This is a genomic window from Thermomicrobiales bacterium, assembly GCA_041390825.1.
Taxonomy (GTDB): Bacteria; Chloroflexota; Chloroflexia; order Thermomicrobiales; family UBA6265; genus JAMLHN01.
Window position 1 is genome coordinate 1 of sequence record JAWKPF010000023.1, and the last position, 57,494, is coordinate 57,494.

Sequence of the window (57,494 nt, forward strand, 5' to 3'; positions counted from 1 at the left end):
CGCTCGATTCCTCCCGTACGCTGCCGGCCACCGCGATGCCTTCGGGAGAAAAGGAAAGCCGGCTTTGGTGCAGCTCGATGGGAAGCTCGAACCGTTCGAGCGCAGCACCGTCCACTTGCATCACCCACACGGAACTCGGCTTTCGCGAGCCAGGGTTCGTCGGGTTGGTCAGGAACGTGACAACCTTCCCATCGGGTGAAACCGCAAATGCCACGACGCTCCACGTTTCGCTGCCTGCGGGTGACGTCCAGGCCAACGTTGGGCGTCCGGTAGCCGTGTCGACATAGAACAGATCTCCCTGCGGCATTCCCAATTCTTCACGTTCGATCACAGTGGCTACGCGGCGGCCAGCGGGGATCCACGCCAGATCGTGCGCAGAACGATTGCCGGAGCGGTCCGGCTGCAGGACCACCACCGGATCGATCGGCTTGGCCTTCATCGAACCGGCATAGATGCCGCTCCCTTCGGACCCCGAAGGCTGATTGACAAACGCGATTGTGCCTGCGTCCGGCGTGACTGCGACTGCGGCGGGGCGCTTCGCGCTGGCAGCCGAGAGCAGCCGCACATGCGATCCGTCGGCATACACCTGCTGGAGGCCGCCCGTTGGGAGCGATACCGCCGCGCTCGCGGTATCGGCAATCCAGGCGATACCGCCGAGTCCTGCCGCCACCGCGTCCGGTTTCGGCTCAGGGGTGCCCTTCCGGTTCCCCAGTTCGACATGGCCGAGCGCGGTACCGTCCGACGCCACAAAGTCCACCACCCATCTGGCCACCTCGCCATTGGGGGACGAAAGCACCGCAATCCGCTCACCGGTCGGATCGGCCGCAGCGGCCCAGATCGTGCGGTCTCGATCTGCCCAAATTTCGATCAGAACGCCGGACGAGATGTTCACCAGCGAAATGCGATGTTGCTGGACGACGGGAATGTTCAGCGCAATTCCACGCGGCGCCAACAGCTCAGAAACCGGCATCTGCGTTGGCAGCGCGGTAGGAGACCCAGGCGATCCAACCACCCCGGTCGCGCCGGGTGAACCTTCATTGCCTGGCGTTTGCGGACCACCGGCAAACTGCCGAGTGCTCGACTCGTCGCCGCAACCGGCCAGCGCGACCACCGCCAGCGTCGACGATGCGAGAAAAGCCCTGCGAGTCCAGCGAGAGGAGCCGTGACCGGTTACGAGACTTTTGTTTGCCATACCATGTTCGAACGAGTTCCCCGGGGAGCACGTCTCGTAATCAGCGTTGCGCTCAGTCTATCGTACGATCGGCCGTTCCGATACCGTCGCGGTGCAATCCAGCGGTCGTGCGGTGTGCTGCTCTGCACATCGGGCCCGTGCTAGACTCAGTCGGCGGCGCCAACTCGGCGCCGTTCTGTCGTTCGAAGAGGACTGCCATATGGCCCTGACGCTTGCCGACGTCGATCACGTCGCCACACTCGCGCGCCTTGGGTTGACCGACGCAGAGCGGGAACGGATGCGCGACCAGCTTTCGGTCATCCTGGAGCACATCGGTGTACTCGCCGAGCTCGACACCGACGCCATTCCACCAACCGCCTCGGTCACACAGATGACGAATGTCTGGCGAGACGACGAGGTGCGACCGTCGTTCGACGAGGAAGCTGTCTTCCAGAATGCGCCTCGGGCCGCGGACAACTGCTTCGTCGTGCGCACACCGCTGGGCGGAGAAAGCGAGTCGTCGTGAGCGAGCTGACAAACCTCTCGATCTCCGAAGCGCGGTTGCTGCTCGATTCCCACAAAGTTTCTGCGGCAGAACTCACCGAAGCGCACCTCGCACGCGCGGACGCCCTCGAACCGACCCTGCGGTGCCATATCGAGCTCACTCCAGAAGTCGCGCGTGCCCAGGCGAAAGCAGCGGACGTCGCAATCGCCGCCGGCGCCGCTGGTCCCTTGACCGGCATTCCCGCCTCGATCAAGGACGTGCTGGTCACGGTCGATTCCCACACAACTGCCGGATCGCAGATTCTCAAGGGGTATCGATCCGCGTATGACGCCACTGTCGTCAGCAAGCTTCGCGCCGCGGGCGCCACATTCATTGGGAAGGGCAACACTGACGAATTTGCCATGGGCTCATCGACGGAAAACTCCTCGTTCTTTCCGACGCGGAATCCCTGGGATATCGAGCGCGTGCCGGGCGGTTCATCGGGCGGTCCGGCCGCCGCAGTGGCATCGGGAGAAACCATGTTCGGCCTCGGGTCGGACACCGGTGGCTCCATCCGCCAACCAGCCGGCTTCTGTGGCATCGTCGGACTCAAACCAACCTATGGCCGCGTATCGCGCCTCGGACTGATCGCATTTGCGAGCAGTCTCGATCAGATCGGACCCTTCACACGCTGTGTCGAAGACGCCGCGCTTGTCCTCGAGGCCATTGCCGGCCACGATCCCGGGGATTCGACCAGCTCACGCAATTCTGTTCCTGCGTTTCACGCGACTCTCCGATCCGACCTGAACGGAGTGAAGATCGGGGTTGCGGAGGAATACACCGTCGCGGGTATGGAGCCCGGTGTCGAATCGGCAGTGTCGACTGCACTCGGCGAACTCGAGGCGTTGGGCGCCGAACTTGTGCCGATCTCGCTTCCACATACAAAGTACGCGCTTCCCACCTATTACATCACCGCGCCAGCCGAAGCCAGCGCGAATCTTGCGCGCTTCGATGGCGTCCGCTTTGGTCTTCGTATCGATTCCCCGACGATCAAGGAAATGTATGAGCGCACGCGGGGAGAAGGGTTTGGCAGCGAAGTCAAGCGCCGCATCATGCTCGGGACGTATGCGCTTAGTTCCGGTTACTACGATGCTTACTACGTCAAAGCCCAAAAGGTGCGAACGCTGATCAAGCAAGACTTCGACCGCGCGTTCGAAAAGGTCGATGTCATCGTTGCGCCGACATCTCCAACAACTGCGTTCCGCATCGGAGATCGAATGGACGATCCATACCAGATGTATCTCGCTGATGTGTTCACCATTCCGGCGAACATGGCGGGAATACCTGGCATCTCGTTGCCATGCGGTTTCTCGAACGATCTGCCAGTTGGTTTGCAGTTCCTCGGACGAGCGTTCGATGAAGCGACACTGCTCGGTGTTGCGCATGCATACGAGCAGTCTCAACCCTGGCATGCAAAGCGTCCAAAGATCGCTGACTAGACGCCTGAGCGAAGCACAAACGTGCGAATCGATAAATATTGCATTCGCGCACAAGACGTTGTCTTTCGCAAATTGTCGCAGCGTGTGTCATTATTACGCCGGTTTTCCAAGGTTATGAGCACGCTGTAACCAACTAACAGGAGCACGTCAATGGCTAAAGTCCAAATCATCAGCGAGAACGACGCCCCGCCAGCCCCCAAGGCGATGACCCGCGCAGCCCAGGAATCGCTCGCGATCCTCAATCAGCTGTCGAAGGGAAAGGTTGCTCGTATCGAGCCGAGCGAAGGCCAAAGCATTCGCGGACTCAAGTCGTCGATCTCTCGAGTTGCATCCAACAACAAGATGAAAGTCTCGCAGTGGGATGTCGACGGCGTGCTCTACGTCAAACTGGCATAGCGACCGCAAGAAATTCGATAGGCTCGTCGAGCAGACGTCTCGACCGATGAGGTGGGAGAAAACGCCCACCTCATTTCGTTCTCATCGAACCCTCAATGTGCTCGCCGGAACGGAGGTCTCGATCTCACTCGAGAACGCGTGAAGATAGTGACGATTCCGACGCGCTGCTCCACCTAATTCTTGGGTCGACAAGCAATCCACATACTCCTGTCGCAACCAGATAGTCCCGAAGTCTCGGTCAAACTACGCGGCCCTTGAGTTACATCGAGCATGGTCAAAGGGCTCCGTTTGATGCGACCAGTGAGCGTCGGGGCATGTCACAGTCTCGCCGGGCATTGGCGGAAGAATGGAACTCACTTCCCGCTAGCCGTGTATTCCTTCCCGTAGCCGAATGCCCGATCTCCCCTCGTTTCTCGTCTTCCTGACTCCTGCGTCCCTCGGCCCGGTTCGCCTTCCCGCAGGCGATTGGGTATACTCTTCCGGTCGCGATTTCGCCTGTGCGGTGAGCATTCGCGCGGCCCGCTAGCTCAATGGCAGAGCATCTGACTCTTAATCAGCTGGTTCGGGGTTCGAGTCCCTGGCGGGTCACCAGCCATTCAAGATTGAGCGCGTGATCGCTCGTTCGGATAGGTCCGAACGGGCGTTTTCGTGTCACTTCGATCCTGCGCTGCCACGACGTCATCCACTCCGCGCAACTTCCGCAATCCTCTCCCGGCGAACGACGTACCATCCGCGCCGAGCGTGCCCAAAGCCTCCGCTCCGCGACGTCGCACCGCGAATCTCCAATCGAGGCGTCCTATGCCAACCGGAACCACCTTCGACACCGATGAGCTCGTGGCGCAGCTCAAGAGCGCCATCGATGCCAATCAGCCCGATCGCATCACCACGCTTGCGCGCGAAGCGGCGCCGAATCAATGGGCCGCCATCGTCCCGCAGCTCGAATCGTCCGAACTGCACGCGTTGGTCGCGGTCTTGCCGGAAGATCTTCTGATCGACCTGCTGAGCGAAATCGAACCGATCGAAGCGGCCCGAATTCTGCAGACGTTCTCCCATCCAGCCGCAGCCGATCTGCTCGAAGCAATGGCGCCGGACTCAGTCAGGCAACGCTCTTCACAGGAGCCTCCGCCAATCTTGGATTCTTTGCGTTCTGCCCATCCGTTCGAGGTACTCGATGTAGAGCTGCATGCTTTGGCACACGCCTTCAGTCGAGCAACCCGGAACTGCAGCCCATGAAACCGAGCAGGGAAGTCAAAAGACTGGGAGAGGACGTGTCGAACTCCGAGTTCCTAATCTCATGTTCTGCGTCAGGCAGAGCCCACCAAACTGTCGCGATGACTTTCCCCTGGTTGCGATCAAGATTCTCTTCATTGCATCTGATGGCGCCTGGCAGGACCCTAGATCGTGGTGCGACTTGGCTCAAGATTTGTCTAGGTCTTGCCCTCATCGTGATCAAGTTCTATTGCAGCAGGCTATATCACCATAATTGAAAGTGTGCGTTCGACCGCTGCGGATTGAGTTGAGACACCATCTGTTTGCCATGGCAGCGACCACGAACAGGGTCCTCGACAAGTTTCTGCCATGTCGTCGATAGCCGGGACTACCCCGAATCGTACTCGGCCGACCACTACGCCTTCCTGCAATTGACGATCCTTCATAAGTGATGATTGGGACTCACTTGATGGAATTCATCACGGCTTGGTTGATATGTCCGGTTTCAGAGCATTCGGAGTTTTCAAAGATTCGCTTGCAGATTTTCACAAGCGACGTTGCGCAAGTTGTTTGGAAACCCGTTGGCTTGCACGCCGACATGGTCCGCTCTTGGTCCCAACAACTCTTCCGAGTGTCTCCTTCGTAAGAGCATAAGCGGCAAGATCGAGGATGGGTTTTCCAGTCTGCGGGATCAATCGCTGCTCTCACTCACTTTCGTGGAACAAATCTGCGCGCTGGGAATGCCGTCAAGACTTACTGGAATTCTCAACGTTGCTATAATGGACCCACAAGACAGTTGGTTGAGAGAAAATGGGTCAGATGGTCGAACTGCGGAAAACGCGTACGTACGCGGGCTCCGCGTATAACCGGCTCTTAATCAGCTGGTTCGGGGTTCGAGTCCCTGGCGGGTCACCACCCACTCAGATCTGAGCACGTGATCGCTCGTTCGGATAGGTCCGAACGGGCGTTTTCGTGTCACTTCCGGACGGCGCTGCCGCCGCGTCATCCACTCCGCGCAACTTCCGCAATCCTCTCCTGGCGAACGGCGTACCATCCGCGCCGAGCGTGCCCAAAGCCTCCCGCTCCGCGACGTCGCACCGCGCATCTTCAATCGAGGCGTCCTATGCCAACCGGAACCACCTTCGACACTGACGAGCTCGTGGCGCAGCTCAAGAGCGCCATCGATGCCAACCAGCCCGATCGTGTCACCACGCTTGCGCGCGAAGCGGCCCCGAATCAATGGGCCGCCATCGTCCCGCAGCTCGAATCGTCTGAACTGCACGCAATGGTCGCGATCCTGCCGGAAGATCTCCTGATCGACCTGCTGAGCGAGATCGAACCGATCGAAGCAGCCCGAATTCTGCAAACGTTCTCGCATCCTGCCGCAGCCGATCTGCTCGAAGCAATGGCGCCGGACGACGCCACCGATGTCATCGACGAGCTTCCTGCCGATCACGCCGAGCAAATCCTGATTCAGATGGAACCAGCCGATGCCGAGGAGATCCGCGAGCTGCTGGCCTATCCCTCGGATTCCGCTGGCGGAATCATGACCCCCGGCTTCGTTTCGATCTCGCCCGACCTCCAGGCATCCCAGGCCATTGCCGCGCTGCAGCGTGTCTCCGAAGAAGCCGAGACGATGTATTACGTCTATGTGGTCGATGAACTCGAGCACCTTCTGGGCGTTCTCTCGCTCCATCGGCTCGTCCTGACCCGAAAAGACACTCCCATGCGCGAGCTGATGGTCGTCGATCCGGTGCGTGTTCAGGCCACGGCCGATCGCGAAACAGCCGCCCGCCTGTTGGTCGACAACAACTTGTTGGCGTTGCCGGTAGTCGACGCGGACAATCGTCTGCTCGGCATCATCACGCAAGACGATGTTGCAGAGGTGCTGGAAGACGAGGCCACCGAAGACATTGAGCGGTTGGGCGGTTCGCAGCCGTTGGAAACCCCCTATCGCTTCGCCTCGATTCCGCTGCTTTTTCGACGCCGCATCCTCTGGCTTCTGCTCCTTTTCGCGGCGGAGGCATACACCGGCACTGTCATGCGCCATTTCGAGGACGAGATCGCGCAAGTGGTCGCGCTCGCCTTTTTCGTCCCGCTTCTGATCGGCACCGGCGGAAACATCGGAAGCCAGGTCACGACCACGCTGGTGCGCGCGATTGCGGTTGGCGAAGTTCAACTACGCGATGTGCGTTGGGTGCTCGCCAAAGAGGCCGCGGTGGGAGTCATCCTGGGATTGGTCATGGCCGTTGTCGCCTTCGGGCGGGCGCAGCTTCTGCATGTTGGAAGCGATGTCGGATTTGTAATCGCCTTGACCATTATGTGCATCTGCATCTGGTCGGCGGCCGTCGCGGCGATCCTTCCGCTCATCATCGACCGATTGAAGATCGATCCCGCGGTCGTCTCGGCGCCGTTGATTACCACCCTCGTCGACGGAACCGGCCTGGTGATCTACTTCACCATTGCCAAACGACTGCTGCACCTCTGAGTTCCCATGCAGGCGAAGCATCGTGTCCCGGTTTCTCGGCCGATCCAGTGCTGGCTGTGGGCTGTGACGCTCGCGGTTTCGCTCACCACTGGTTCGTGGTCGACGCTTGCCCAGACCCCGGTCTCATGCATCACGCCGACATTCGCCACTCCGCGAGCCACTGAGTTGGTGTTCGAAAGTGATCTGGAACGCCTCGATTCGCTCATCGCCCGCGATGCCGTGGCGATGGGGATGGCAAATCAGGCAATGACGCTGGTGAGCGACAGTCGTGTCCGCCGCATGGCGCTTCGCATCATCGAGAGTCGCGCGGGGGAGATCCAGCTCATGCGGCACGTTCGCTCGCTCTGGTACCCGGATGCGCAAGCTCCGACCGTCACAGCGTCCCTTCCGTATTGCGAGACTTCCGAGAACCCCGATCTCTCCTTTTTGAGCGCCATGATCGACCACCAACGCGTGAGCGTGGCCGTGCTGGCCGAGTCTCGCGCCTCGGCCGATCATTCCGAGCTTTCCGATCTCGCCCGAGTGTTGCTCGAGGTCCGCCAGCAGGAGATCGAGACGATGACCGCGCTGCTGGATGAAATCAGCGGTTCAGCAACATGATCGCCCTGGCCTCGAAGCGTCCATCGAACGGTGCGGCGATACCGCTATCCTTCTGCAAACATCAGGCACTCATGCAGCAAAGGAACCGCCCATGCCCGAACCTATCCAGATCGACGGACTCCAGCGCTGGCGCTCGATCGGACCATTCCGAGGTGGACGCGTCGTTGCCGTAGCTGGCAGCTATCACGATGACAGCACCTTCTACTTTGGAGCGTGCGCGGGCGGCGTCTGGAAGTCGACCGATGGCGGCACGTACTGGCGGAATGTCACAGATGGCTACCTGACCACCAGCGCGGTCGGCGCCCTGGCTGTGGCGCCCTCAGATTCGAACGTTATCTACGCGGGCACGGGTGAAACCACGATTCGCATCGACGTCACACATGGTGACGGTGTCTATCGCAGCACCGATGCGGGGCATAGCTGGACCCATCTCGGACTTTCCGACACACGCTTCATCGGGAAGATTCGTGTTCACCCAAACGATCCGGATACAGTGTGGGTCGCGGCCCTTGGTCATGCCTTTGGCCCAAACACTGAGCGAGGCGTTTTCAAGTCGACCGATGGCGGCGCCACCTGGAGTCATCCGCTCTTCGTCAGCGAGCGCGCCGGCGCGGTCGATCTCACACTCGACGCCAACCCGCGCATCCTCTACGCCGGCGTGTGGGAAGCATTTCGATCGTTCTGGATGATCAGCTCCGGAGGACCGGATTCCGGGCTCTGGCAAAGCAAGGACGGGGGCGACACCTGGACGAACATTTCCAGCCGCCGAGGACTCCCGGCTGGCACCTGGGGAAAGGTCGGCGTTTCGGCCTCGCCTGCCCAGTCAGGACGAGTCTGGGCGTTGATCGAGCACCGCACAGAAGGTGGTCTCTACCGCTCAGATGACTTCGGCGCCACCTGGGAAAAAGTCTCGGACGACCAGAACCTGCTCTCGCGTGCCTGGTACTACACCCATGTCACGGCCGATCCAGTCGATCCCGACACCGTTTACGTCAACAACCTCTCGTTCTGGAAGAGCACAGATGGCGGCCGCACCTTCACCGAAATCCCGACGCCACACGGTGACAACCACGATGTCTGGATCGATCCCAAAGACAACCGTCGGATGATCCAGGCGAACGACGGCGGCGCGAACGTCTCCTACAATGGCGGCCGCTCGTTCTCGTCGATTCTCAACCAACCAACGGCGCAGTTCTATCATCTCTGCACCGACAACCGCGACCCCTACACGATCTACGGCACCCAGCAGGACAACACCAGCATCGCGATTCCCAGCCGCGTCGCTGCTCCGAACATCACCTGGTCGGATTGCTACGTGGCCGGCTCGGGCGAGAGCGGCTACCTCGCGATCGATCCGGACGATGACGACATCCTCTATGTCGGCGCCATCGGCTCTTCACCGGGCGGTGGCAATTCACTCCAGCGCTACGATCGCCGCCGAGATCAGATCCGGCTCATCACGACCTGGCCAGAACTGGGGCGGGGACTCGGAGCCGAGTCTCACAGATACCGTTTCGCGTGGACCTATCCGATCGTCTTTTCGCCGCATGACCCGGATACCCTGTATATCGGCGGCAACCTGGTCTTCAAGACGACCGACGAAGGGCAGACGTGGGAAGCCATCAGTCCCGATCTCACCCGGGCGGACCCAGAAACGCTGAAAGTCAGTGGTGGCCCGGTCAATTCCGATGCCGTCGGCGCTGAAACCTACGCCACTGTCTATTCGCTGGTCGAGTCCCCTCGGGAAAAGGGCACGATCTGGGCGGGTTCGGACGATGGTCTGGTTCATATCACTCGCGACGCCGGCACGACCTGGGCCAACATCACCCCACCGGACATGCTCGAGTGGACGATGGTCACCGGCATAGAGCTCTCTCCGTTCGAGAACGGCAAAGCGTATCTGTGCGGCACGCGCTACAAGACCGACGACTATCGACCGTACGTGTGGGTGACGAACGACTATGGGGCGACCTGGTCGCGCATCGACCACGGGTTGCCGGACAACGAGTTCACGCGAGTCATCCGCGCCGATCCGGAAATCCCCGGTTTGCTCTACCTCGGCACAGAACTCGGTGTGCATGTCTCCTTCGACGATGGAGCGTCCTGGCAATCACTGCAGCTGAATCTTCCCGTCGCCCCGGTCTTCGAGCTCATCATCAAAGAAGGTGACCTCATTGCCGGCACGCATGGCCGCTCGATCTGGATCATGGATGACCTGACTCCGCTGCGCAGCATTGCCCAAACGGGAGCACCAGTTGGGACGCAGCTCATCGCTCCGCGGAACGCGCTGCGCGTCCTTCCGGGAGTCGATTGGAGCAGCGCGGCCCCCAGCAATGTCAACTACTTCGGCGGCATGGGTGGCGGCTACGATGTCGAGCGCACTCCCGAGGGCGACACCCGCAAGATCCTCCTCGATAGCGGCGAGAATCCGCCGTTTGGCGCGGTGATCACGTACTACCTGGATGACGAACCGGACCAGCCGATTTCGCTCTCCTTTACGGCTCAGGGGGCAAAGACGCCGCTTCGCACGTTCACCAGCCGCCAACCCGACGACGACCCAATCGCCGAAGAGTTGCGAGTTCCCGCGGCCAAAGGCTGGAACCGCTTCGTCTGGAATCTCACGCACCCCGACCCGACCAGAATCGATGGCGACGACGCGGCCGCGAAAGAGAGCCTGAGTGGTCCATACGTGGCTCCCGGTCGCTATACAGCAACCCTCACCGTGGGAAAGACCAGCCGCTCGGCTGCATTCGATGTCATCAATCCGCCTGAGGCGCCGGTCGATCCTGCCGACCTCGTCGCCCAGGAAGCACTGAGCCTGCGCATCTGCAACAAGGTCGACGAAGCCAACAAGGCGGTGAATCGCATGCGCGATCTGCGTGGGCAGCTGTCCCGCTGGGAAACCCGCACCAAGGACGGAAAAACCACCGCATCGCTTGCCAAAGAGGCGTCGGCGCTATCGGCCAAGGTCCGCGCGATCGAGGAAACCCTGGCGGTTCCGGACCTCCGCATGGGCTGGGGGGACTCGATCAACGCCGGCCCGCGGCTGATTGCCCGCATCGCGAACATCATGGGTGTCGTGCAAATGGGCGACTACCGGCCAACGGACGCAGCAGAAGCGGCAACGGCCGAGCTCGAAGCGTTGATCGACAAGCAAATCAGGAAGTTCGACAAGCTTGCCGAAAAGGATGTCGCCGCGTTTGCGAAAAAGATCGAGAAGGCTGGAATCGCCGCCATCGTCGTTCTCTAGCTACCCCAACTTCTCAGCGGGTCCCTGGGCCCGGATCGAAAGACCGGGCTCACGGACCGTCTTCTCCCCGCGTGCGGTATAGTTACGCGGTTGCGCAGGCGGAGAATCGACCCGCCTGTTTCGTGTTGTCGTCAACCTACGTCCAACTGTTTGGAAGGCATTACAGATCATGAAAGTCGTGCTTCGGCAAGATGTCGAAAACCTGGGTGAGAAGGGCTCGGTCAAGAACGTTGCCGATGGCTACGCCCGTAACTATCTGATCCCCAAAGGAATGGCCGTCGTTGCCACGCCAGGCGAACTGAAGGTGGTGGCGACCAACGAAGCGGTCAAGCAGCGCAAGATTCAGCGCCAGGAGCAGGAGCTTCAAGGCCTGGCCGATCGCATCAGCGGTCAGAAGCTCGTCTTCGAGGCCCGCGCCGGCAGCAATGGCCGCCTCTTCGGTTCGATCACCAACGGTGACATTGCCGAGAAGCTTTCGGCAGCCGTCGGCGCCGAGATCGACCGCCGCAAGATCGTGATCGACGAGCCGATCCGCACCACTGGCGAGCATCCGGTGACCGTCAACCTCGTTGGCAAGCTGCGCCCGCAAGTCACGGTCGTCGTCAACGGCATCGTTGATGAGGAAGAGGCGGACGCCGCCACGCTCGAGCTCGTCGCCGACGAAAACGCCGAGCTCTCCGCCGAGGCCTAGACGTTTTCCGCAGGTTCCCGGCTCCCCTGCGCACCAGGCCGGGAACCTGCTACCATCCGCTCATCTCGCCGTACCAGATCACTCCCGTTTGATCTGACCAGGGGGTTCGTCCAACCCCAGGCAGCGCCGTCGCATGGTCGCAGCAATCGATCGCCTACCACCTCACAATCTGGAAGCGGAGCAATCCGCTCTCGGAAGCATCCTCCTCGACCGTGACGCCATCATCAGGGTCGAAACGATTCTGCGCCCGGAAGACTTCTATCAGCCCGCCCACGGCATGATCTACGCGGCGATGCGCGATCTCTACAATCGCCGCGAACCGACCGACATCCTGACCCTGTCCGATGAGTTGGGCCGACGCAATCAACTCGACGCGGTCGGTGGCCTTGCGTACCTGAGCTCGCTCGTCGAGAGCGTGCCCACTGCGGTTCACGTCGAGTATTACAGCCGGATCGTCGAGCGGACCTCGACCCAGCGACGGCTCATCCAGGCCGGGGCCGAGATCGTCAGTGTCGGCTATCGCGAAGACCTGGAGGTCGAGGACGCGCTCGACCAGGCCGAGCGGAGCGTGTTTGGGGTAGCTCAGCGCCGGCTCACCAAAGAGTTCACCAAGATTGACGAGGTGCTCGAGGGCTTTTTCGAACGGCTCGGTGAAAGTCGCGAATCCCGCGATGCGCTCGTCGGTGTCCCAACCGGATTCGCCGATCTCGACAAGCTGCTCGGCGGCATGCAGCGTTCCGACCTCATCATCCTTGCCGCGCGCCCAGGGTTCGGCAAGTCCGCGCTGGCGCTCGGGTTCGCCTATGCCGCTGCTGTGCAGCACGACCGCACGGTCGGCATCTTCTCATTGGAAATGCCCGCCGATCAGCTCGTGCAACGGTTGGTAGCCGCGGAGACCGGCGTCGACTCGCACCGGCTCCGCATGGGGCACATCGAAGACAACGAATGGGAGCGCGTCGTTCGCGCATTCGGCCGACTCTCGAACTCCCCGATCTATGTCGACGACTCGGGGCTTCTCTCGATTTCCGACGTACGCACGAAGGCCAGACGGCTGCAAGCCGAACACGGACTCGACCTCCTGATCGTCGACTATCTGCAGCTCATGCAAGGCAGGCGCAGCGAGAATCGCGTGCAGGAGATCGCCGACATTTCGCGCGGGCTCAAGTCGCTTGCGCGCGAGCTGGACATTCCGGTCGTGGCGCTCTCGCAACTGTCCCGCGCGATCGAGAGCCGCTCCGGGCACCGTCCCCAGCTGTCCGACCTCAGAGAGTCGGGTTCGATCGAGCAGGACGCAGACATCGTCATGTTCATCCATCGCGAGGACAAGTTCGATCACGAGTCCGAGCGGAAGAACCTCGCCGAAGTGATCGTCGCGAAACATCGCAACGGTCCGATTGGATCCATCAACCTCCGCTTCTTCGAGAACAATGCTCGCTTTGCCGACCTCCAAACATTCCACGACAATCAGTTCTAGACCGGCAGCAGCGATGACATCCGACAGCCGTTCTCCAGGCGCCGCTGCCCCGCATGAGACGATTCCGGTCCCACGTGTGTTCTTGACCGACACGATTGCGCAGATCGACGACCCAACCGAACTTCACGTCACGCTTGCGGTCTTCCGTTTGGCAGGAGAATCTGGTTCGACCCCCCCAGCGGTCAGCGAGGATGCGATCGTGCGGGACTCGGTGCTCAGTCGAACCTTTCACGAAGACCGGCGCTCGAGCAGACTCGGTCAACGCATTCGCCGTGGGTTGCAGTACGCCACCGCGCGCGACTCGATCATCCAGGTCGTCCTGACCGTAGATGGGCACGACGAGCGTTGGTACGTGCCCGCGTCCAGCGCAAACCGCGAAGCGTTGGCTCAGGTGATGGTCGAGCGGGGAGCGTGGCCTGTGGCGGGTATCGACGCAGTCGTGGCTGCGACCGCGCCGTCGATCTTCTCGCTGTACGAGAAGAACATCGGCATGCTGACACCGCTGCTCACCGATCAGATCGAAACTGCAATGGAGCTCTATCCACTCGACTGGATCGAAGACGCCATTCGCGAGGCGGTCACGTACAACAAACGAAACTGGAGATACGTCCAGCGCGTCCTCGAGAATTGGTCCGTCAATGGACGCGGGGAAGGAAATCGAGATGCGGCGAATCGGGGATCTGCTCCCGAACCTTTCGATCCCGGTCGATATAGGCAACGACGGCGTGCTTCGTCCTGAGCAACCAACCTACGACTGCCCGATTTGCCAGGATGCGGGTTGGGTGCGATTCGACGTCGATCCCGGGCATCCCAATTTTGGCAAGCTGATGCCCTGCATCTGCACGGCTGAACGGCAGCAGGCGAAGTTGTCGCGCGAACTGAGCAACCTTTCGAATCTCGAGTCGCTGCGGCACTTGACCTTTGAAAGCTTCGACGCCTCGATGCGCGGTACGGAACAAGCCTTTCGCATCGCACGGGAGTACGCACGCGCCACCGATGGCTGGCTGGTCCTGCACGGCGCGGTTGGGGTGGGGAAAACGCACCTGGCGGCAGCCGTAGCGAACGCCTACTCCAGCCGGCATGTCCAGGCCGCGGTCTACTTTCGCGTCGTGCCCGATCTGCTGGATCAACTTCGCGCCACCTTCGATCCTGAGACCGGGGTTGCCTACGACGAGCGATTCCAGCAGATCAGAAATGCGAACCTCCTGGTGCTCGACGACCTCGGCACCGAGAACACCACCGCGTGGGCGAGCGAAAAGCTCTTCCAGCTGCTCAATCACCGCTATAACGAGCAACTGCCGACGGTGATCACCTCGAACGCCAAGCTCGATCGTATCGAAGATCGCATCGTTTCACGCATGCTCGATTCGCGGCTCTCACGCTACGTTTTTCTGGACGCCGAGGATTATCGTTTGCGTGATTTCTCGCGATCGAGCGGGATGCGGTAAACCCGGTTTGAAGTTGGCGTTCTGTCAACCCGCTTTGAGTCGTCAGAAGCCCATACGATGCTAAGATACCGATGGAATCTCGATACATCGGGTATGAGGCGTTTTCTACATGCCAGAGATCAGGTGGCTCCTCTCCGAACTCTGGAGCCTCCGCTCACTATTTGACGTTTTTGTCGTTTCGCTGCTCATTTTCTGGTTGCTCGGTGTTGCTCAGGGAACACGCGCAACGTCTCTGATCCGCGGTGCGATCATCTTCCTGGCGTTGGTGTACATCCTCGCCACTGTTTTCGACCTCGAAACCCTCAATTGGATCCTCGCTCGCACCTGGCCGGCACTCCTGATCGCCATTCCCGTCATCTTCCAACCGGAACTTCGGCGGGCGCTGGAACAGTTGGGTCATACCGGATCCCGTCTGCGAGAGAGCTTCCCCGCCAATGTCGATATCGGCACTGAGCAAGCCATCGATGAGATCGTGCGCGCAGCTGGTCAACTGGCTCGACAGCGGTATGGGGCGTTGATCATCATCGAACGCGAAACGGGCCTGCAGGACTACGCGGAATCCGGTGTCCCCATCGACGCCAAGCTCACCCGCCAACTCCTGATCAACATCTTCTATCCCAACTCCCCGCTGCACGATGGATCGGTGCTGACCCGCGGTGATCGCATTGTTGCCGCAAGCGTGGTCCTTCCGCTGACGGACAATATCTCCGCATCGAGCCAATTGGGCACACGGCATCGCGCGGCAATCGGCGTCACCGAGGACTCCGATGCGCTCGCGGTTGTGGTCTCGGAAGAGACTGGCCAGATTGCCGTTGCGCACAGTGGACGGCTGATCAGAGGACTCGATCAGGACCGTCTCAGGCGCGTTCTGCGCACCCTCATGCGCCTGGATCGCGAAGAACCAACCAGCGGGACAACCACGAGCCGCTTCCATCTTCCCAGCGCTGACCGCATGCGCGCGCGCCGATCCAGCTCCGCCAGTGGCCGCTCGAACGAACCTGCCACCAAGACGATCCAGAGCGGCGACTGATGTACATCGAGCGCATCCGTGCATATCTCACCCGAGAAGTGGCGCTTCGCTTCCTTGCGTCGCTGGCATTGGCATTGATCCTGTGGGCGCTCGTGACGCTCCGTGAGGATCCGGAAACGAGCCGGGCCTTTGCCGACGTGCCTGTCGAATCGGTAGCGCTCGATGACTCACTGGTGTTGCTCGACGAGATCGATCCGGTGCGCGTCGAACTCTCCGGACCAGAGTCGGATATCAACCCCATCGACGCGAACGCCGTCGTTGCCACGATCGATTTTTCCGGAGTGAATGAACCGGGAACGTATCAGCTTCCGATCGAACTCGATCCGCCGGACGGCGTTTGGCGGTCTTCGGTCTCTCCAGCCACGGCAACCGTGCAGGTAGAGCGATCCGCGACCGAAGAGCTCGCGCTCGTTCCAACGGTGCTCGATCTGGATGCGAACAGTCTTCGCTCCGTGACCGTCGTGCCCGATCAGGAGACCGTGCTCGTCACCGGCCCGAGCTCATTGGTCGAATCGGTTGCCGAGGTCGTGCTCCCGGTCGAAGTATCCGGTGGGACCCAGACGTTCCAGGATATCTATATCCCGGAAGCACGCGATGCCGAAGGCAATCTCGTAGAGGGCGTGACGATCGCGCCGACCGCAGTCGAAGCAACCGTACGGGTTTCGGCGCGCGGCAAGAGCGTGGCGGTGCTGGCGTCGATCACAGGAACGCCAGCGACCGGGTATGAGGTTGGAGATCGTACGATCAATCCACAGTTTGTCATCGTCGATGGCAACGAAGCAATCCTCGATTCGCTGGTTGCGTTGACGACCGACCCCATCGATGTCACCGGCGCCGACGCAAGCTTCAATCAGACGGTCGGCATTGCCGATCTGCCGGAGGGCTTGCAAATACTCCAGCCGTCGAGCGGCCAGGTGGAGGTGCTGGTGCAGATCACGCAACGAGGCGTACGCCAGTCGCTTCCGTCCCAGCAGGTCACCATCGTTGGCGTCGAGCCCGGACTCGTCGCATCGGTCAATCCGGACGAAGTGACGATCGAAGTGGTTGCCCCGCAGGCGACGCTGGCTGAGCTCGATTCGTCCACGCTGCAGGTGGTGGTCGATGCGACCAGTCTCGCCGCCGGTACATACACTGTCCAGCCACTGGCAATTCTCCCGGCTGGCGTCCAGTGGGTGACCACCTTCCCGTCAGAAGTCACGCTCACGATCACGGAACTGCCCACGACTTCAGCGTCCGGCTCTCCTCCCGTGGGAACAATAGAAAGCGCCCCCTGATCTGGGAGCGCTTCTCGAACCAGCTCATTTGTCGTGCGACGTATCGAGGCACAGTTCGCTCGGCCCGGCACAGAAACCGTGTCCGGCCGCGGGAATCAGCATCGATCGGAGCTACAGACCGTCGGTCGTGTCTCCAACCGGCGCGGCCGAAATATCCATCTCGTAAGTCAACAGGATCGCTTCGGCCACTTCCTTCATCGACTTTCGCGAGTCCATGCTGGTCTTGCGGATGCGGCGAAATGCGTCAGCCTCGGGGAGACCGTGGACTTCCATGAGCACGCCCTTCGCCCGCTCGACAACCTTGCGGGTTTCCAGCGCGTCCCGCAGATCGCCCACTTCCTTGCGAAGCGCGGTGAACTCGGCGAAGCGCGTGAGAGACAGCTCGATGACTGGCAGGAGCTCAGCCTCCCGGAACGGTTTCACCACATATCCAACCACTCCCGCGTCGCGCGCGCGTTCCACGAGCGCCTGGTCGGAATAAGCTGTCAGCAGCACCACCGGCGCAATCTGCTCGCGCGTCAGAATCTCCGCTGCGGAGATTCCGTCGACCTCGGGCATCTTGATGTCCATGATGACCAGATCGGGCTTGAGTTTGCGGCTCAGCTCGATTGCGGCGCCACCATCGCCGACTTCCGCCAGCACGTCGTACCCGAGGTGGGTGAGCATTTCTTTCAGATCGAGCCGAATGAGCGACTCATCGTCGGCAATCAGAATTCGGCATGTCGAACGTTGTGCATTGGTCGGTCGCATCGATCCACCGATGTACGCGAGCTCTCCGGCAGCGTGGTGCTTCCCACGGGAAGACAGAGAGGATCAAGAAAAACGGGTTCGCCGCAACAGCGAGACGGTCGGGGTGAGAGGATTCGAACCTCCGACCACTGGTACCCCATACCAGTGCGCTACCGGACTGCGCCACACCCCGTGACACATAAGTATACCGCCCTTGGCCCGATTCACCTACCGGACCTGGACAGTTCGCGGGCCATCCTGTATTGAGTCAGGTTGCCCGTAATCGAGCGCGCGTGCAGACCAACTCGAAAACCCACCGGGGCGTTCGCAGTTCGCGCTTCGCCCCGAACGTGCAAGCAACGGTCCGCGGACTACCAACGAAACGAGGGTGGCCGGTCATGACCACCCTCGCTCTCACAGGTTCTGGCTGCGTTACTTGACGTCGGCCTTGGCGCCGGCTTCTTCCAGCTTCGCCTTGGCAGCGGTCGCCTCGTCCTTGGAGACGCCTTCCTTGACGGCCTTCGGAGCGGCCTCGACCAGGTCCTTGGCTTCCTTCAGGCCCAGGCTGGTGAGCTCGCGCACGACCTTGATCACCTGGATCTTGTTCGCGCCGACATCGGTCAGAACGACATCGAACTCGGTCTGCTCTTCGGCCGGACCAGCCTCGGCCGCGCCACCACCAGCGGCGACTGCGCCGCCGACTGCGACCGGCGCCGCGGCAGAAACGCCCCAGCGCTCTTCGAGCTCCTTGACAAGCTCATTGATCTCGAGGACGGTCATCTTCTCGAGCTGCTCGATCAGGGCAGCGTTGCTCATTGTTGTTTCCTTTCATGGGCCGACTCACGCGACCCCGGCAAAAACGTTCCTACGGACGAATGGTCGAGTTAGTCGGCCGCCATGGCCGTGCCGCCGAGCTGATCGGCGCGCGCCTGAAGCAGATATGCGATGGAGCGGCTCGGGCCACTGAGGACACCGACCGTGCGCGCCATTGGCGACTGCAGGAGCCCCAGGAGCTTGCCCTGGAGAACTTCCTTCGAGGGCAGCGTCGAGATTGCTTCGACTTGCTCCGCGGTGATGAAGTTCTTGTCGAGCACACCACCACGAATGGTGAGAATGCGCGACGTTCGCGCGAAGTCCGAGAGCGACTTGGTAAAGCCGACGATATCGTCGTTGGCAAGACCCAGCGCCAGCGGTCCTTCCAGGTACGAATCGAGTCCCGAAATCCCCGCGTTCTCGGCTGCGATGCGAGTCAGGGTGTTCTTCGCGACCCGAAACTCGCCGCCACTCTTGCGCAGGCTGGTTCGCAGATCCTGCAGATCAGCGACGCGCAAACCGCGATAGTCGGTGAGCACGATCAGCTTCGCATTGGAGAGCTGCTCGGAGAGCTCATCGATCGTTTGTGCTTTGGCTGAAGTTGGCATTGCGTTAACCTCCTTTCTGTTCCCAACTCAGAATCAATTCGTCAAAGAAAAACGCCCTGGAACCCGAAGTCCCAGGGCGCGTCGCATCGAAAAATGCGGTCGAAGCCGTCGATTGGGACCTCGGCCGGAAATTGAGCCCGAAGGCGCCGGCTGTCTCAGGTCTCTTGAATTGTTCGTTCTACGCTCGCGTTCTCAGCTGACGCTGACTAGCGAGCAGAGCCTTCGGCTTCGGCAAGCGTCTTGCCGATGTCCAGTCGAATGCCGGGGCCCATCGTACTCGCAAGGGCCAGCGACTTCAAGTACACGCCCTTGACTCCCGATGGCTTGGCCCGGTTGAGCGCGTCAACGAACGCCAGCAGGTTTTCCTTGAGTTCGTCGTCCGTGAACCGCTTCTTGCCGATGACGGTATGCACGATACCCAGCCGGTCATTGCGGAACTCGACACGCCCCCCCTTCAGGTCCTTGATCACATCCGGGAGGTCTTCCGGCGCGCGCACGACCGTGCCAGAGCGCGGGTTCGGCATGAGGCCGCGGCGTCCGAGCACGCGACCGAGCGTGCCGACCTTGCCCATCATGTCAGCCGTTGCGATGGCGGCGTCGAAATCGACCCAGCCATCGTTGATCCTGGCGACCAACTCATCGCCACCAACGAAGTCGGCGCCCGCTTCCTCGGCAATGCGCGCGGCTTCACCTTGAGCGAAGACGAGCACGCGCACCGTGCTTCCCGTGCCGTGCGGCAAGGTTACCGTGGTGCGCACGGCCTGGTCGGCCTGACGCGGATCGATACCCAGTCGGGCATGCATCTCGACGGTTTCGTCGAACTTCGCGAATGAGGCTTCGCGCATCAGCGCGATTGCTTCTTCGGGGGAATAGAGCGTCTCGCGGTTGATTTTCGCGCGGGCCGCAACCGCGTTCTTGCCGCTCTTCGGCATAGGTACTACCTCCGTGGTCCGAACGATCCCCGTCCGCGGGAATCTCCCACTGGTGAAAAACGAAAAACCTGGTTAGGCGACGACCTCGATACCCATCGAGTGCGCGGTGCCCTCGATCTGCCGCATGGCGCCTTCGATATCGATGGCGTTGAGATCCTTCATCTTCGTCTCGGCGATCTCACGGACCTGATCCTGCGTGACCTTGCCGACCTTGCGTCCCGGTGCGTTCGCGGAACCCTTTTCGATGCCGGCAGCACGGCGCAGCAGGTCGGATGCCGGCGGCGTCTTGGTAACGAACGTGAAGGAACGGTCCTCATAAACGGTGATCAGCACCGGAACGGTCTGACCAGCCATGTTGGCGGTGCGCTCGTTGTACTCCTTGACGAAGTTCATGATCGCGACACCGTGCTGGCCCAAGGCAGGACCAACCGGCGGGGCCGGCGTCGCCTTGCCCGCTGGAATCTGAAGTTTCACATATGCACGAATACGCTTTGCCAAAAATGCACCCTCCCGGCGGGTCGAACGCCGGCGCTAGGACTCTCGCTCCGCCTGCAAAAAGTCGAGTTCGACCGGTGTTTCACGGCCGAAGAACGATACAAGGACTCGAATCTTGCCTTTTTCCTGATTGATCTCGTCGATCTCGCCACGGAAATCGGCGAACGGACCATCGACGATGCGCACGGTGTCACCAAGCTGGAACGCGATCTTGACCTTCGGCGCCTCCGCCGTCATGCCGGTCATGATCGCCTGCACCTCCCGCTCTCCAAGTGGCACCGGCTTGTTGTTGATGCTCACGAAACCGGTCACGCCCGGCGTGTTCCGCAGCGCGTACCAGGTCTCGTCATCCAGCTCCATGCGAACCAGCACGTAGCCAGGAAAGACCTTGCGCTGCACGGTGTGACGTTGACCGCTGCGGATCTCGATCTCTTCCTGAGTCGGAACCACGATCTCATAGACGCGCTCGCCGAGATCGAGCGATTCGACCCGGCTCTCGATCGACTTCTTGACCTTGTTCTCATATCCGGAATAGGTATGCAGAACGTACCAGGCGCCTTCCAGAGGCTCCTGCCCCTGGGCGCTCTCGGCGGCGCGCCGCTGGGCAAGCCGTTCCTTGATCGATTTTCGTCCAGACGTAGCTGTGTCAGTCATACGAATCCAATCGGCGCGGACCTACGTCAGCGCGTCGAAGACCCTGAGGAGCAGGTAGTCGATCCCGCCCAGCAGCAGTCCAAGCACGAAGGCCATCGCCAAGACGAGCGCGGTCAACCGGCGCACGGTATCGCCATCCGGCCAGGTGATCTTCTTGATCTCCGACCAGGTGTCGCGCATGAGTTGCCGAATGCGCTCCATGCGAAGTGAAAGACCGCTTCGCGGCTTCGCCGGATCGACTTCCTTCGGTGGGGCCGGTTTCGGCGGTCGAGAGAGACTCTCCCCCGGACGCTGCTCCTCAGCCGCAACGCCCTCGGGCGCCACCTCTTTGGTCTTTGTCGCTGTACGGCGCGGCTTCGTGGCAGACCGGCGCTGAGCTGTGCTCATCTCGACAATCCATTCAACTCTTCGACGAACGAGCAACGTCTTCGTGACATGAAAACGGGGCGGAACCCAACGGCGCCACCCCACCGATCGACGTTCTCGTGGCAGGGCCGGCAGGAATCGAACCCGCAACCTGCGGTTTTGGAGACCGCTGCTCTACCAATTGAGCTACGACCCTAAGCGCGCCCGATGGCGCTACGCGGCGGCGACTAACGGGTTTCCCGGTGCAACTGGTGCGATTTGCAGCGCACGCAGAACTTCTTCAGTTCCAGCCGACCCGGATCGTTTCGCCGGTTCTTCTCAGTCGTGTAGTTCCGTTCGCGGCACGTCGTGCACTCGAGCGTGATCGTATGCCGGTCGGCCTTCGACTTCTTTGCCATTGTACATCATCCTCTAGTTCGAACTTCGTCGATGGCGCAACCAAAGAGCCGCGCTCCAGCGCGGAAACCCGCAGCGGAACGCGACTCCTGAGTATAGCAGAGTCTGTTACTCGATGATCGAGGTGACGACACCAGCGCCGACGGTGCGCCCGCCTTCCCGGATCGCGAACCGCAACCCTTCCTCGCACGCCACCGGCGTGATCAGCTCCACCGTCATCTGGATGTTGTCGCCCGGCATCACCATCTCGACTCCGTCCGGCAACTGGATGCTCCCCGTCACGTCCGTGGTCCGAATGTAGAACTGCGGCCGGTATCCATTGAAGAACGGCGTGTGCCGTCCCCCTTCTTCCTTGCCCAGCACATACACCTCGGCGGCAAACTTCGTGTGCGGTTTGATGCTGCCCGGTTTGCACAGCACCTGCCCCCGCTCCACATCCGTCCGCTCCACTCCGCGCAACAGCACCCCAACGTTGTCTCCGGCCACCCCTTCGTCCAACGTCTTCTGGAACATCTCCACCCCGGTGGCCACAACCTTGCGCTGCTCGCCCAACCCGACGATTTCGATTTCATCTCCCACTTTGACCACGCCTCGGTCGACCCGCCCCGTCACCACGGTGCCACGTCCCTTGATCCCGAAGACGTCTTCGATCGGCATCAGGAACGGCTGGTCGATCGCCCGCTCCGGCGTCGGAATGTAGTCGTCGACCGCATTCATCAGCTCCCAGATCGGCGCGTACTCCGGCGAGGTCGGGTCCTTGCTCTCACTCGACAGCGCCGCCAACCCCGATCCCCGGATGATGGGAATCTCGTCCCCCGGGAACTGATACGTGCTCAACAACTCCCGCACTTCCAGCTCCACCAGCTCCAGCAGCTCCGGGTCGTCCATCATGTCGACTTTGTTCAGGAAGACGACGATCGCCGGCACTTCCACCTGCCGCGCCAGCAAGATGTGCTCCCGCGTCTGCGGCATCGGCCCGTCCGGCGCCGACACCACCAGGATCGCTCCGTCCATCTGCGCCGCCCCGGTGATCATGTTCTTGATGAAGTCGGCGTGCCCCGGGCAGTCCACATGCGCGTAGTGCCGCTTGTCGGTTTCGTACTCCACGTGCGCAATCGCGATCGTGATGCCCCGCTCCCGCTCTTCCGGCGCGTTGTCGATCGAATCGAAGCTGCGGAAGGCCGCTTCGCCCCGCAACGACAACGTCTTGGTGATCGCCGCCGTCAAGGTCGTCTTCCCATGGTCGACGTGCCCGATCGTCCCGACGTTGACATGCGGCTTCGTGCGCTCGAATTTCTGCTTACCCACTTTTGTTTTCGACCTCCCTGGATCGACGGAACTCGCGCCTCGATGTGCGCTGACATGGAAAAGGCTCCCTCGAACGGAGCCTTTCAGCGATTTGCACGACTCCACGTCTGGATCAGATCCGTGCCCGAAAATTCGGGAGTGGATCGCTCCTGAGTCGCTCGCTTTGCGGCGCGACGCCACAACTCGAAAGTATACTCAACTTTTCCCAGACGTTGCAGTATTGCTCCGTGCCCTGCGCATACCGGCGTACGCGGGAGACGCTCTCCTCCGTCGGCGACCAGGCAGCCTCAGACTTCGGCCCCCAAGGCCAATACTCGACCATCAGTCGACCCGACAAACACCATTCCACCCGAAACTGCGGGCGATGAGTAAACCCGGCCGTCTGTGTGAAAACTCCATCGTTCGATGCCCGTCGTCGCATCGAATGCGATCACACGTCCGTCCATGCACCCCACGGTCACGATACCTCCACAAACGGCAGGTGATGAGCGGACCTCGTCACCGATGGGGAAAGACCACAGTTCGGTTCCATCATGGAGCGTACGCGCCGCCAGAGTCCCATCGCGGCTGCCAAAGAACACAACACCGTCGGCAATTGCTGGTGAACTCTCCACGGGTCCGTTTGTCTCCGCTATCCAAAGAACCTCGCCGTTGAACGCGCTCAGCGCGAACACTCGACCATCGAGACTTCCGAACACGAGCGTATCGTCAGCAAGGGCGGCCGAGGATCGTACCGAGCCGTCGGTGGGAATCTTCGCGACGACCTCGCCGGTCTCTGCTGCGACGACATAGAGATGCCCGTCGTTGTTGCCAACGAATACCGCTCCTCCGGCAACCGTCGGTGAAGATCGAATGCGATCCTCGGTATCAGCCGTCCAAATCGGCTCTCCGGCGAGCAGGTCGAGCGCATACAGCTTGCTGTTCTCGCATCCGATGTAGGCAACTCCGGCATCGATCGCGGCAGATGACCAGACCCCAGCGCCGGCCTCGAATTGCCAGGCCAGGTTGCCGGACGCCCTCTCCACCGCATAAACCCTGCCGTCGTCACTGCCAACGACCACCAGGTCTCCCGATACTGCCGGTGTCGAGAAGATGCTTGCGCCAGTCTCGAAGTTCCATCGCACGGCCCCGTCAGCGGCGTCGATCGCATACAGCCGGTGATCGTCGCTGCCGATAAAGACAACACCTTCGGAAATCACCGGAGACGACCACACCTCATCTCCAGTCATGAACTCCCAGACAGGAGCCACACGCTCGGCGTCCAAGGCAGGGCCTGGCATTGCTCCAGTCCGATGAACGTCGCCCCGAAACAGAAGCACGTCGGCAATCTCTTGCTGGAACGACGAAACGAGTTTCGGTCTTGCTCTTGAGCGCGATACCTTGGAAAAGCGATGGCTTCCTCCAAGGGCACTCGATTTCGAACGATCGAGTGTCAATCCCAGCAGTACCGTGCTGGCTGCCAGCGCTCTGCGACGCGACAGTCTCTTCTTGTCAGTTCGTTTCACAGCTGAGCTCCGATCCGAAAGAAAATCGCTGCTGCCGTCATCCTCGAAACGTGTTCCACCTCGTGCGATAAGAATCGATCGCTTGCCAACTGTCGAACGATCCTCGAAAATGCATCGACATTCGATATGTCAATGTACATGGAGTTGCCCGACAACGCGACCAGGCACGTCCCGGTTCCCTCGCATTCGCCGTTGGCGGCTGCAGGACCGGGAAGCGAGCCGAGAGGCACGGAGGTTCCGGCGGATGTTCCAGCGAACTGCCCTCGCCGCTCTCGTACTCATCACCTGCATGACTCTTGGAGCGCCAGTAGCGAGTCATGGTGCCTTTTCCACCAGCGACTATCGCGTGTCCTGGACCGACAGATGGCATGCGGTCCAGGAGACTGAGACGAATCTCATCCTGTCGGACGGCATTACCTACATTCACGCCGTTGGGGTACTCGATCAGGCTTCGCCTGATCTGTCCGTCCGCGACCTGGCAGAGGATTGGTTCACCAGCGTCATCGTGGCGGAAGATGTCACCGAGATCTCACCCCCACAGCTCTATCTCCTGACCGTGCAAACGCCATATTCACGTATCGCTACCGAGTAAGCGATCAGCGGCTCGACCCATACGCGGTGTATTTCGAGGCGCGCGTCATTGCACCAGGGTTACTTCTTTGGCTCGTCGTCGACACTCACCTGGGTCTCTACCGCGCCGATCCCGGCGTGTTCGATGCTGCAGTGTCCAGTCTCGAGATCGAGGGACAGCCGCACACGAGTCCGCCGGCACAAACGTTCGTTTCAGGGCCGTGGCAGCTATCGATTCCAACGGTGGTGCGGCAGTCCTCGATTCCGTCGCTCGGTTTGACCGCTGAATCTGGCTATGAATGGATGGTGGTGATCGCCGATATTGCGAACGGCGGAAGTGCATTTCACTCATTCCATCTTGAGTCAACGGTGATCCAAAGAGGAGACGGCGCACGCGTCGCGCCATCTGCAATCGATTCACAGATCGTGAGCGCAACGCTCCGACTGAACGACCCTGCCTCGACCTCGTCGCCGATCCTTCCCAATGCCAGTATTCGCCTGGCGCTTGTCTATCGGCTCCCCGAAGACTCGACCGACGTTCGGTTCGTCTATGAGGATCGGTGGCTCTCGCTCGATAGCCTGGTGGATGCCGAGATCGGTATCGCAACTTTGCCGCCAGCGCCGGGAAGGCCACCGATTCAGTTTGGCGTCATCACGGCGTGGCTCCAGGATGGCAGGCCGCAGGTCAAAATGGACGACGGTTCGATTCGCGAGATCTCGCTCATCGGAACCAGTCTCCCAGCGCTGACCAACTGCTTCGGCAAGGAAACCGATCAGTTTCTGCAAACGCTCGTTGGGTCGCGTGTGGCAATCGAGTTCGATCCGGCGGTCCTCTCCACAAATCATGCATACCTCTGGTTGGATAGCGGACAGGGGAGCTCTCACTTCTCAATCACCGGCTCATCGATCTGGGTCTCGCCAAGATCGCGGCAATCCCGGAACAATCGCGTTTCGCACTTCGGCTAAAACAGTCGGAAATGGTTGCGCAGCAACAAGGGATCGGCAGGTGGTCCGTATGCCACTAGGTACGCCAGTGCTTCTTCGCCGAGCAGCGGCCTCTCTTCATGGGTCGCTTGCGCTGCTGCTTGCCCTTGCCATGCTGACAGCAAATCTGTCAGCAGCATTCGGGCAATCGACTTCACGCTCCACTGTGGTGGGCGATGGCGCGGATCCCGGAGACGTCGAGTTCGTGCGCGAGGCAATCGCCCTCGGAAAAGAAGCAGTCGAGACTCTTTCCGATGGACCGATCACAAGGCAGCTTTCGGTCGTCGTTCGGTCCGGCGTGAGCGACCGGTCCACGACCTTCGGTCTCTACGACGACGACATGATTCAGATCTTCACCGGCTCGACCGGATGGACGGCCCGTTCTGATCTCGAGCGAACGAAGGGCATACTCCATGAGTACGCCCATTTCTTCCTCGATCCAACTCCACATCCCAAGCAGCGTCCGGTTTGGCTCGAGGAAGGGCTCGCGGAGTATCTTGCTTGGCGCATGCTCGACGAAGCGAATCTGGTGAGCCAGAGCGAGGTACTGGCCTACCATGCTGGGCACATTCGCATATGGCCTCCTGGCGAGCAGCTCTGTTCGCTGACCCCGCAATCCATTGGCGGTGTTGCCTATCCGCTGGTGCATCTCGGCGTCGCGATTCTCTTGCGAGACCTGCCAGTCTCAGCCGTGGCTCGATATCGCGACTCGATGGCCGCAGGCACACCTCACAGTGAATCATTTTCCTTTGCCTTTCTTCGATCGGAGTCGGAGTTCTGCGCCGATGTCGATCGCCAGATCGAGGCACTTTCGCCTGCACTGTCAGTGCCGAGTGAGTTGTTCGTTTCAGAGAGTCAGGTGATTGGTTCGCATGCAACCATCGTCGATTCTCCCCAAACCGCGCGCCCTGGCCAACAGGTCATTGTCCGTGCACGCACCAACGAATCAGCCGAATGCGATCTGTCCCTCCAACTTGAAGGTCGCACACCGGAGTCCTTCCAGCCCCGAAAGGCGCGTGCGGACGGAGAAGGGGACGTCTTCTGGCTGATCACACTGCCAAGCGACGTAGAAGCGGGAGGAGCACGGTGGATCGTCTCATGCGGTTCGGGGACTGACGAATCTCCCGTGACTATCACTTTGCGCCGCGAATCCGTCGGCATGTCAGGCACAGACGGAGGCTGACATGCCACGGACTGTCAACCCCTCAGCGAGCGACGCTCCACCAGGGAACATATCGCAAACAAAATGAACCCGGTCGATTTGACCGGGTTCATTGGCACCAGAGCCCACATCCGGACTTGAACCGGAGACCTCATTCTTACCAAGAATGTGCTCTACCAACTGAGCTATGTGGGCCAGCCGTTGTCGCAGCCGTCGCTGCCTTTGCATGGTGGGCAGTGGCGGATTCGAACCACCGAAGCTCACGCACCTGGTTTACAGCCAGGCCCAATTGTCCACTCTGGCAACTGCCCAGGTCCATGCACTGGCGAGAGTTTTCGCCTTCGGGAGCCGACGATGGGACTCGAACCCGCAACCGGCTGTTTACAAAACAGCTGCTCTGCCAATTGAGCTACGTCGGCATTGCTGCGAAGGCCGCTTCAACGCCAACGGCGAGTATATCGAATCACCCGCCAGTTGGGCAACCGAAATTCGAACCTCAATCGCTGGTCGCGAGTAGTCAGCCGTCTCGGGAACGGTGAGCAAGCGCGCCTCTCCTTTCCGGTCGCATCCTCGCGATCGATGACCATGCCATACTCGCACCAGTCGCGATCACGCGCCCCATTTCACGAGAGGAATCTCAGGAACATGACAATTTCGAATGAACCAGCGTATTGGATTGTCGTTGGCTCACCCGGGAACTTCGAAAAGACGCGCGAGCTCGGTTTCACCATCCAGGGACTCAAGTCCCGCCACCGCAAGAAGGCCGAGCGCATGAAGCCGGGTGACAAGATCGCCTACTACGTCACTGGCCGTAAAGCGTTTGCGGCCGTATCGACGATCACGTCACCATACTTCGAGAGCCACGAGCAGATATGGAAGAGCGCGGACCCCAGGAAGGATGCCGAGGACTATCCATTCCGCGTCGAAACCAAGCTCGATGTGGCGTTGCCAGATTCTGAATTCGTCGACGCCGAGCCGATTGCTCGCCAGATGGAGTACGCCAGCAAGTGGCCGGCGGCGAACTGGACGCTGGCCTTCCAGGGGAACGTCCATGAGATCAATGCCGCCGACTTTGCGCTCATCCAGAACGCAATCGAGGCACGGGCGGGCGCAGTTGCCAATTGATCGCACGCCGCTGTTCCCCATCGGCGACGAGCCTGCACGCTACCGCGTCCATGTTTGCCGCGGTCCCAACTGCTCGTTGCGCAATAGTAAGGCGACGCTCGCCTGCTTCGAGGAGGCGGTTCGTGAAGCGGGACTTGCCGGCGAGGTCGAGATCATAGCGACCTCGTGTCGTGACCGCTGCGATTGGGGGCCGTCGGTCAACGTTTTCCCAGGTCCAACCATGTATGCGGGCGTCGATTGCGCAGCTGCCCGGGCGATCGTGAGCGAGCATCTCACCCACGATCGCCCGGTGACGCGATTGACGTTCGATACTTCGAAGCCGGGACGCTCCCGCTAGGCTGGCGCGACCTCGGCGACCTTGCGCGTCACACCAATGGTCGCTCCGCGAGCTATCGTGTTCGAAACCGTGCAGGCACGCTCGGCAATGGCCAACAGCTTTCCAATGTCATCGTCACTCGCATCGGCCTCGATGATGGTTTCGACCTCGATCGAGGTGTAGCGCGAGGGCGAATCTTTGTGCACGGCCGAGAGGTTGAACTCCAGCCGGGTCACGTCGATCTCTCGCGCGCGCGCCGCTCCGATGAGTGTGGTCATGAGGCAGGTTCCAATTGCGGAAAGCAAGATCTCTCCGCCCACCATGCCGAGGTAGGTGCCCCCGTTTGCAAGCGACCGGTCGACCACGATCGCATGAGGTCCCGCGGTGGCGACGCCCATCGTCCCATCCACCAGCTTCACATTGACCATCGACACCTTGACGCTCCTGTCTTCCCGTTGAAAGCCCAATAACTAACTATTGGTAAGTAGAGCATATGCTGGGAATGACCGCATGGTGAAATCGCTATCGCGAGATGCGATTTGCGACGGACGAAACTTGCGAAACGAGGCAACGGTGCTATCATGCCACTAGAGGGATCAGGTCTGTCTGGCATCCGCACCAGGCTTTTGGATATCAGCACGAAAACTCACGTAGCTCGAAGCCATATCGATCGTCAGCATCTGACGATGCGCTGAATCACGACCGTGTGCTGGCCGCGGTTCATCCAGATGTCACCGGGACCTGAACAGCGGGGAGGAGGGTTCGCGAACACATACCACCACCGATCCCGAGAGTTCGTCGGGAAGACGCTTCGGATAACCCTTTCGTACGTTTCGTAGAAAGAGAGTGGGAACGGCTCAATGGACGGACAGAAATTCGACAAGCTTACCCGCGCGTTCGCGACCGGCACCGACCGCCGCACGTTGCTGAAGATCTTCGGGGGCGCCTCGGTGGCGGCCGTTGCGGGCGTCAAGATCGCCGCCCCGACCAGCGTCTTTGCCCAGGGCTCGGTTGGCCCGGGCGGTGAGTGCACCACCGATGAGGACTGCACCTATGGATCCTGCTATGTGGCCGTCGAGGGAGAACCCGGCGTTTGCTATTGCGAGAATCCCGAAGAGCCGGTGATTGGCTGCCCGTGCATTACTGGCACCCAGGATCCGTGCTACGGCACGACTGCGGTTTGCTGCGCGGACGAGGTCGGGGGCGCTGCCGGCGCCAATGGCGTCTGTGTCTCCGATTCGGTCGGCTGCAACCCCACCGGCGAGTGCTCACCGCTTCAGTCGATGTGCGAGGACACTGGATGCTGCGCTGAGGGTACGGAGTGCGGCGCCAATGGCTGGTGCTACGGTTGCTACAGCGGCACGCAAGATCCGTGCGGACCCTACAACGAGGCATTTGGAGCCTCCTATATCTGCTGCACGTACGGCGACACCACTCCGGGAGCTGTCGGCTACTGCGTCGCGGAAAAGGAGTGCGTGGTGGCTCCGCCCAACACTGGCTCTGGACCGATCACGACCAGCAACAGCTGGCTGGCGCCGGCAGCTGCAATTGGCGCTGCGGCCGCCGTTCTCGCTTACAAGAGCCGTGAAGACAAGGTCGAGAACGAGGCGTAAGCCCCATAGCTGACCGATTCGAAGGACTCGCCGGCCAAGCCGGCGGGTCCTTTTTCTTGTCCTTGGCAGTCCCGTCGACCCGGTCTCAGCTGTCGCCTGATTCACGGGCGTGGGTCGGGCGATCTTCCCAATCGACCCACTCCACCCCTGTCTCCTCCACGTAGGATCGCACTGCCTGCCCCAGCGTCAGATAGAACTTCTCGTGGCCGATGATCTCCACAATCCCGAACGTCCGCAACCGATCTTTCATTGGGTCACGCAGCTCGGCGAAGGCCAGATCGATGCCCTGCTTCGCCAGATCACGATCGAGCGTCGTCAGCATATCGGCGGCTGTCGAATCGAGGTCGGTGATTGGCTCCGCGGCGATGACCACCCGCGCAATGGGGCAGTCCGCGTTCGCGACCGCGTGCATGACGGAATCGCGGAAGAGTTCGGCATTCGCGAAGAAGATCGGGGCATCGAAGCGAAACAACAAAAGCCCCGGTATCTGGTTTGCATCAGCATATCGGGTGACATCGTGATACCCCTTCACCCCAGGCGCCCGTCCGAGCACGGCAACATGCGGATGCCACGATCGCCAGAGAAACGCCGCAATCGACAGGACGATGGCGAAGCCTATCCCCCAGAGAACGCCTGCCAACGACACGCCCACAAAGGCGGCAATTGCCAGATAGCAGTCAGGTCGATAGACCTGCCAGAGTCGGCGAAACTCATCGACATCGACCAGGCCGATGGCAGCGCCGATCAGGATTGCCGCGAGCGCCGCGGTCGGAAGATCGCGAAAGAGATCTCCGAAGGAGAGGAGCACAACCCCGAGCCCGATCGCCCCAATCACACCAGTCAATTGCGTCCTGGCTCCGGACTGCTCGGCTACCGGTGTTCGCGACGAGCTACTCGAGATAGGAAATCCCTGAAAAAGGCCAGTCGCCAGATTCGCGACACCAAGCGCCCGGAGCTCCTGGTTCGCGTCCACCTCTTCGTTCAGCCGCCGGGCATATGAGCGGGAGAGAATGCTGGTGTCGGCAAAGGCAATCACACTGATCGCCGCCGCCGACAGCGCCAGCTTTTCGATGCTCACCCCTCCTGGTTGCGGAACGACCAGTTCGGGAAGTCCCATGGGAAGCGATCCAACCACGGCGACATTGAGATCTGCAATACGGGTTACCAGAATCGACCCAATGACCACGATGAGTGCGGCCGGAATCATGCGTGAGACCTTGCGCAGTCCCAGCAGCACGATGAGACAAGCCGTGCCGACAAGGACGGTCGACCAATCGAGATCCCCAATCTCGCCGGCAATGCTCCGGATTGCTGGCGCCAGTCGTTCGCCGCCTCCTTCGATCCCGAGCATCGCTGGTATCTGGCTCACGATGACTGTCAACGCGATGCCCGCGAGGTACCCTGTTCGGACGGGCCGTGAGATCAGGTCGGTGAGAAAACCGGCGCCGAACGCCGCACCGGCAAGGCAGAAGCCCCCCACGAGAATCGCCAGTAACCCGGCGATCGCGACTCGTTCGGACATGTCTTCGCCAGCAAGGGGAATGATCGTGGCCGCCACCATCGGCGCGATCGCAGAGTCCGGTGCGAGCACCAGGATGCGCGATGGTCCCAGCAACGCATAGATGAGCAACGGGACCATGGAGGCGTACAGCCCGTTGACTGGTGGCAGCCCCGCGAGTTCGGCGTAGGCCATGCCTTGCGGCACGAGCAGCGCTACCAGGACCAGTCCCGCGATGAGATCCTTCGGCAGCCACTCGCGCTGGTACGATCGCGCGCTGGCAAGACCTGGCAGCCAGCGCCCGAGTCGTACCGCGCGCGGGTTCGAAACCTCCACGTTCAGGCCTCCAGGAACTCGTGATCGAGAGAAGTGCGGTTTCGTTAGGTTCGGAGATCACGTGACACTGGACCACGAGAACTACGACCTGGTGGGAGCATGCCCATTCCGAACACCGCTATTCGGAGCCAAACACTGCAGGACAGCGCACGTCTGCGAGATCCACGCATAATCCCAGCCTGTTCGATACCGAGCTCGTGTTGCGGAGTATACGGTGGCCTTGGGGAGAGTTCGGGCGGCCGAAGGGATGGAAACGCCTTCCGTGCCTGGCAAGCGAAAACCCCAGCAGATCGCTGGGGTTTTGCCATTCAGTGGAGATGGGGGGAGTCGAACCCCCGTCCAGAACCCTTCGCCGAGTGCATCCTACGCGCGTAGCCGGTGTTTGAATTCCTCGTCGCCGATCCCACCGACCGGATGACTACGAGTGAGCCCGACTGACTTGAGTGGCTTCGCTCAGGCGAACTTCACCACCGCAGCCCCACTAAGGTGACGCCTGTACCCGGTGCCATGGAGCTGAGCTCCGGACAGACGCGCTGACTAGAGGTCGAAGGACTTAGGCAGCGTAAGCGAGTTCGCTGTTGCCAGTTACTCTTTGTTGCCCATTTTTACGAAGGCCTGGGCGCTTCGGCACGCAGCAATCTAACGTCGAACCCTGTCGAAACCAAACATCCCCGATTTCGACCTGCCGCAATTCTCGCACAAATGATCGAATCTGTCGAACCAGTGTGGTTCGTCAAAGAGGTGCCTTCCATCTCAGAGAAGCGTGACCTTGTGGCCCTCGCTGTAGCGAGGAGATCCCTCCACTCCGCTTCGCTTCGGTCGGGATGACGGCATTCGCACGACAGGCACGTGTTTCGGCAACCGCTCTAGCCGCGATCCACCATGGACCGCTCGATGTCGCGCCGGGAATCGCGCTCGGCCTGGTCCTGCCGTTTGTCGTAGAGCTTCTTCGCGCGAGCGACGCCCACATCCACTTTGGCTCGTCCGTTGCGAATTGCGATCCGCAGCGGTATGAGCGTCATGCCCTTCTGCTCCGTGGCCGCCTTGAGCTCGGCAATCTCTTTCTTGTGCGCCAGCAGTTTGCGTGGCCGGTGCGGATCGTGATTCGCGTGCGTTCCGAATGCATAGGGAGAAATGTGCGATCCGATCAGCCAGAGCTCGCCCCGATCGACTCGCACGTATGCTTCCGCAATCGACATCTGCCCTGCGCGGAGCGACTTGATCTCCGTGCCGGAAAGCACGATGCCGGTTTCGACCGATTCGAGGATGTGATAGTCATGCAGCGCGCGCCGGTTGGTGACCACCACTCGGTCCGTGCGCCGATCGTTCTTGGTTGTCGCGGCCATTTCGAGTCCAAACGATTATGAGCAACAAAGGGATTGTCGTCTGTGTCCGCCAGTAGCCCCTATGACGAGATCGCAGCATATTACGACCTGGAGCATCGTTTCTTCACGGATGACGTCGAGTTCTACCTCCAGTTCATCGAAGCCGCGGGCGATCCCGTGCTCGAACTGGGCTGTGGAACGGGCCGCATTCTGCGTGGCGTTGCCGAGGCAGGATTCTCGGTAACTGGCGTCGATTCTTCTGTTGCGATGATCGACTTCGCGCGTGTAGCGCTCGAGGAGGACGGTTTTGCGGACGAGGTCGAGCTGATCCTGGGAGATTTTTCTCAGCCGAACCTGGCGCCCCAAGAAACGTTTGGCGTGGCGATCGTTGGGCTCGACTCGTTGCTCCATGCCGCCACGCAGGCCGAGCAGATCGCGGTGCTACGTGCTGCCTGGACAGCGCTCGACCCACGCGGCCAACTCATCGTCGATGTCCTGCACCCGACCCCCGGACGGCTCATGGCAATGGATGGCGGTCTTGCCTTTCAGGGAAGTTGGGAAATGGACGACGGGGCCCGCCTGGACAAGCTCGTCAGCCAATCGATCGAACCCCATCAGCAGCTCATCCACAGCGAAATCTGGTACGAAGTCACCTCCCCCGCCGGCGAGGTGAGACGTACCCGCACTGGATTCACGCAACGCTGGATCGGAGCCGGTGAACTCGTCCTCATGGCGCAATTGGCCGGTTTTCAGGACTGGCGCCTGTACGGAAGCTACGAGCTGGACCCGCTCGACCCGCTCTCCGACCGGCTCATCATTGCTGCCGAAAAGACCAAGACTGACTGAAATCCAGTCGCCAAAGGCAAGACACCCATATGCTCGACGAGCTACCAGACTGCTGCGTCCGAAACACGCGTGTCGTAACGGGGAGCTTGTCTGGCCGGAGTCTCGAGTTCCTCATGCAGTCGGTCCGTTCTTGCCGACACCGCCTCAAACGGAAACCTGGCAATTGCCGCAGGGTACAGCCCAGCGTTTCAATTGGGGGCTGCGTGGAGCGATGGTGGGCCGTCCCTCTGAGTCCGGCCGGATTCCGAATCAATCGGGCGGCCAGCCGATCCGCGCCGCACGGTTCCGCAAATAGAGATCGGCCAGCACATTCGCCAGCATGGCCTCGGCGACAGGCACCGCGCGGGGAACGACCGAGGGATCGTGGCGTCCCTCGACCAGAATCTCGCGAGGTTGCAGGTTGATATCGACAGTCTGCTGCGGACGGGCGACAGACGAGGTCGGCTTGACAGCAACGCGCACCACGATGGGCTCGCCAGAGGAGAGACCACCCAGGACACCGCCTGCGTTGTTCGAGCGAGTGCGCACCTCACCGTTCTCCACCGTGAACGAATCGTTCGATTGCGAACCGCGTAGCCTCGTAACCTCGAAGCCTTCGCCGATTTCGACGCCCTTGACAGCCGGAATGCTGAGCATGGCATGCCCGATCAGCCCGTCGAGTTTGTCGAACGTCGGCTCGCCGAGCCCGACCGGGACATTGAGCGCGTGCACCTCCACGATGCCGCCCAGGCTGTCGTGCTCGGCTTTGACCCCCATGATCGCGTCGATCATCTTCTCGGCGGCGATCGGGTCGGGCGAGCGAACGATGTTCCGCTCGATTTCGTCGCGATCGAACGTTTCTGCGCGGATTCCGCCGATCTCCCGCGCGAAACCGTAGATCTCCACGCCGGCCGTCGCCAGGATCTTGCGCGCGATTGCCCCGGCTGCCACGCGCCCCCAGGTCTCTCTCGCCGACGAACGGCCTCCGCCCCGATGGTCACGATGGCCATATTTCGCCCAATAGGTGTAGTCGGCGTGCCCCGGACGAAAAACATCGCGCAGGTTGTCGTACTTGGACGAATCGGCATCGGCGTTATAGGTGATCAACGAGATTGGAGCGCCGGTAGTGACGTTCTCGAACACGCCAGACAGAATCTCGGCCCTGTCTTTTTCTCCCCGGGGAGTCGTGACCTTGCTCTGACCAACGCGCCGCCGGTCCAGCTGAGCCTGAATCTCCTCGACCGTCAGCGGAATGCCGGCCGGCGTCCCTTCGATAACGACACCGAGCGCGGGGCCATGCGACTCTCCCCAGGTCGTCAGCCGAAAAACTGTCCCAAACGAACTGCTCATCTTCGATCGATTCCGTTCATTGCTGCGCGCGCCTCCGCCGGAGCGTCCGCGGCGAGTGTCCCATAAATGCGATAGTCATTCTGGCGGGTTTGCTGAAAGCCGATACGCAGGTACAGGCGTTGCGACCGCACGTTCGACCGCTGCGTGCTCAGCCCCACTCGTTTGGCCCCCAGTTGCCGCAAACGCGCGATGGCAAACCGCACCGCTATGGCGCCGTGCCCCTCGCCCTGCCGGCTCGGAGCGACGGCAACCCGATCCAGGTGTCCCCAGCCGGCATAGCTCGTGATACCAACGTAGCCAACCAGTTCGCCAACTCGATCGTTCACCCCCCAGATTTCCACGCCGGGCGTGAGCAGATAGTGCTCGAACTCGAGGCGCGAGTTGCGCCAGAGCCACGGAAACGCCGCATGGTCGATTTCCAGGATGCGATCGAGCAGAGACGAGTCGATCGTTTCGATCCGCGCCGCAGCACCGTTGCGCAGGTCGTCCGGACGTGTAGCGCCCGTTCCCGCTTCGAACGAAATCACATCTTCCAGCAAATCCAACCGATTGCGCGCGTAGAACTGCGGACTGCGGGTGTCATTCCACTCGGGCATCACGAACGCCTGGATTCCTTGCCGAAAGCATGACTCGCGGGCGGCATCGATAAGGTCGTCGAGCCGACGTATCGCGGAGACTTCGGCCACCGCAGCAATCTCCGAACGATTTCTCCAGGGACCCACCACTAGCAGCTCGTCGGCGCTCGGCACCCAAAACGACTGCCCCGGATGGCGTGAGACGATCCGTTCAAGTTCATTGATGTCGACCCGGCTCGCCCAGTCGAATCGATGACGCGCCACGAGATCGGTCGTCAGCGGTTGTGGTTGTGTCGCGGTGTATGCCGTTCCGATTCTCATCTCACCAGGCAGCGTTATCAGGTCTCGACCGTGACCTGATCGAGAGAGAGGATGCCGAGCGGGGTGAGCTGCAATCCATGCACCCACGGGCGTACCAGCATGTACGAACGATCGTAGTAGAAGGGCAGAACCACCGCATCGTCCATGAGGATCTGATTCGCCTGAGCGTAGAGCTGAATGCGCACATCAGGGTCCGGCTCCGAGGCCGCCTGCTGCAACAGCTCGTCGAATTCCGGATTCGAATAGCCAACATAGTTGTCTGGTTGGTCCGTGCCGAACAGTGTGAAAAGCAGGCTCTCCGGGTCGGGGAAATCCGCGCCCCAGTAGATTCCGTACGCGGGATACCGCTCCCTCGGCAACGTTGCAATGAACTCCGACCACTCCACATTCACGAGATCGATGCGCAGCCCGAGATCGGTCTCGATGACCTCCTTGAAGGCAATCAGCCGGTCGGGCGGTCCATTCGCATAGATCGTGATCGGCGGCACGTTTTCCGCTGCCCCATACGACGAGTCGAGAATCGCCTGCCGCGCGCTGTCCAGGTCATAGTCCCAGCCAGCCACCGGCCAGGTCGCTTGTCCGAGCATGCCATTTGGCAAGAATCCCAATGCCGGCGCCACTCGACCGTCGAACGAAACCTCGGCAACCTTCTCCCGGGGAAAGCCGAGGATCAGCGCCTTACGGATGTTCGCATCGTTCAATGGTTCCACATCGGATCGCATCGCCAGGTACTCGACCGCAAAGAGATCGGATTGCTGGAGATCGGCATAGAGATCGCTGCTGGGATCGAGCGCTCGATCGAGCGAAAAAACGCTCACGGGAGCAAGGTCGACCACGCCAACCTGATACAGATTCAGCGGTTGAAACGCATTCGCGCCCAGCAACACGTGCACTTCGTCCAGGTCAGGCGGCCCGGCATAGAACTCATCGTTCGGCTCCAACACCATCCCGCTCTCGATATCGAACGAATCGATGACGAAAGCGCCCGACGAGTTCGGATCGGTCCACCACTCATCACCGCGATCGACATCATCCGGGTCGACAACAACTGCAGGCCCAGTCGCCAATCGCATGAGAAACGTGGACCGCGGCGCAACCAGATCGATCTCCAGCGTGAGATCATCGATCACCCGCACGCCTGAGAGCGAATCCGCGTCTCCGCTCAGAAGCTCCTTCGCTCCGACGATGTCCGAAAGGAACGTCGGCGCGGCCAACGCCGACGCATCGCCACCGGCGGTTGCCGGGTCGAGCGCCCGATTCAGCGAGAACGCCACGTCATCGGCGGATATGTCCCGTCCATCGGCAAATCGGGCATCGCGTCGAAGCGTGAAGGTGTATGTCAAACCATTGTCCGAGACGTCGATCTTCTCCGCCAGCGCGGGAACCGGCTGCAGATCGTCGTCGAATCGTGTCAACCCCATGAAGAGTTGCCGTATGAGAAAGAGCGTGCTGAGATCCTTGGCTTTGGCCGGATCGAGGGTTCGCAGATCGACCGGCCCGGCCAGACGCAGCACCCCATCCTGGCCGCCGCCCCCTGGAAATCCTTGCGCCATCGCCGCGAGCGGGGCCGAAAGGAGCAACACTCCAACGAGAAGGAGGATTCGGGTGCGAAAAATCGCGAGTCGACCATTCATACTTGGGATTCTACTCTGGGCGTCGCAACGCCCTTCTCGACTCTGGATGCAGCATTGACGGTTTCACTGCAACCCGGTTCCATACTCGAAGCCTATTTGGGTGATCCGCGCTCGCTCGATAGGGTGTCCACGCTCGAACGTCTGCGGTTGGCCGACGCGCATCTCGCCCTCCATGCTGACGCCGTTGCCGAGCTCGTGCGCGCGATGACGGACCGACTCTGCACCTTGACCTGCACGGAACGGGCGCTCATCATCGATGCGGCATGGCTGCATGACATCGGAAAGTTGACGATTGCCCCTGAAACGCTGAACAAGCCTGGACCGCTCACCGATGCCGAATGGATCGAGATGCGCGATCATCCTGGCCGAGGAGCCGATTTTCTGAACCTCTCGCCGGGGCTCCGCCAGCTGGCGCCCTTTGTGCGCCACCATCATGAGCGAAATGACGGCACGGGGTATCCCGATGGACTGGCCGGATCGGACATTCCGCTCGGGGCGCGTCTCATCGGTGTCGCGGACGCCTACGACGCCATGATCTCCTGGCGACCATATCGAGCGCCCCGCAGCGAAACCGATGCTCGCGCGGAGCTCCGCAGGTGTTCCGGCTCGCAGTTCGACCCGGACGTCGTTGCGCTCTTTCTCGACGTCGTCTCGCTGCCCCGATCTCAGAGGAGAACATGAGCAAGAGCATCACGTTCGATTTTCACAACACGCTGATCGAGTGCGACGAGTGGTTCCAGATCGAGATCCGCACCCTGGTCAGCGACGTGCTGCGGTACTGGCACGACCTGGGGGAGATCGAAGTGCCGCCGCAGATGCTCCAGGCGGCCGATCTGGAATATCGCCGGCTCCGCCAGGCCATTCATGTTCACGGCCACGAACTGCCGGCCGACCGCTCCGTCCGCACGATCCTGGAGCGCATCGGGTTCGTGCTCCCCTGGAATGCGATCGACATTGCCCTGGACGCGATCATGCGCAACGCTTTCCGGCATGCTCGCCCGGTCGCCGGAGCACCCGAAACGGTTCGACTGCTCGCAGATCACGAAATCCAGCTCGGCGTCGTCTCGAGCGCGGTGCATCATGACTTCCTGATCTGGTCGCTCGAGCGATATGCCATGCTCGAAGCCTTTCAGGAAGTCATCACCTCGGCCTCTTGTGGCTTCTACAAGAGCCGGCCCGAGATCTACTGGTCTGCGATGGCGGACCTCGGCGCCAGCCCCGCTGAGTCCCTGCACATCGGCGATTCACTTCGTTTCGACGTCGGAGGCGCCGCGCGGGCAGGGATGCGCACCGCCTGGTACCAGCGCCCAAACGCCCGGGAAACCATATCCCCGGAGCTCTCCCCAGACATAACCGTGCGCTCGATGGACGGTGTCGCGCCGATTCTGCTCACCGTGTTGGAACGCTCGTGACCCTCCGTTTCTCGATCTTCACCCTCTTTCCGGAGATGTTCGCAGGGCCATTCGGGGAGAGCATCATTCACCGCGCCATCGCGGCCGAGAAAGTGCGAATCGACGTCTACGACCTGCGCGTCTGGACGCATGATCGTCACCGGACCGCGGACGACCGGCCCTACGGTGGCGGAGCGGGCATGGTGCTCATGGCTCCCCCGATCGTCGAAGGAGTCGAATCCGTTCTCGGCGGCCAATCTGCCCGAATTCTCATCACCAGCGCCGGCGGCCGCGCCTTCGATCAACAGTTCGCCGAAGAACTCCTTGCCGAAGAGAACATCGTGTTGATTTGTGGTCACTACGAGGGTATCGATGCACGGGTCAACGAGCTCCTGAACGCAGAGGAGGTCTCGATCGGGGACTACGTCCTCACAGGGGGAGAGCTTCCGGCGATGGTGATCGTGGACGCTGTCACGCGCCTCATTCCCGGCGTCATCGATGACGCGTCCATCGTCGAGGAATCGCATCAGGAAGGGCTGCTCGAGTATCCGCACTATACGCGGCCAGCAGAATACCGGGGCCTGGCGGTCCCTCCCGTGCTTCTCAGCGGGCATCACGCCGAAGTTGCCAGGTGGCGCAGACAGCAATCGATCGAGCGGACGGAAAAACGGAATCAGACCTCGAACTGAGGCGCCGCTTCCCGGATCTCGCGCAGAACCTTGAGACTCGTGAAGTCGCGCTCCGCAATCGATCGCATGTAGAGCGCCAGGATGCCTTCGATCTCCGCGGCCAGCGACGGATCGATGGTGATCCTTCCCACCTCGCCCATTCCGTTCCGGTCCAACGAACGAAGAACCTTCTGCACATTCACCGACATCACTCGCCCTGAGGGTTCGGATGACCAGCAATTCGGGCAGAGCACGCCTCCGGTGCGGGTTGCGAGCATGTTCGGTTCCGCGATCAGCTCGTTGCCGCAGGCAGCGCATCGATAGAGGTCGAGCCGATAGCCCGTCACCGCCAGGAGCGCCATCTCATACCAACGAGCAAGAATCCAGGGTTCGCGCTCGCGTTCGAGTTCCGACAGCGCCGCGCTCAGGAGCCGGTAGACCTCCGGGACGTCCTGCCCTTCCGGCACCAGGCGGCTCGTGACCTCGGCCAGATGACAAGCATGCGAGAACGCGCTTACCCGCTCTCCCAGCGCTTCCCGGCGCTCGAGAACGTCGACCGACGTGATGACATCCAGGTCCCGGCCGCGGCTCAGCATCATGCGGCAACGATTGAAGTAGTCGAGCGAGGGAGCCAGTTTGCTCGTCGGCCGGCGTGCACCCTTTGCGATCGCGCGAATCTTGCCGTGATCGCTCGTCAGGAGCGTGAACACTCGATCGGTTTCGCCCATGTCGAAGCGACTCAGGACGATCGCTTCGGTCCGATAGATGCGGTCGCGGCTGGAGGGGCGAGGTGGAGTGGGAAGCGAGATATTCGCGGCGTCGTTCACCGGTGAATGGTACCATTTTGACCACTTCACCGACGCGTTCCGGGGAGTTTCAACCGCCTGGAGCGAAGAGGCTTTCGCACATCGATCACCCCCAATGACCAGTAACGTTTCCATCCTGGCGGCCTTCGTGGCCGGGGTGTTGTCGATCACGTCGCCTTGCGTGCTTCCCCTGATTCCGCTCTATCTCGGGCATATCGCCGGAGTCTCCGTCACCGGTCCATCCATCGATCGGCAGCTCGTCTTCAGAAATGCAATCGCATTCGTGGCCGGTTTTTCGGTGGTCTTCATTGCCATGGGCGTTGCCCTGGGCGCCGCCGGATCGCTTGTGTCCACCGCGGAAGTCGTCGCCCGCAACCGCTACTGGTTGGTTCGCATTGGGGGAGCGCTCCTGCTCCTCCTGGGACTGCAGCAGTTGGGCCTCATCGAGCTGCCGTTTCTCAGCCGAGACCGGCGCATCCAGCACTTCACCGAATCGACCGGTTCAGTGACGTCATCATTCGTGATTGGCGCCACCTTTGGCGCGGGATGGTCGCCCTGTGTCGGCCCTATCCTGGGCGCCATCCTCACCATGGCGGCCGGTCAGGGGGACACGGTGCGTGCCGCCTGGCTGCTGGTCGCCTACTCGGCTGGTCTGGCGGTGCCTTTCCTGCTTTTCGCCGCCCTTGGCACCACATCCCGCGTGCTGAAGAGCATGACGCGGCATCTATCCGCCGTGAATTCAGTATCTGGTGGCATCATGGTTGCCGTAGGGGCGATCATGTTGCTCGGGATCTACCAGCAGCTGTTCGCGCGCATTGCCTCGGTCGTTCCCTGGACGCCGTGGGAACCAACCATCTGAGCCGGCCCGACCGTCGGTATCGAACCTTGAGGATCCGCTGATGGCGCAAGCCACACTCGAGAAACGCAGCTTCCGCAACAACCCGCTCGAAACACTGGTCGACCGTGTTTGGCGCTTCTTTTGCTCTGTCCGGGCTGCGGTCGTCGAGATCGCGATCCTCGCCGTACTGGTGCTCATCGGCACGCTGCGTGGCAGTTCGGTTCCCCAATGGATCGCAGATCGCCTGCCGTTCACCCAGGGAATCGTCGACCGCTGGTACAGCTGGGACGTCTTCCACTCGATCCCGTTCATGCTCATGCTGGCAATCCTCACCATTGCCATCACGGTCTGCACGATCAATCGTGCGCCAGGCATTTGGCGCACCATCAGTTCGCCAACGATCACTACCACGCGTGGATTCATCCGCAACGCGGAGGTTTCCGCGAGCGCGACAGTCTCCGAGCCAGTCGACTCGGCGGTAGACGAATACGCCTCCGCGCTGAAGAGAAAACGCTACCGCGTCCTTTCCGAACAGCACGGTGATGCAACCCACGTCTATGCGGACAAGAACCGGCTGGCGAAGCTCGCCACCTTCCCGTTTCACCTCGCGCTCATCCTGATCCTGATCGGAGGGATCGTCGGCGCCCGCTATGGGTTCAAGGAAAACTCGTTCATCATCCCGGAAGGATCGGTGCGAGAGGTCGGTCACGGAACCGGTCTCAGCGTCAAGCTCGACCAGTTCAGTGATTCGTGGCGCGAGGACGGTACCCCCGCGAGTTATCGCAGCGACCTGATCCTCTACAAGAACGGCGAAGAGGTCAAGCGACAGTCGATAACCGTCAACAACCCCATGAGCTATGGCACGACCACCTTCTATCAGACGAGCTATGGGCAGGCCGTGCAGATGCGCGTGACCGATGCGGACGGCAACGTCCTCTATGACGACTCAGTCGAACTGGGCATCTATCGGTCGAGCGCGAATCCGGACGCCCCGGCCGGCATCATCAAGCTGCCTCAGGCCGGGGTGCAGCTCAACATCATCGCCCCCGACGAAGACCGCGCCAACGCTCCCATGCTCGACAACCTGAACCTGAAGAGCGGCCAGATGTACGTCCAGATGGCGGAAACTGGCCCGAACGCATCGGGCGAGCTTCCGGACATGGTGGTCGAGCAGGGCCAACCTCAGGAACTGAACGGCATCACCGTCGAGTTCGTGCGGGAAAGCCGCTTCACCCTGCTCCAGGTCGCGAGCAATCCGGGAATTCCTATCTTCTGGACCGCGGCGTTCCTGCTCGTAGGCGGACTGGCAGTCACGTTCTATTTCCCGCACAGGCGGATTCGCGCCATCTTCGATCAGAACGGTCCCGGTGGCGCCACGCAAATCGCCATGGCGCCGCTCGCCAAGCGTGATTGGTCGGGGCAGCGCGATTTCCGAAATGCAGTCGCCGACCTCTCGAAACGGTTCGATACCGATTTCGTCGTCCGCGAGCGAACCGATCCTTTTGTCAAGCCCGGCGATAGCCCGCTGCCCGACACAGCGTAGAATTTTCTGGGCGCCAACGATTGCGCCCAGAAGCAGCACAAAGGACGCACCCATGGAAGGAATGGTCAGACTCTCGTTCTATCTCTTCGCGGCAGCTTCGATCTCGGTTGCCGCCGCCTGGGTGTCCTACGTCGTCTACGCCGTTGGGGTCATCCGTGTCAAACGCACGGCTGTCGCCACAAATACCGGCATCACCATGAGCGGGCCGACGGCTGAATTCGGTCCGCCATCGGCCAGCGCAGGTCGTTTCGGAACCCTCTTTGGCTGGTTTGCCGTCGTCTTTTCGGGTTTGGCGGTCCTGACGCGCACGATTGCATCCCACCGGGGACCGTACTCGAACATGTTCGAGTTCAGCCTGGCATTTGTCTTCGTCGTCACGCTCGCATACATGCTCTTCGAACGCTTCTATCAGGTGAAGCAGCTCGGAGCGATCGTGATGACGATCGCGCTGGGCATGTGCCTCTACCTGTGGTCGCTTCCGCCCAAGATGCGCGAGGTCGATGCGCTCAACCCCGCGCTGCAGAACCGTCCGCTCATGACGGTGCACGTCTCGGCTGCAATTCTCGCCTATGCCACCTTCGCGGTTTCTTTTGCGGCTGCGGTGCTCTTCCTGATTCAGATCCGCAAGAACGTTTCCTGGCTGCCCAGCGCGGAGATGCTGGACGATATCGGCTATCGAGCGGTGACGGTCGGCTTCCCCATGCTTGCGCTTGTGCTCATCCTTGGGTCGGTCTGGGCGCATCAGGCCTGGGGCGCGTATTGGTCATGGGACCCGAAAGAAACCGCCGCTCTCTTCACCTGGCTCGTCTATGGCGTCTACTTGCACACACGCTCGCTGCGCGGATGGCGCGGGCAGCGGAGCGCCATCATCCTGATCATTGGATTCATTGCCGTTGGGTTTACCTACTACGGCAACTATTTCTTCGGTGGAATGCACGCCTATGGCGGAGTCAATTGACGTCACAGAGCGTGACAGCGCTGCTGCGCAAGGAGCAGCCAATCCCACGGTTCCGAGCCGCGGCAAGCAAGCGATGGTGGGCCTGGCGATCGCCGCTGGGATTCTCCTCCTTGCCTGGTTCGTCGCCGGCCGAGCGGGGCTGAGCGATGTCGGCAAGGGCGGGATCAATTCCTCCCTGTTGCCCAAAGTGGGTCAGGAAGCGCCGGATTTCGTTGCCGTCAGTCCGGAGGGACAGGTCGTTCACCTGAGCGATTTCCGCGGACAACCCGTGTGGCTGAATTTCTGGGGCGCCTGGTGCCCGCCATGCCGCGCCGAGATGCCCGATATCCAGACGGCATGGGAGCAGTTGGAACCCCAGGGGCTCACCCTGCTTGCGGTCAGTTTGGGCGACAAGCCGTCGGAAGCGATCGAGTTCGCGGAACTCAACGGGGCAACGTTCCAGATCCTGCTCGATCCGGACCGGTCGCTCACCAGTCCGACCTACCCGATCTACAACTTCCCGACGCATATCTTCATCGACGAGGACGGCATCGTCCGCAAGATCGTCATGTCTGAGATGAGCGCCGACGAAGCGGTAGCGGCCGCTCAATCCGTGCTTCCTGAAGCAGACATCGCAAGCAGCGCCGAGTTCTCAGGCCAATAAGGATCTGCCGGAAAGGGCTTCGGATCTCTGATCGCTACGCCTTGGCCGCGGCGACCGAGGCTCGAAGGGCTGTTGCCCGCTTGGTGATCGACTGCCAGTCGCCTGAGTCGACCGCTTTCGGGTCGACGAGCGCGCTCCCGAGCGCCACCGCCACCGCCCCTGCTTTGATGAAGTCTGCAGCGTTGTCGAGCGTGACCCCGCCCGACGGAATGAGCTTGATGTGCGGGAACGGCGCCAGGACGTCCTTGAAGTATTTCGGACCGCCCAGGCTCGCCGGATGGACCTTGATGAAGTCCGCGCCTGTCTCCCATGCGGTCAGAATCTCGGTCGGAGTGAACGCCCCGATCAGCGACGGAATGCTGTACCGCCGGCACATCTGAATCGTCTCCGGCCGAAACGACGGGGTGACGATGTATTGCGCGCCCGCCAGAATCGCGATTCGGGCCGTTTCGGAATCGAGCACGGTGCCGGCGCCAATGAACGCGTCTTCGCCCATCGCGGAGCGAACCGTGGTGATCACGTCCGCTGCGCGTGGATTGGTGAAGGTGAATTCGACCGAGGTCACTCCACCTGCCGCCAGCGCTTTGGTCAGATCGACCGCTTTCGACAAGTCATCCAGCCGTACGACGGCCACGACATGCCCGTCTTCGATCCGTCCCGCATTGGTCACACGCCCACTCCTCCATTACACGCAATCATGGCAAGACTAGCATGCGTACACTAGACGCCGACAACGTCGCGCATGACGCGATCGAGGTAGGTGACCGGCATGACCGTGGACGATCGACCATATCTCGACGGAACGAGGGCGGCAGAATCGATGGTGGCCGCGCCCGAGGTCGACGTGCGCGTCGCGGCATTCACGATTGCAGACGACGAGCTCAATGTGCTGCTCGACCGGTCGAATGGCATCCAGCAGCTTCCGCGCTCGGCGCCCAGCCGGCTCGAATCGATCGACCTCCAGGCTCGCGAGTCGCTTCGGTCGCATCTCGGCGTCGCCGGGCAATACATGGAGCAGCTGTACACGCTCACAGTGGTCGAGGCTGGAGTCTGGCGAATCGTTGTGAGCTATGTGGCGCTGATCAGCAGCCCCGACGGATTGAGTTCTCCAGTTGCTGGACGGTGGGAACGAACTGCCGATCTCGACCAGTTGAGCGCTGGCGACGCGCTTGTCTTCGAGTACGCCCTCTTTCGCATTCGCTCGAAGCTCGACTACACGACAATCGGCTTCCACCTTCTCCCAGAGGAGTTCACGCTCAGTGAGCTGCAGTCGGCCTACGAAACCGTGCTCGGACGCAAACTGGATAAACGGAATTTTCGCCGCAGGATGTCGGCGCTCGGCATCCTCACCGTTACCGGCTCGACCCGGCGAGACGGGTCGCATCGGCCTGCTCGTCTCTACCGCTACCGTCCCGACCGGGACTCCACCGACTACTTGACTCCACCATGGGCGACTGCCCAGGAAGGAAGCTGACCCGCAATGACCAAATCGACAAGTCCCCGCCCGAAATCACTTGGGCTGGTGGCGGCGCTCAGCAAGCCTGAAGCCCATCAGCTAGCCGCGGACATTCGGGAACGACTCAAGTCGCTTGGGATAGCCGTCGTTCCGGAAGAGGAGCTTTCCCCCAACGCTGCCAAACAGGTCGACGCCATTCTGGTGCTCGGCGGAGACGGACTGATGATGCGCGCGGCCAAGGCGTATCCGAACACGCCGCTTCTCGGCATCAACTTTGGGAAAGTCGGCTTCCTGGCGAAAGTGGAACGAAGTGAATGGGAATCGGCTCTGGATGCGCTTGTCTCGGGCAGCTATACGGTCGAAGAAAGCTCGACGCTGAACGCAACGATCCAGGGTGCGCACGGAGTCGAAGACCAGGGCTGGGCTATCAACGATGTTGTCATTCGCAGCGGTGTGCGCATGATCGACATCGAGCTCTATGTCGACGGCTATTACGTCAATACGTTCCCGGGAGACGGCATCATTGTTGCGACTTCACGTGGGAGTACCGCCTATTGCATGGCGGCCGGCGGCCCGATTCTGACCGCGGGGGTCAAGGGCTTTGCGATCGTACCGATCTCATGCCACTCGCCCATCAGGACACCGATGGTGGTGGCGGAATCGGCCAAGATCGATCTGCTCTTCAAGTCGCGCTACGACGCGAGCATCATTCTGGATGGACGGGTCACCGGAGAACTGGCGCCAGATGACGTCGTACGGGTTCGCTGTGGCGAAAATCTCTGTCGCCTGATATCGGTCGGGGAAGCCGACTTCTACGAAGCCTTCCGCACCAAGTTCAATTTCCGCATCCGCCCCGAACTTGAACCCGCCCGGGTGCCCGAGTCGATCGGTGGCGCCCGCGGCGCCACGTGGTGACGCTCAGCGGACAGGAATGCTGGCCCACATGGATCAAACGACTGACTGGGAATTGTTGCTGCTGAGGTCGACGCTAGCGACTGGAAGATGATTTCGCCGACTCGATCTTGTCGGCTTCCTCTTCCACAACCTCTTCCACGACCTCAGCCGATCCGCTGACCGTCTGGAAGTCGTGCGCGCCGTTCGAACTGCCGTTTCCACTCGCCACGAACTGCGAGATCACCGCGGCATCTTCGACCACCGCTTCATCCAGCGTGACCTTGAGCTCTTCGGATGAAGTTGCGGCCGCATCAGAGGTCGCTGTCGCGCCATTCGTGGCCTTCTGTTTTCGCGCCCTGGTTCGCTTTCGATCGAACAGCCGGATCGGTTCTCCCTCTTGCGACTGGGCATCGGCCGGCGGTGTCTCGGTTTCGGTTACGACGGCAGCCAGCTCCGCCTGGTATCCCAATTCGAGCTCTGGCTCGGGCGCTGGCGGCGGGATCTCACGAATGGTTGGCGCGGCCACCTGGCGGAAGGTGCGGGACCCTCGTTCCAGGTAACGCTCATCGGGCGGCTCCACTCGCTCACGAATCGAAATCGCCAGTTCGCTCTGGTCCGATCCGCAGTAGGGGCAAACGGGCCATCCAATCTTGATGAGTTGATTGCAGGATGTGCATGGCTGCTTGAGACTCGCCTGACAATGCGGACAGAGAATGTAGTCGTCGGAAACATGCCGTTGGCACGACGGGCAAAGAGCAGTTTCCTCGATGTCCTGCAGCAGGTACTCCTCTTCCAGCGACCGCTGGAACGCTTCGTCGAGTGTAGTTCGCGGTCGCATGAGGAGATAGAGCAGCGCTCCCGGCACGAAGAACAGGAGCGAAAGCAGCGTAGCGAAGATCTGCGTAACCACGCTCTGGCTGCGCGATCCAATATCTCGGTAGGTCCAAACCACGAGGGCGAACCACAGGACGACCAGGTATCCCCCTGCAAGGGCCAGGAAAACCTGTACCGACCTGGCTACAATCTCTTCCAAACTGGAACTCCGAAGGGGTTTGCCCCGTTGTCGAACTGGCCGCTCATCGAATTCGTTCGTATCGGCTCAGATTGAGGATATACACGGTTGCGCCGCCATCGAGTGACGGTACGGGGCTGCTGACATGATACTCGCCGGGATCGACAAGCGGTAGCATGGGGTTTGTCATACGGACTACCGCAAGCCCCTGATCCTCGATGAATCGCAGCAAATCGGGAATATACCCCTCCTGCACGGGCACGAACGCCGAGGTGCGTCGTTGCTCTCCCCGAAAGGACTCCTCACTCACGACATCCACTGCGAAACCACGTTGCAAGAGTCCTTGCACCACCGCATCCGCCCGCGAGCCTTTGATTTGAACCACTGCCAGCTTCATGAGTCAATCCAGTGACGCTGCAACGCACCGGTCACTCTAGATATCGCTCAGAAGGGGAAACCGGTTCCGTACCGCGTCCAGAATGAGCGACGTGATTTCCGGCGCGGGGAGCGATCCGTCGACCACAAACCAGCGTTCCGCATGGACCGTAGCAAGCTGCCGGAAGGTCTCCGCAACCCGTGAATGGTACAAGAGACCGGCTTCGTCTATCCGATTGACATGCGCCGCGTCGGCCAGGCGCCGTTCCAATCCTGTTTCGGGTGGAACGTCGATCAGGATGCGCAGGTCCGGATAGGTATCTTGCACGGCGAACGCCTGGATCGTTTCGAGATCGACCAGCGAGAGGCCGTTGCCGCCCCCTTGATACGCCAATGTCGAGTCGATGAACCGGTCGGTGATCACAACATCACCACGCTCGATCGCTGGCGCGATGACCTGGGCAACGTGCTGCGCTCTGGCAGCGCTATGCAGCAGCGCTTCCGTGCGTGGCTCGAACTCACCCAGCTCTCGGTCGAACAGGAGCGCCCGGATGGCTTCGCCGATTGGTGTGCCTCCGGGTTCTCTCGTCAGCACGACCGTGCGCCCCGCCCCGCGGATTCGTTCGGCAAGCGCCCGCGACTGGGTCGACTTGCCCGAACCATCGATGCCCTCGAATGCGATGAACTCCCCGCGGCGCACCTAGAATGGGCTTTCGCGGTAGAGCTCGACGCGCCGGTTCGGTTCTTTCCCCTTGCTCCGCGATCCAACGTTGTAGCGATCGGCCAACTGGTGCTGCAATCGCCGCACGTACTTGGTCTGGGGAGAGAGCACGATCGAGTGCATCCCACCGATCACTGCGCCGATCGCGTCTTCGGTTTCTTCCAGCGCAGCAGCCACACCGGCGCCCGTCGCCTTGCGGCTCGACGAACTCGACGTACGTTGTTGGGGTTCCGACGACGATGAAGCCGACTGCGGCGTGAGCGGCACCACGACCTCTTGCGATTCGACGGGAATCGGCGCAAGCGCGCTCAACGCATGCTCGATCTGCGCCAATGTGTTCGAGCGCAACACATACACCGGCGTGCCGCGATTCTCAGCCTCGCGGATCGGTTGCGGCTTGGTGCGGAAATAGCTCTTCAGCGTCAGCACGATATCTGCCTCGCGCGGATCACGCACGATCATGGCCGGCACGCGCAAATGCTCGATCGCATCGGCAAGTCGATTCCGGCTGACACCGAACGGGTAGATGCGAACCGGCTTGTTCGGCGTGCCGCGGCCCTTGAAAGAGAACGCTCCAATCGATGGGGGCGCGGCGGGATACACCTGCTGAGGGGTCTCGACATCGTCGATACGCTCGTAGACCGCATCTGAGAGCTGCAGTGTCGGTCGTGCGGTTCTACCGAGCCCCTGGGCGCTCTCTCCGCGCGTGAGGGCGGTCGACGGCCGGACTGGAGGTTGGGCGGGACTGCGTCGCAATTCTTCTGGCGACTCGATATCCAGCGTTCCATCCGGCGCGCGTCGGCGGACTTCCGGGCGAACCGGCGCGCCCCGCAGAATCGCATCAACGGTTTGCGCGACATCCCGGTGGACTGCGACTTCGTCGCGCCCCAGAAGTTCCACCATGATCGTGAACGAAGGTGGCGCCTTGCGTTCCAGAATCGATTTCTGCGTTCCCCGGCGGCGTGCTTCTTCATCGGACAGCGTTACTGACTGGATTCCACCGATCAGGTCTGAAAGCGTCGGGTTCATCATCAGGTTTTCGAGCGTATTCCCGTGCGCCGTGCCAATCAGTTGCACACCCCGCTCGGCAATCGTGCGAGCCGCCCCCGCCTCCAGCTCCGTACCGATCTCGTCGATCACGATCACTTCCGGCATGTGATTCTCGACTGCCTCGATCATGACCCCATGTTGCGCGGTCGGCGTCGCCACCTGCATGCGACGTGCTCTACCAATCGCCGGATGAGGAATGTCGCCATCGCCGGCAATCTCGTTGCTGGTATCGACCACGATCACACGTCGATGGAGATCGTCCGCCAGCACCCGGGCAACCTCGCGCAGCATCGTTGTCTTGCCCACGCCGGGACGGCCGAGCAGGAGCAAGCTCTCGCCCGATTCGACCAGGTCGCGAATGATGGCAATGGTTCCGTAAACAGCGCGCCCGATTCGGCAGGTCAGTCCCACGACCTCGCCGCTCCGGTTGCGGATCGCGGATATCCGGTGCAAGGTCCGCTCGATCCCGGCGCGGTTGTCATCCCCAAACTGACCGATGCGTGCCGCGACGTACTCGATCTCTTCGCGGGTAACATCTTCGTCACCGATATCGAACTCAGCGTCCTGGAAACGCGCCTCCGCCTTTCGACCGAGATCCATGACGATCTCGACCAGGCTCCCGCGCGAGCCGTCCACGGTGAGTTCACGGATACCATCACGAATTCTGGGAGGCAGCACCAGAAGGAGGTCATCCAGGTTGTCCGTGACCTCGTGCTCGGTGACTTCGTACTCCTCGAAATCCACTGCTGGTTCCATCTGTGTCCTCAATCGATGCTCCTTTGCTGTGACCGCAGTGATCACAACATTCGGCGACGCCGCGTCGGGCGGCTCAATCGGACGGACTGCCCTTGGGCGTTGCCGTCAGAATCGAAGGAGCCTGACTCGGCACTCGATCTCCGAGTTCGATGTGCTGCGGCGCCGCCTCCGCCGTCACCGCGCGAACTTGAACGGCCGTATAACGCACGAGTAGCTCCTGGGTCAGACCCGGGGCAAACCCGAGCCGGACCAATGCTGGTTCTATCTCCTGTTGATACCCGCGAACGGCGACGTAGACGCGGTTGATTCGCTTTTCGAGCCGCAATTTGCGCAACACGGCGTCCAGCAGTCCCGCTCCCCGCTTGACCGAGTTCGGCGGAAATGTGACATCGACAGCATGCGCGCCACCTGCACTGCACACACGAACGTATGCGCCGACTCCGGACGAATCCTCGACCAACCAGCCAGCGGTATGTTGCGCCCCGGGTCGCCGCGAGTTTTCGATGTCCCAGGCGTGCGAGGTCAGCGCTTCGGCATAGAGAACATCACGCGGCACGGAAGCGTTGTAGAGCTGATGGATCGCCCAGGTATCCGAATGCTCTTGTTCCCGCATGGAGACCTCGGCGCCCAGCGTGCGGGGAGAATCGGCCACATAGATCGTCTCGCTGGCATAGGCCGTGAATCCCGCTCCCCTGAGCGCGACGTGCGCCGTCGTCCCCGCGGTGGCCTGGGCATAGAGTCGCTTGACGCCGTGCATTCCGGCCTGGCGCACCCCCGCCAGGAGCACTTCTTCCCAGACAGGACTCGGATCGTAGACGCCAGTCGAGGCTCCCAACGCCTGCAACAACCAGCGACGATCCGGCATGGCCGGCTTGAAATCGGCAAACGCGATGACGTCTCGATTCGATTCCGCAACCATTACCACTGGGCGGTCCGATGATCCCGGCAGACGACCGGCCACAACTGAGCTGGCCGCGCTGTATCCGCTCAAGCTGAGCTGCGGCTGCAACAATGGATAGGTCCGCTCGATACGCCCGATGCCGGGCAAGTCGGTCATCCTGGCCTGGCGGACGGCCAGCGGAAAGTGACGACTCTCGGGGGCGGCTCCCGGACTCCTGGGGGATGGAGTCGTGGAAGTGCTTTGCGGAGTGGAAGCAGACTCGCCATCCCGGGCTCGTCCGAGCGCCTGCAGATGGGTGGCGGAAGTTCGATACGACGAAGATTGCATTGATCTGATTCTACGCCTGGAAAGAGGGGCAAACAAATACGAAATGATGAAAAAATGTACGCAAAGAAGGATGATCTGCGCGTAAAGCGCTACAGGGTCCGCCGACCGGCCAACGCGCGCGCCAGCGTGACATCGTCCGCGTACTCCAGATCGCCTCCGGCCGGCAGCCCGGTGGCGGGACGGGTCACCCGCACCCCGAGCGGCACCAACATGCTATGCAGGATGGAAGCGGTTGCCTCTCCCGGCATGTCCAGGTTGGTTGCCAGGATCACCTCATCCGGTTTTTCCGTCTTCACCCGCTCGATCAGTTCGGCGATCCGTAGCTTGCCAGGACCAATCCCGTCGATCGGCGAAATGGCCCCGTGCAGGACGTGATACTTTCCCCGAAACTGTCCGGTTCGGTCCAGCGCCAGCACATCCAGCGGCTCCTCCACCACACAAATGATGGGATCGCGCGTCGGGTCGGTGCAGATAGCGCACGGCTCTGTTTCGGTGATGTTGAAACACCGCGAACAGAAGAAGACCCGCTCCTTCACCGTCAGGATCGCGTCCGCCAGTGCGACCGCTTCTTCTCGCGGCCCCCGCAGAATCGAAAACGCCAACCGCGATGCCGTCTTCGGGCCAATTCCTGGCAGCCGGCCAAGTTCTTCGATCAGATCGGAAACGGGTTTGACGGATATCCCGGAGGATGACGACAAGAGCGGACCTTTCAGCAGGATTCGAACTGTCCCAGGCCAGCGCGCAACCAACCCGAACAGGTGTACGAATTATACGTCCATGTCAAGGACTGGACGACCTTTGATCCCGTCTGCCGGCCCGATCACCCCGTCATCCTCCATCTGCTCGATCAAGCGCGCCGCCCGGTTGTAGCCGATGCGTAAGCGACGCTGCAGCATGGACGCGGACGCCACCCCCTGTTCGCGCACCACCGCCAGTGCCTTCTCCATCAATGGATCGTCCTCGTAGCCGCCTTCGCTGGTGACCACCCCGGATGAGCTCGGCAGATTGAGCCACTCCTCGGCGTACTGGGGAATTGGCGTCACCGCGTGCCAGTGGCCCACGATGTAGTGCACGTCGTTGTCTTCCACGAACGCGCCCTGGATACGCACCGGCTTGGCGGCGTCCGGCGGCAGATAGAGCATGTCACCGCGTCCCAGCAGCCGCTCCGCTCCCGGCATGTCCAGAATGACGCGACTGTCGGTCTGCGACGAGACGGCAAACGCGATTCGGGCCGGAACGTTCGCCTTGATGATGCCGGTGATCACATCGACCGACGGCCGCTGCGTCGCCAGGATCAGATGTATCCCCGCCGCGCGGCCCATCTGCGTCAGCCGCTGGATCAATCCCTCCACGTCCATCGGCGAGGTCAGCATCAGGTCGGCCAGTTCGTCCAGAATCACGACCAGATACGGCACGCGCTCCGCGTTCGGCTCATCCGCCATCTTCATGCGGTAGCCATCGAGATTGCGCACGCCTGCCTTCGAGAAGACGTCGTAGCGGCGCTGCATCTCGTTGACGACCAACCGCAACGCGCCAACCACCTTGTCCATCTCGGTGACGACCGGACACTGCAGATGCGGCACGCCGTTGTATCCGGTCAGTTCGACCATCTTCGGGTCGAACATCAGCAGCTTGACCTCATCGGGCGACTTCGTTAGCAGGAACGTGGAAATGATCTCGTTCAGGCAGACACTCTTGCCCGAACCAGTCGCCCCGGCGATCAGGAGATGAGGCATCTTGGTCAGATCGCCGACCACGTACCGCCCGTTCACATCGCGCCCGAGCGGCACCGGCAGCTTCGCCTTCGACTTGGCGAACTGGCTCGATTCGATCGTTTCCCGCAGGCCGACCGTGGTGACTTGCGCATTTGGAATCTCGATCCCTACCCGCGCCATTCCCGGCACTGGCGCCTCGATGCGGATGCTCGGCGCGGCCAAAGCCAATGCCAGGTCGTTCTGCAACTCGGTGATGCGGCGCACTTTCACGCCAGTTCCCGGCTCCAGCGTGTATTGCGTCACAGCCGGTCCGGGATTGATCTCGCGCACATGGGCGTCGACTTTGAAGCTCGCCAGCGTCTCCTCGATGAGAGTCGCCTTGTCCCCCAGTTCGGTTGTGTTGACTTCGTGACCTTCGTAGTACTTGAGCTGGCTCAGATCGGGAAGCGGCAGATTGGAGTGATTGACGATCGGAGCTTTCGCTTTCTTGATCTCGGTCTTGTCCGCCTTTTCGGTCGCCTTGGGCAGATTGATCACTGGCGGCATTGGCGGCGGCAGCACAGCCTGCTCCAGTGGTTTGCTGTCGAACGGTTTGCTCTCGACTGGCGGCTTGGCCGGGCGTGCCACCGGGATAAAGGCAGCCGTTTGTGTAACACGGTTCGACGTGTCGACAGGCTCGGATGCCGGCCGGATCCGCCGCCAGATCCCGTGCAGGTCACGATAGAACTGCCGTGGATCAGTCCGCGTCAGGAGAAACACACCGATCCCACCCGCGAGCAGCAGGACTGCTGCGCAGGCAGGCTCTGGCAGGTAGTGATTCAGCAGAAGCGCCAGGTTGTCCCCAATGATTCCGCCCCCGCTGCGCTTGGTCTCACCGGCAAACGCCAGCAATGCGAGCAGCGATCCACCCAGGAGCGCTCCCCCGGCGAGTTGTCCACCGGTGGGCAACGGATGCCGTTCGTCGAGCACCGCCTTGATGCCGGCCATGATGAGGAAGAGCGGAATCAGAAATGTGCCGTCGCCCGCCAGACCACGGAGCGCTTCGTAGGTCCAGCCGGTCAGCCGGCCGTCGCGCCCATGGCTCATGAGAATCCAGGCGAAGATCAACCCGAGCGCGATTGGCGCCGCGCCCATGATTTGACGGCGCGTATCGTCTGAAAGGAACTGACCGCCGAACCGCGCGTCCCATCGCGCGCGCGCTTTGTCGCGCATGCTTGGTTCGGTGTGGGCCGGTGGCCGTCTGCGGGCCGTCGCGGCAGCGCGGGTCTGGGTTCGAGCGCGTGAAGTGGAAGCCATGAGGAATCGCCTGTCCTGGTCCTGACGCGGGACGAACAGGATCGCCAGCGCACCGAATCCAGTGTACGTACACTCTATCCGAAGACTATACCATGACTTTCTGTCACCCGAAAGGTGTACGGACGCCACAGATGAGCAACTGTAGTCGCTCGATCCTGGCAGTTACCCGTCCCGGCTTCTTTCCCCCCATGTTCTCCACCTTCCCAATTCTCTTCGTTGTTCCCTCCATCGCTCTCCGCGGAGTCTGAGCAAGCGTCACGCGTTCAAAGCGCACCATGCTTCTTCGATCGCTCCGGCCTCCAAACTCCGGCGCCGGCCTCCAAACTCCGGCCTCCGGCCTCCGGACCCGTGCCCACCTGTCCGTACATTGGCCGTCTCCTCGCCCACAATGACCGGACAGCTTACTTGCCGATACAGAACATATGTTCTATACTCCCGGCAAATCAATCTTCCGACCCGCGTTTCAGACGACGAGGCCCGCACCTTCGTTCGGTGTCTCGACGTGCATTTGGGAGATCTCCTGTGCCAGTTGCCGCGCTCATCGTCCCTCATTTCGCGCTGCGCATCTCGCTGCTCGACCAACCAGAGCTCGATGGTCTGCCACTGGTGCTCACCTCTCCGCCCAATAGCCGCACCGTGGTTACCGACTGCACTCCGGAAGCCGCCCTCCAGGGCGTGCGCCCCGGCATGCTCCTGCGGGAAGTCACCGCCCTCTGCCCAGATGCCATCTTCATCGAACCGAATCCGGTGCGCGAATCCACCGTTTTCGACGATATCCTGCGCTCCCTGGAAACCTTTAGCCCGTCTATCGAAGCCGGACCGCCCGGATGCTGTTATGTCGACCTTCACGGTCTTCACCGGCACGATGCCTCGCCCGAAGCCGGCGCGGTGCGTCTTCTCCAGCTCATTCCGCCGGTGCTCCGTCCACGGGCCGGTATCGCTCCAGGCAAGTTCACCGCTCTTTGCGCCGCCCGCAAATCGCATCCGGGCAATACGCTGCTGATCGCGCCCGATGTCGTCACCGCCTTCCTGGCCGACCTGCCCACGAGCTGGCTTCCCGTCGATCCAAAGACCATCGCCCGCCTGGAACGGCTGGGGTTGCGCTCCATGGGCGAGATCGCCGCGCTTCCCATGACCGCCATGCAGGCCCGCTTCGGCAAAGACGGTCGTCGTGCCTGGGAGCTCGCCAGCGGTCGGGACGATCTCACCGTCGTGCCACTCGAACGTCCCGAAACCGTTATCGAGGCCATCACCTTGCCTGCTCCGTCTACGAGCCGCGACATGCTCCTGCTCGGCATCCGCCAGCTCGTGCAGCGCGCCTTCAGGCGTCCGGAGCTCCAGCACCGCAATGTGCGCCAGGCCCAGTTGCATGTTCTGATCGAGGAGAACCGCTCCTGGGAAAAATCGCTCACCTTTCGCGATCCCGCCGGAGCCGAGCGCATCATGGAGATCGTCGCCCATCGACTTCAGGATCTGGAGCTGCAAGGCGCCGCCGAGCGCATCGTGCTGCATCTCATCGGACTGGTTTCCGAAACCACCCGCCAGCAATTGCTGCCCTTTCTCAAACCCAAACAGATCGCGCCGATCGGCCAGGCCATCTGTCAGCTCAAGCAACGGTATGGCGATTCCCCGCTCTATCGTGTTGTGGAGATCGAACCATGGTCAAGAATCCCGGAACGGAGATACGCCC

Annotated in this window: 55 protein-coding genes, 6 tRNA genes, 1 other RNA gene and 1 other annotated feature (1 of these 63 running past the window's edge); of the genes, 30 read left to right on the forward strand and 32 right to left on the reverse strand. The window is 61.3% G+C overall.

Translation table 11 applies throughout. The annotated features are described in order from the left end of the window. On the reverse strand, positions 1–1,192 hold a 1,192-nt coding region (locus R2855_12990; GenBank protein ID MEZ4531924.1), incomplete at its 3' end, for a hypothetical protein. Positions 1,193–1,391: 199 nt separating this feature from the next. Here R2855_12990 and gatC point away from each other — a divergent pair. The 14 genes from gatC to R2855_13060 all read left to right on the forward strand — a co-directional run bounded on the left by gatC (position 1,392) and on the right by R2855_13060 (position 17,014). Further along, positions 1,392–1,697: an Asp-tRNA(Asn)/Glu-tRNA(Gln) amidotransferase subunit GatC gene (gatC, locus tag R2855_12995; protein ID MEZ4531925.1), complete on the forward strand. Its 306-nt coding sequence runs from the start codon at positions 1,392–1,394 to the stop codon at positions 1,695–1,697. Further along, positions 1,694–3,154 (forward strand): Asp-tRNA(Asn)/Glu-tRNA(Gln) amidotransferase subunit GatA, encoded by a 1,461-nt coding sequence (gene gatA / locus R2855_13000; GenBank protein MEZ4531926.1) that lies wholly within the window; start codon positions 1,694–1,696, stop codon positions 3,152–3,154. Before gatC ends, gatA begins: the two co-directional genes overlap by 4 nt. A gap of 150 nt (positions 3,155–3,304) precedes the next feature. Continuing rightward, entirely contained in the window at positions 3,305–3,550 is a 246-nt protein-coding gene (locus R2855_13005; GenBank protein ID MEZ4531927.1) for a hypothetical protein, read from the forward strand. A 516-nt stretch (positions 3,551–4,066) separates the two neighbouring features. Beyond that, positions 4,067–4,141 (forward strand) — tRNA-Lys (locus tag R2855_13010). 207 nt (positions 4,142–4,348) lie between these two features. Beyond that, positions 4,349–4,783, forward strand: coding sequence for a hypothetical protein (locus R2855_13015; GenBank protein ID MEZ4531928.1), 435 nt, complete (start codon positions 4,349–4,351; stop codon positions 4,781–4,783). Between the two features lie 1,099 nt (positions 4,784–5,882). Beyond that, on the forward strand, positions 5,883–7,247 hold the full coding sequence (gene mgtE, locus R2855_13020; protein MEZ4531929.1) for a magnesium transporter: 1,365 nt from the start codon (positions 5,883–5,885) through the stop codon (positions 7,245–7,247). A gap of 63 nt (positions 7,248–7,310) precedes the next feature. After that, complete coding sequence (locus R2855_13025; GenBank protein MEZ4531930.1) at positions 7,311–7,847, forward strand: DUF305 domain-containing protein; 537 nt, start codon at positions 7,311–7,313, stop codon at positions 7,845–7,847. 91 nt (positions 7,848–7,938) lie between these two features. Further along, positions 7,939–11,097: a glycosyl hydrolase gene (locus R2855_13030; protein ID MEZ4531931.1), complete on the forward strand. Its 3,159-nt coding sequence runs from the start codon at positions 7,939–7,941 to the stop codon at positions 11,095–11,097. A 169-nt stretch (positions 11,098–11,266) separates the two neighbouring features. Beyond that, positions 11,267–11,788 carry a 50S ribosomal protein L9 gene (gene rplI, locus R2855_13035; GenBank protein MEZ4531932.1) on the forward strand — a complete coding sequence of 174 codons (522 nt, stop codon included), beginning with the start codon at positions 11,267–11,269 and terminating at the stop codon, positions 11,786–11,788. A gap of 133 nt (positions 11,789–11,921) precedes the next feature. Beyond that, positions 11,922–13,262 carry a replicative DNA helicase gene (dnaB, locus tag R2855_13040; protein ID MEZ4531933.1) on the forward strand — a complete coding sequence of 447 codons (1,341 nt, stop codon included), beginning with the start codon at positions 11,922–11,924 and terminating at the stop codon, positions 13,260–13,262. An 82-nt stretch (positions 13,263–13,344) separates the two neighbouring features. Continuing rightward, positions 13,345–14,001, forward strand: a complete 657-nt coding sequence (locus R2855_13045) for a DnaD domain protein (protein MEZ4531934.1) — start codon at positions 13,345–13,347, stop codon at positions 13,999–14,001. Next, on the forward strand, positions 13,925–14,710 hold the full coding sequence (locus tag R2855_13050) for an ATP-binding protein (protein MEZ4531935.1): 786 nt from the start codon (positions 13,925–13,927) through the stop codon (positions 14,708–14,710). Before R2855_13045 ends, R2855_13050 begins: the two co-directional genes overlap by 77 nt. 109 nt (positions 14,711–14,819) lie before the next feature. Beyond that, on the forward strand, positions 14,820–15,740 hold the full coding sequence (gene cdaA, locus R2855_13055) for a diadenylate cyclase CdaA (GenBank protein MEZ4531936.1): 921 nt from the start codon (positions 14,820–14,822) through the stop codon (positions 15,738–15,740). Beyond that, the gene (locus R2855_13060; protein MEZ4531937.1) at positions 15,740–17,014 is read left to right on the forward strand and encodes a CdaR family protein; all 1,275 of its coding nucleotides are present in this window, start codon (positions 15,740–15,742) and stop codon (positions 17,012–17,014) included. The genes cdaA and R2855_13060 overlap by 1 nt, the downstream gene beginning before the upstream one ends. A gap of 111 nt (positions 17,015–17,125) precedes the next feature. Here R2855_13060 and R2855_13065 read toward each other — a convergent pair whose 3' ends face one another. The 12 genes from R2855_13065 to R2855_13120 all read right to left on the reverse strand — a co-directional run bounded on the left by R2855_13065 (position 17,126) and on the right by R2855_13120 (position 24,595). Further along, positions 17,126–17,764: a response regulator gene (locus R2855_13065; GenBank protein MEZ4531938.1), complete on the reverse strand. Its 639-nt coding sequence runs from the start codon at positions 17,762–17,764 to the stop codon at positions 17,126–17,128. Between the two features lie 98 nt (positions 17,765–17,862). Further along, positions 17,863–17,936 (reverse strand) — tRNA-Pro (locus R2855_13070). Positions 17,937–18,175: 239 nt separating this feature from the next. Beyond that, positions 18,176–18,559: a 50S ribosomal protein L7/L12 gene (gene rplL / locus R2855_13075; GenBank protein MEZ4531939.1), complete on the reverse strand. Its 384-nt coding sequence runs from the start codon at positions 18,557–18,559 to the stop codon at positions 18,176–18,178. Between the two features lie 68 nt (positions 18,560–18,627). Continuing rightward, on the reverse strand, positions 18,628–19,164 hold the full coding sequence (gene rplJ / locus R2855_13080; protein MEZ4531940.1) for a 50S ribosomal protein L10: 537 nt from the start codon (positions 19,162–19,164) through the stop codon (positions 18,628–18,630). 37 nt (positions 19,165–19,201) lie between these two features. Further along, positions 19,202–19,342 (reverse strand) — a sequence feature (ribosomal protein L10 leader region). Between the two features lie 28 nt (positions 19,343–19,370). Beyond that, positions 19,371–20,096, reverse strand: coding sequence for a 50S ribosomal protein L1 (gene rplA, locus R2855_13085; GenBank protein MEZ4531941.1), 726 nt, complete (start codon positions 20,094–20,096; stop codon positions 19,371–19,373). Between the two features lie 72 nt (positions 20,097–20,168). Beyond that, complete coding sequence (gene rplK / locus R2855_13090; GenBank protein ID MEZ4531942.1) at positions 20,169–20,594, reverse strand: 50S ribosomal protein L11; 426 nt, start codon at positions 20,592–20,594, stop codon at positions 20,169–20,171. 33 nt (positions 20,595–20,627) lie between these two features. Further along, positions 20,628–21,155 (reverse strand): transcription termination/antitermination protein NusG, encoded by a 528-nt coding sequence (gene nusG / locus R2855_13095; protein MEZ4531943.1) that lies wholly within the window; start codon positions 21,153–21,155, stop codon positions 20,628–20,630. A 111-nt stretch (positions 21,156–21,266) separates the two neighbouring features. Next, on the reverse strand, positions 21,267–21,632 hold the full coding sequence (gene secE / locus R2855_13100) for a preprotein translocase subunit SecE (GenBank protein MEZ4531944.1): 366 nt from the start codon (positions 21,630–21,632) through the stop codon (positions 21,267–21,269). A gap of 99 nt (positions 21,633–21,731) precedes the next feature. Further along, positions 21,732–21,807: transfer RNA gene (locus R2855_13105), tRNA-Trp, on the reverse strand. A 31-nt stretch (positions 21,808–21,838) separates the two neighbouring features. Beyond that, positions 21,839–22,009 (reverse strand): 50S ribosomal protein L33, encoded by a 171-nt coding sequence (gene rpmG, locus R2855_13110; protein MEZ4531945.1) that lies wholly within the window; start codon positions 22,007–22,009, stop codon positions 21,839–21,841. 106 nt (positions 22,010–22,115) lie between these two features. Then, a complete protein-coding gene (tuf, locus tag R2855_13115; protein ID MEZ4531946.1) occupies positions 22,116–23,315 on the reverse strand; it encodes an elongation factor Tu in 1,200 nt (399 codons plus the stop codon). Positions 23,316–23,602: 287 nt separating this feature from the next. Next, positions 23,603–24,595, reverse strand: a complete 993-nt coding sequence (locus tag R2855_13120; GenBank protein ID MEZ4531947.1) for a PQQ-binding-like beta-propeller repeat protein — start codon at positions 24,593–24,595, stop codon at positions 23,603–23,605. A 469-nt stretch (positions 24,596–25,064) separates the two neighbouring features. On the opposite strand from R2855_13120, the gene R2855_13125 reads away from it, so the two are divergent. From R2855_13125 to R2855_13135, 3 genes are read left to right on the forward strand one after another with little or no spacing between them, the layout of a single operon-like run. Further along, complete coding sequence (locus R2855_13125; GenBank protein ID MEZ4531948.1) at positions 25,065–25,412, forward strand: hypothetical protein; 348 nt, start codon at positions 25,065–25,067, stop codon at positions 25,410–25,412. 26 nt (positions 25,413–25,438) lie between these two features. Further along, the gene (locus R2855_13130; protein ID MEZ4531949.1) at positions 25,439–26,356 is read left to right on the forward strand and encodes a hypothetical protein; all 918 of its coding nucleotides are present in this window, start codon (positions 25,439–25,441) and stop codon (positions 26,354–26,356) included. A 49-nt stretch (positions 26,357–26,405) separates the two neighbouring features. Then, the gene (locus tag R2855_13135; GenBank protein ID MEZ4531950.1) at positions 26,406–27,557 is read left to right on the forward strand and encodes a hypothetical protein; all 1,152 of its coding nucleotides are present in this window, start codon (positions 26,406–26,408) and stop codon (positions 27,555–27,557) included. Between the two features lie 101 nt (positions 27,558–27,658). Here the strand turns inward: R2855_13135 and R2855_13140 are convergent. From R2855_13140 to R2855_13150, 3 genes are all read right to left on the reverse strand, one after another. Further along, a tRNA-Thr gene (locus tag R2855_13140) sits at positions 27,659–27,731 on the reverse strand. Between the two features lie 32 nt (positions 27,732–27,763). Continuing rightward, positions 27,764–27,847: transfer RNA gene (locus R2855_13145), tRNA-Tyr, on the reverse strand. Positions 27,848–27,882: 35 nt separating this feature from the next. Continuing rightward, positions 27,883–27,955, reverse strand: a tRNA-Thr gene (locus R2855_13150). A gap of 226 nt (positions 27,956–28,181) precedes the next feature. On the opposite strand from R2855_13150, the gene R2855_13155 reads away from it, so the two are divergent. After that, the gene (locus tag R2855_13155; protein ID MEZ4531951.1) at positions 28,182–28,661 is read left to right on the forward strand and encodes an EVE domain-containing protein; all 480 of its coding nucleotides are present in this window, start codon (positions 28,182–28,184) and stop codon (positions 28,659–28,661) included. A gap of 333 nt (positions 28,662–28,994) precedes the next feature. On the opposite strand, the gene R2855_13160 is transcribed toward R2855_13155, so the two are convergent. Further along, the gene (locus tag R2855_13160) at positions 28,995–29,405 is read right to left on the reverse strand and encodes an OsmC family protein (protein MEZ4531952.1); all 411 of its coding nucleotides are present in this window, start codon (positions 29,403–29,405) and stop codon (positions 28,995–28,997) included. 432 nt (positions 29,406–29,837) lie between these two features. Between R2855_13160 and R2855_13165 the strand changes: the two genes are divergently transcribed. After that, positions 29,838–30,590, forward strand: coding sequence for a hypothetical protein (locus tag R2855_13165; protein MEZ4531953.1), 753 nt, complete (start codon positions 29,838–29,840; stop codon positions 30,588–30,590). A gap of 85 nt (positions 30,591–30,675) precedes the next feature. On the opposite strand, the gene sulP is transcribed toward R2855_13165, so the two are convergent. The 3 genes from sulP to smpB all read right to left on the reverse strand — a co-directional run bounded on the left by sulP (position 30,676) and on the right by smpB (position 33,770). Then, complete coding sequence (gene sulP, locus R2855_13170; GenBank protein ID MEZ4531954.1) at positions 30,676–32,424, reverse strand: sulfate permease; 1,749 nt, start codon at positions 32,422–32,424, stop codon at positions 30,676–30,678. Positions 32,425–32,733: 309 nt separating this feature from the next. After that, positions 32,734–33,097: a transfer-messenger RNA gene (gene ssrA, locus R2855_13175) on the reverse strand. 193 nt (positions 33,098–33,290) lie between these two features. Continuing rightward, positions 33,291–33,770 carry an SsrA-binding protein SmpB gene (gene smpB, locus R2855_13180; GenBank protein MEZ4531955.1) on the reverse strand — a complete coding sequence of 160 codons (480 nt, stop codon included), beginning with the start codon at positions 33,768–33,770 and terminating at the stop codon, positions 33,291–33,293. 42 nt (positions 33,771–33,812) lie between these two features. Between smpB and R2855_13185 the strand changes: the two genes are divergently transcribed. Next, the gene (locus R2855_13185) at positions 33,813–34,595 is read left to right on the forward strand and encodes a class I SAM-dependent methyltransferase (protein MEZ4531956.1); all 783 of its coding nucleotides are present in this window, start codon (positions 33,813–33,815) and stop codon (positions 34,593–34,595) included. 249 nt (positions 34,596–34,844) lie between these two features. On the opposite strand, the gene aroC is transcribed toward R2855_13185, so the two are convergent. Genes aroC through R2855_13200 form a run of 3 tightly spaced genes read right to left on the reverse strand, consistent with a single transcriptional unit; the run spans position 34,845 to position 38,454 of the window. Continuing rightward, a complete protein-coding gene (aroC, locus tag R2855_13190; GenBank protein MEZ4531957.1) occupies positions 34,845–35,924 on the reverse strand; it encodes a chorismate synthase in 1,080 nt (359 codons plus the stop codon). After that, complete coding sequence (locus R2855_13195; GenBank protein MEZ4531958.1) at positions 35,921–36,820, reverse strand: GNAT family N-acetyltransferase; 900 nt, start codon at positions 36,818–36,820, stop codon at positions 35,921–35,923. Before R2855_13195 ends, aroC begins: the two co-directional genes overlap by 4 nt. 17 nt (positions 36,821–36,837) lie before the next feature. Next, positions 36,838–38,454 (reverse strand): peptide ABC transporter substrate-binding protein, encoded by a 1,617-nt coding sequence (locus tag R2855_13200; GenBank protein ID MEZ4531959.1) that lies wholly within the window; start codon positions 38,452–38,454, stop codon positions 36,838–36,840. 54 nt (positions 38,455–38,508) lie between these two features. Between R2855_13200 and R2855_13205 the strand changes: the two genes are divergently transcribed. The 3 genes from R2855_13205 to trmD are packed head-to-tail and all read left to right on the forward strand — an operon-like array spanning position 38,509 to position 40,534. Next, positions 38,509–39,135, forward strand: a complete 627-nt coding sequence (locus tag R2855_13205; protein MEZ4531960.1) for an HD domain-containing phosphohydrolase — start codon at positions 38,509–38,511, stop codon at positions 39,133–39,135. Next, positions 39,132–39,866 carry an HAD family hydrolase gene (locus tag R2855_13210; GenBank protein ID MEZ4531961.1) on the forward strand — a complete coding sequence of 245 codons (735 nt, stop codon included), beginning with the start codon at positions 39,132–39,134 and terminating at the stop codon, positions 39,864–39,866. Before R2855_13205 ends, R2855_13210 begins: the two co-directional genes overlap by 4 nt. Continuing rightward, entirely contained in the window at positions 39,863–40,534 is a 672-nt protein-coding gene (gene trmD, locus R2855_13215; GenBank protein MEZ4531962.1) for a tRNA (guanosine(37)-N1)-methyltransferase TrmD, read from the forward strand. The genes R2855_13210 and trmD overlap by 4 nt, the downstream gene beginning before the upstream one ends. On the opposite strand, the gene recO is transcribed toward trmD, so the two are convergent. Continuing rightward, positions 40,519–41,370, reverse strand: a complete 852-nt coding sequence (gene recO / locus R2855_13220; protein ID MEZ4531963.1) for a DNA repair protein RecO — start codon at positions 41,368–41,370, stop codon at positions 40,519–40,521. The two genes, trmD and recO, sit on opposite strands and share 16 nt — an antisense overlap. 64 nt (positions 41,371–41,434) lie before the next feature. On the opposite strand from recO, the gene R2855_13225 reads away from it, so the two are divergent. From R2855_13225 to R2855_13240, 4 genes are read left to right on the forward strand one after another with little or no spacing between them, the layout of a single operon-like run. Beyond that, entirely contained in the window at positions 41,435–42,178 is a 744-nt protein-coding gene (locus R2855_13225) for a cytochrome c biogenesis CcdA family protein (protein ID MEZ4531964.1), read from the forward strand. 40 nt (positions 42,179–42,218) lie between these two features. Then, entirely contained in the window at positions 42,219–43,700 is a 1,482-nt protein-coding gene (locus tag R2855_13230; GenBank protein ID MEZ4531965.1) for a cytochrome c biogenesis protein ResB, read from the forward strand. Positions 43,701–43,752: 52 nt separating this feature from the next. Next, on the forward strand, positions 43,753–44,658 hold the full coding sequence (gene ccsB / locus R2855_13235; protein ID MEZ4531966.1) for a c-type cytochrome biogenesis protein CcsB: 906 nt from the start codon (positions 43,753–43,755) through the stop codon (positions 44,656–44,658). Further along, the gene (locus R2855_13240; protein ID MEZ4531967.1) at positions 44,642–45,301 is read left to right on the forward strand and encodes a TlpA disulfide reductase family protein; all 660 of its coding nucleotides are present in this window, start codon (positions 44,642–44,644) and stop codon (positions 45,299–45,301) included. The genes ccsB and R2855_13240 overlap by 17 nt, the downstream gene beginning before the upstream one ends. Before the next feature lie 34 nt (positions 45,302–45,335). On the opposite strand, the gene R2855_13245 is transcribed toward R2855_13240, so the two are convergent. After that, positions 45,336–45,971: a bifunctional 4-hydroxy-2-oxoglutarate aldolase/2-dehydro-3-deoxy-phosphogluconate aldolase gene (locus R2855_13245; GenBank protein ID MEZ4531968.1), complete on the reverse strand. Its 636-nt coding sequence runs from the start codon at positions 45,969–45,971 to the stop codon at positions 45,336–45,338. A 99-nt stretch (positions 45,972–46,070) separates the two neighbouring features. Between R2855_13245 and R2855_13250 the strand changes: the two genes are divergently transcribed. Next, positions 46,071–46,775: a hypothetical protein gene (locus R2855_13250; protein ID MEZ4531969.1), complete on the forward strand. Its 705-nt coding sequence runs from the start codon at positions 46,071–46,073 to the stop codon at positions 46,773–46,775. A 6-nt stretch (positions 46,776–46,781) separates the two neighbouring features. Then, entirely contained in the window at positions 46,782–47,672 is an 891-nt protein-coding gene (locus tag R2855_13255) for an NAD(+)/NADH kinase (GenBank protein MEZ4531970.1), read from the forward strand. A 73-nt stretch (positions 47,673–47,745) separates the two neighbouring features. Here the strand turns inward: R2855_13255 and R2855_13260 are convergent, their stop codons facing one another. From R2855_13260 to R2855_13290, 7 genes are all read right to left on the reverse strand, one after another. Beyond that, on the reverse strand, positions 47,746–48,684 hold the full coding sequence (locus R2855_13260) for a zinc ribbon domain-containing protein (protein ID MEZ4531971.1): 939 nt from the start codon (positions 48,682–48,684) through the stop codon (positions 47,746–47,748). Positions 48,685–48,727: 43 nt separating this feature from the next. Beyond that, entirely contained in the window at positions 48,728–49,060 is a 333-nt protein-coding gene (locus R2855_13265) for a cyclic-di-AMP receptor (protein ID MEZ4531972.1), read from the reverse strand. A gap of 36 nt (positions 49,061–49,096) precedes the next feature. After that, the gene (gene tmk, locus R2855_13270; protein ID MEZ4531973.1) at positions 49,097–49,738 is read right to left on the reverse strand and encodes a dTMP kinase; all 642 of its coding nucleotides are present in this window, start codon (positions 49,736–49,738) and stop codon (positions 49,097–49,099) included. Further along, positions 49,739–51,577, reverse strand: a complete 1,839-nt coding sequence (locus tag R2855_13275; protein MEZ4531974.1) for a R3H domain-containing nucleic acid-binding protein — start codon at positions 51,575–51,577, stop codon at positions 49,739–49,741. Positions 51,578–51,638: 61 nt separating this feature from the next. Beyond that, positions 51,639–52,622: a hypothetical protein gene (locus tag R2855_13280; GenBank protein ID MEZ4531975.1), complete on the reverse strand. Its 984-nt coding sequence runs from the start codon at positions 52,620–52,622 to the stop codon at positions 51,639–51,641. 260 nt (positions 52,623–52,882) lie between these two features. After that, a complete protein-coding gene (gene recR / locus R2855_13285; GenBank protein ID MEZ4531976.1) occupies positions 52,883–53,491 on the reverse strand; it encodes a recombination mediator RecR in 609 nt (202 codons plus the stop codon). A 69-nt stretch (positions 53,492–53,560) separates the two neighbouring features. After that, positions 53,561–55,720 carry a DNA translocase FtsK gene (locus R2855_13290; GenBank protein MEZ4531977.1) on the reverse strand — a complete coding sequence of 720 codons (2,160 nt, stop codon included), beginning with the start codon at positions 55,718–55,720 and terminating at the stop codon, positions 53,561–53,563. A 606-nt stretch (positions 55,721–56,326) separates the two neighbouring features. On the opposite strand from R2855_13290, the gene R2855_13295 reads away from it, so the two are divergent. Continuing rightward, positions 56,327–57,494, forward strand: the 5' portion of a protein-coding gene (locus R2855_13295; GenBank protein MEZ4531978.1) for a DNA polymerase Y family protein. Its footprint extends 20 nt past the window's final position; 1,168 of the gene's 1,188 nt are visible here — the first part of the coding sequence; it begins with the start codon at positions 56,327–56,329; its stop codon lies off the right edge, out of view.

What these genes read in the sequence shown, in the direction of transcription:
- R2855_13240 (MEZ4531967.1), top strand. Translation starts at nt 44,642, where the DNA reads ATGGCGGAGTCAATTGACGTCACAGAGCGTGACAGCGCTGCTGCGCAA.
- R2855_13135 (MEZ4531950.1), top strand. Translation starts at nt 26,406, where the DNA reads ATGCCACTAGGTACGCCAGTGCTTCTTCGCCGAGCAGCGGCCTCTCTT.
- R2855_13120 (MEZ4531947.1), bottom strand. Translation starts at nt 24,595, where the DNA reads ATGCCAGGCCCTGCCTTGGACGCCGAGCGTGTGGCTCCTGTCTGGGAG.
- R2855_13125 (MEZ4531948.1), top strand. Translation starts at nt 25,065, where the DNA reads ATGTTCCAGCGAACTGCCCTCGCCGCTCTCGTACTCATCACCTGCATG.
- R2855_13050 (MEZ4531935.1), top strand. Translation starts at nt 13,925, where the DNA reads ATGCGGCGAATCGGGGATCTGCTCCCGAACCTTTCGATCCCGGTCGAT.
- R2855_13200 (MEZ4531959.1), bottom strand. Translation starts at nt 38,454, where the DNA reads ATGAATGGTCGACTCGCGATTTTTCGCACCCGAATCCTCCTTCTCGTT.
- ccsB (MEZ4531966.1), top strand. Translation starts at nt 43,753, where the DNA reads ATGGAAGGAATGGTCAGACTCTCGTTCTATCTCTTCGCGGCAGCTTCG.
- R2855_13195 (MEZ4531958.1), bottom strand. Translation starts at nt 36,820, where the DNA reads ATGAGAATCGGAACGGCATACACCGCGACACAACCACAACCGCTGACG.
- R2855_13015 (MEZ4531928.1), top strand. Translation starts at nt 4,349, where the DNA reads ATGCCAACCGGAACCACCTTCGACACCGATGAGCTCGTGGCGCAGCTC.
- R2855_13060 (MEZ4531937.1), top strand. Translation starts at nt 15,740, where the DNA reads ATGTACATCGAGCGCATCCGTGCATATCTCACCCGAGAAGTGGCGCTT.
- R2855_13265 (MEZ4531972.1), bottom strand. Translation starts at nt 49,060, where the DNA reads ATGAAGCTGGCAGTGGTTCAAATCAAAGGCTCGCGGGCGGATGCGGTG.
- gatC (MEZ4531925.1), top strand. Translation starts at nt 1,392, where the DNA reads ATGGCCCTGACGCTTGCCGACGTCGATCACGTCGCCACACTCGCGCGC.
- rpmG (MEZ4531945.1), bottom strand. Translation starts at nt 22,009, where the DNA reads ATGGCAAAGAAGTCGAAGGCCGACCGGCATACGATCACGCTCGAGTGC.
- cdaA (MEZ4531936.1), top strand. Translation starts at nt 14,820, where the DNA reads ATGCCAGAGATCAGGTGGCTCCTCTCCGAACTCTGGAGCCTCCGCTCA.
- R2855_13005 (MEZ4531927.1), top strand. Translation starts at nt 3,305, where the DNA reads ATGGCTAAAGTCCAAATCATCAGCGAGAACGACGCCCCGCCAGCCCCC.
- rplJ (MEZ4531940.1), bottom strand. Translation starts at nt 19,164, where the DNA reads ATGCCAACTTCAGCCAAAGCACAAACGATCGATGAGCTCTCCGAGCAG.
- dnaB (MEZ4531933.1), top strand. Translation starts at nt 11,922, where the DNA reads ATGGTCGCAGCAATCGATCGCCTACCACCTCACAATCTGGAAGCGGAG.
- R2855_13250 (MEZ4531969.1), top strand. Translation starts at nt 46,071, where the DNA reads ATGACCGTGGACGATCGACCATATCTCGACGGAACGAGGGCGGCAGAA.
- R2855_13030 (MEZ4531931.1), top strand. Translation starts at nt 7,939, where the DNA reads ATGCCCGAACCTATCCAGATCGACGGACTCCAGCGCTGGCGCTCGATC.
- R2855_13155 (MEZ4531951.1), top strand. Translation starts at nt 28,182, where the DNA reads ATGACAATTTCGAATGAACCAGCGTATTGGATTGTCGTTGGCTCACCC.
- aroC (MEZ4531957.1), bottom strand. Translation starts at nt 35,924, where the DNA reads ATGAGCAGTTCGTTTGGGACAGTTTTTCGGCTGACGACCTGGGGAGAG.
- R2855_13065 (MEZ4531938.1), bottom strand. Translation starts at nt 17,764, where the DNA reads ATGCGACCGACCAATGCACAACGTTCGACATGCCGAATTCTGATTGCC.
- rplL (MEZ4531939.1), bottom strand. Translation starts at nt 18,559, where the DNA reads ATGAGCAACGCTGCCCTGATCGAGCAGCTCGAGAAGATGACCGTCCTC.
- smpB (MEZ4531955.1), bottom strand. Translation starts at nt 33,770, where the DNA reads ATGGCCGCGACAACCAAGAACGATCGGCGCACGGACCGAGTGGTGGTC.
- mgtE (MEZ4531929.1), top strand. Translation starts at nt 5,883, where the DNA reads ATGCCAACCGGAACCACCTTCGACACTGACGAGCTCGTGGCGCAGCTC.
- R2855_13160 (MEZ4531952.1), bottom strand. Translation starts at nt 29,405, where the DNA reads ATGGTCAATGTGAAGCTGGTGGATGGGACGATGGGCGTCGCCACCGCG.
- R2855_13255 (MEZ4531970.1), top strand. Translation starts at nt 46,782, where the DNA reads ATGACCAAATCGACAAGTCCCCGCCCGAAATCACTTGGGCTGGTGGCG.
- R2855_13210 (MEZ4531961.1), top strand. Translation starts at nt 39,132, where the DNA reads ATGAGCAAGAGCATCACGTTCGATTTTCACAACACGCTGATCGAGTGC.
- rplA (MEZ4531941.1), bottom strand. Translation starts at nt 20,096, where the DNA reads ATGCCGAAGAGCGGCAAGAACGCGGTTGCGGCCCGCGCGAAAATCAAC.
- R2855_13290 (MEZ4531977.1), bottom strand. Translation starts at nt 55,720, where the DNA reads ATGCGCGACAAAGCGCGCGCGCGATGGGACGCGCGGTTCGGCGGTCAG.
- R2855_13165 (MEZ4531953.1), top strand. Translation starts at nt 29,838, where the DNA reads ATGGACGGACAGAAATTCGACAAGCTTACCCGCGCGTTCGCGACCGGC.
- R2855_13230 (MEZ4531965.1), top strand. Translation starts at nt 42,219, where the DNA reads ATGGCGCAAGCCACACTCGAGAAACGCAGCTTCCGCAACAACCCGCTC.
- R2855_13280 (MEZ4531975.1), bottom strand. Translation starts at nt 52,622, where the DNA reads ATGACCGACTTGCCCGGCATCGGGCGTATCGAGCGGACCTATCCATTG.
- R2855_13225 (MEZ4531964.1), top strand. Translation starts at nt 41,435, where the DNA reads ATGACCAGTAACGTTTCCATCCTGGCGGCCTTCGTGGCCGGGGTGTTG.
- secE (MEZ4531944.1), bottom strand. Translation starts at nt 21,632, where the DNA reads ATGAGCACAGCTCAGCGCCGGTCTGCCACGAAGCCGCGCCGTACAGCG.
- rplI (MEZ4531932.1), top strand. Translation starts at nt 11,267, where the DNA reads ATGAAAGTCGTGCTTCGGCAAGATGTCGAAAACCTGGGTGAGAAGGGC.